Source organism: Streptomyces sp. NPDC001717 (genome assembly GCF_042892775.1).
GTDB lineage: Bacteria > Actinomycetota > Actinomycetes > Streptomycetales > Streptomycetaceae > Streptomyces.
Genome location: NZ_JBIAUK010000004.1, coordinates 1 through 55794, shown reverse-complemented (window position 1 = coordinate 55794; position 55794 = coordinate 1). Strand labels below are relative to the sequence as shown.

Genomic DNA, 55794 nt, shown 5'->3' with positions numbered 1-55794 from the left:
GCAGCAGGATGCGGTCCAGCCGGGAGGCCCGGCCGGTCAGGGAGCCGACGGCGGCCAGCGGGTTGGCCGTCGGGTCGAAGGTCGGCGTGGCGTCGGCGGCCCCGTGCACGTCGTTCCACGCGTCCCGCATGGCCAGCGCGGCCGCGGGCCCCTCGGCGCCGGAGCGGCCGTCGTTGAAGTCGCCGAGCAGCGCCACACCGGCCTCGATGGCGCCCAGGCCGTCGGCGAGCCGGGCCAGTTCGGCCTCCCGCCGCACGTCGCCCCGCTCGGTGTGATCGCTGGTCAGGTGGGTGGCGGCGACGACCAGCGGGCCGCCCGCCGTGTCCACCGTCACGGCCGTGACCGCCTTGTGGGGGCCGAGCACGTGCAGCCCCGCCTCCCGCACCGGCAGCCGGCTCAGCACCAGCAGCCCGCACTCGGCGACGTCCCGGCCCCGCGGATCCGTACCGATCGCGTACCGGGCGCGCACCCACTCCGCCGCCAGCAGCATGCCGAGCAGTTCGGGCTCGACCTCCTGGAGCGCGATGACATCGGCATCGGCCGCCGCGAGCTCGGCCAGCAGCAGGGGTCTGCGCCGGGCGGTGGCGATGCGCGGGGCGTCGTAGCGGTCCCAGAGGGTGTTCCAGGTGAGCAGTCGTACGTCGGCGGGGGCGAAGTCCGAGGTGGGGCGGGCCTCGGCCGGGCGCCAGGCGCCGCCACCCGCCGGATCCCAGGCGTGCGGGGTGCGCGCGGTGAAGAAGGGTGCGCGCAGCAGGCGCGGGGCGCGGACCCGGCCGGCCTCGGTCACGTCGATCCGGTCGACGCCGGAAGCCCGGTCCCACACCAGTTCGCCGTCCGCCTCCACGAACAGCACCCGGTGCCAGGGGATGTCGCCGCCCGGCACGAAGGAGGGCAGCGGCACCCGCTTGGGTGCGGCGCCGCGCTGGAGCAGGCCGAGGACGAACCGCGCCGGGTCGAACCGGGGGTCCCAGCGGACCTGGTGGTAGAGCTGCTCGCTGGTGCGCATCAGACGTCCCCGCCCTCTCCGTGCGGTCCGGCCGGCCCGCCCGCTTGGTCCGCGACGACGCCGTCCGCGCCGATGTACCACGTGCGGTGCGCCTGGCCGGGATACGGCGGGCTGAACCGGTGCAGTTGCGAGGTCAGCACCGCCGACGGCACCGGATGCGGGCGCACGGTGTTGCGGCGCTCCAGCTCCGCCTCGTCGACCAGCAGCACCGCATGGGTGACCAGGGCGTCGCGGCGGCGCGCGACGGATCCCGCCAGGCCCCGCTGCCGGTCGGTGAGCGAGGTGGCGTCCCACACCACGGTGCCGCCGCGCGTCAGCGCGGCGTCCAGCCGGTCCAGGCCCTCGCTCAGCACCTCCGCGTTGGCCCGCTGGTCGGCGCGGGAGCCCCGGGCGGACCGCAGGTCGTCCAGGGCGATGTACGTGTCCACGCCCGGCAGGGTGCGAGCGAACGTGCTCTTTCCGCTGCCCGAGGGCCCGCAGAGCTGCACCAGCCGAGGGAAGGCCCCCTCGCGCCACTGCCACGTCGCCGCCACCGCCTCCTCGACGGCCGCGCCGCTGATCCGGCCCTGCCCGAAGGCGCGGCGCGCCTCCGCCCAGCACCGGTCGGCGGCTTCCGCGTCCAGCCCGGCGAGGGACTCCCGCAGCCCCCTGCGCAGGTCCCCCAGCGGGTCGGCGCCGAGCAGTCCGGCCTCCTCGGCGAACAGCGCGGACCACTCCGCGCACTCCAGTGCCTCCTTGTCGTCCGCCAGAGCCCCGGCGAGCGCGTGCAGCACCCCGAGGTCGGCCGCGGCGGACATGCGGACCAGCCCGGCCCGCCGCTCCCCGTCCGGGAACGGCCGATGGAGGTAGGGGTACAGCCCCACCAGGTCGCCCACCTGCCGGGCGAGCCGCACCCCGAGGGGCCCCGACGCGAGCCGCGCCATGATCCGGGCGCGCGGCTGACGGCGCAGTACGGCGGCCAGTACACCGGCCAGCCGTTCGTCCCCCGTCCGCCCCGCCGCGTCGATCCGGGCCGCCGCGTCGGCGACCTCGTCCGCATCGGGCGCCGCGGGCATTGCGACGGCCGCGCACAGCCCGGTCACGTCCGCCTCGGCCCCGGACCGCACCGCCCACAACGGGGCGTTCGGGCCCAGTCCGTTGGGCACCACCTGCGCGAACATCCAGTGCGTACCGGTCTGTACGTGTCCGCCGCGCACCCACTTGGCCACGCGGCGCCCGAAGTCCTCGCGCGCGAACCCGGCGGTCGTACGGACGACGTACCCCTCCTGGCGCGTGGTGTCGAGGCGCAGCTTGCGCAGCGCGCGCTCGTCGAAGACGCCGCGCCACAGCACCCGCGGGACGGGCACGCCCAGCCCGCGCAGGAACCGGACGGTCCGGTCCCAGTCCAGGCAGTGCTCCCCGTCCCACACCGAGAACCCGTAGAACCAGCTGTCGAGGTCCTCGTACGGGATCGAGTGGCGCGCGTACAGGTTCTCCCCGCACACCCGCCACCCGTTCGGGATGCCGGCACCGATCCGGCCCTGGAGGCCCTTGACCCAGGCCCGCGAGGGATGGTGCGCCGAGTCGAGCGACCGCGCGTGCAGGCCGTCCGGGTAGAGGGTGGTGTTCTCTCCGTCGAGCTTCTCGGTCACCACGACCTCGCGCCCGACCAGCCCCGCCAGACCGGTGGCCCGGACATCGTCCGCCGCCGCCCCGGGGGACCAGGGCAGGTGCGGCGTACGGGGATAGTGGGTGCGCATGGTCCGCTCCTGCTCGACGACACGGTGCCTCGTCACTGTAGGTATGCGGAGCGGCGCCCATCCATCGAATAAGTCAGGGACGGCGGCCCGACCAGGCCACCAGCCGGTCGAGGGCGGACGCGTCCGCCGCCACCGGAACGACCTCGCCGTACGGGATCCGACCGCCGCGGGCCTCGGCCGGCAGCGCCCTGCGCACGACCTCGACCAGCCGCTCCAGCAGGGCGGTGTCCCACTCCGGCCGCTGTCCGGTCGCGGTGGCCAGGTCCCAGGTGTGCAGGATCAGCTCGTTGGTGTAGACGGCCGCCGCGACCGCGCCCGGCTTCACGCCCATCGGCAGGCGCAGGTCGCGGCCCAACACCTCCGGATCCGCCCACACCTTCGCGGCCTCCTCGGCGGCCGGCCCCCAGGCCGCCGCCCACTCGCCGTCCGCGAGCTCGTCGGCGAAGGAGGGGACGCTGAAGGGGTCCTCGCCCCGCCCGATGACCGAGATCCGCCGCAGTACGCCGACGAGGTGGCTCGACAACCGCCGGACGTCGAATTCGGTGCAGGGGGTGGGGGAGTCGTACTGGTCCGGCCGGACGGCGGCGAGGGTGCGCCCGGCCAGGGCGATGGCCGCCGCCAGATCCGGACGGGTGTCGACGACCGGGGACTGGACGGCCGGGGACTGGACGGTGGTGGGCTGGGCTGCGGTGGACTGCTTCGTTTCGGTCATGACCTCATCCTGGAGGCCAAAGTGGCCATCTTCTGGCCTGTTTTCCGGGCAGAATCCCTCGTATGAGAAACGCCCTGCGAAGCGTTCTGCGAAGCGCCCCGCGAAACGACTCCCGTGAAGGCTGACCGGCTGGTGGCGGCCCTGCTCTTCCTCCAGGAGCGGGGGCGCGTCACCGTCGCCGAAGTCGCCGCGGAACTCGACGTGTCGGAGCGGACGGCGCGGCGCGACCTGGAGGCCCTGGCGGCCGCGGGGATCCCCGTCTACTCGCAGCGCGGCCGGGGCGGCGGCTGGTCCCTCGTCGGCGGCGCCCGCACCAACCTCACGGGCCTCACCGCCGACGAGATCCGGGCCCTGTTCCTGGTCACGGGCCCGCTCGCCACCACCCCCGAACTGCGCACCACCCTGCGCAAACTGGTCAGGGCCCTGCCCGCCACGCTCCGCGGCGACGCCGAGGCCGCCTCGCGGGCCGCCGCCGTCGACGGCACCGACTGGGCGCGCACCCCCGTCACCGCCGCCACCCCGCACCGCTCGGCGCTCCAGCGGGCCGCGGTGGAGGGCGAACGGATCCGGCTCGGGTACGAGGGCGTGGGCAAGCCGGCCCGGGTGCGCGTGGTCGACCCGCTGGGACTCGTCGCCAAGGCGGGCATCGAGTACCTGGTCGCCGGGACGGAGGACGGGCTGCGCACCTTCCGGCTCAGCCGGGTCACCTCCGTCGAACCGACCGGCGAACCGGCCCACCGGCCGGCGGACTTCGACCTGGCCACGGCCTGGCGGGAACTGGCCGGGGCCATGGAGGAACGGCTGTACGCGGTCACCGCCCGGGCCCGCGTCGCCCCCGACGCGCTGCCCCGGCTGGCCAGGATCTCCGGCGGCCGCCTGCGCGTCGGGAACCCGCTCCCCGACGGCTGGACCGAGGTCTGGATCGACGGCCCGGCCCCCAGGGCGCTGGCGGCGCACGTGTCGGGGCTGGGCAGTCGGGTGGAGGTGCTGGAGCCGCCGGAGGTCCGCGAGTGGCTGGCCCGCACGGGCGCCGAACTCGTCGCGCTGTACGGGGCGCAGGAGACGGCCTAACGGCACAGGGCCAGGATGTCCGGGGAGACGGTGCCCCTGGCCGCGGCGCACAGCGGGGCCATGTCGTACGTCCGCCGCGGTGCGGGCCGATCTTTCGTGGCGGCGGCCGGCTTACGGGTACGGGGCTTCGCGGGCGCCGGCTTCGCGGGTGCGTGCCTCTCGGGCTTCGCCCGCGGGGGGCGCGCGGCGGCGGGTACCGGGTCGAGCGCCGGCGGGGGCGCGGAGGACGCGGGCTCCGGCGTCCCGGGAAGGGTTCCCAACGGCATTGCGGGCACCGTCGGTTGAGCGAGCACCGTGCGGGCCGTCGCCGGTGCCGGGGGCCGGGGCTCCGACGGGGCGGGCGGGTGCACGGTCACGCACCCGGTGGCCATGACGAGCGCGGCAAGGGTCAGGGGCAGGGCCCGGCGCAGCAGCATCCGCCCACCCTGCCGCACGGTCGCGGCCGGGACCGAACCCGTCACCCGTACGGGTGCCCCCGCCCTCACTCGCCGGGGGAACGGCCCGGCGGACGTGGTCGGACCGGGGGTTTTCACGCCGCCAGTCCGCCCGGGCAACGTATCAAGATCCACGTAACGAGGTAATAAGAAGGTATAGGAGGTATATGGAGGGTAAAGCGGGCGAGGTCGGTGCCGCTCTCGGGGCCGCCGTAACCACGGGGCCGCGCCCGCGGTTGCACAGGCCGGCGGGCCACCCACGGTGAACGGAGTTCGGATGTCGCAGCAGACCGACGAGGCGCAGGCGCGGGCACAGGTGGGGGTGCAGGGACGGGCACAGGGACACGCAGAGGGACACGCGCAGGCCGGGCCCGGGACCTGGATGACCCCCGCCGCGTACGGCGCCTCGCGCGCCACCGTGTGGACCGCGGCCGTCGTCCTGGTCACCGATGCCGACGGCCGGGTCCTCGTCCAGAGCGTCGACTACCGCGCGGACCGGCTGCTGCCCGGCGGTGCCGTGGACGCCGGGGAGGCGCCCTCCGCCGCCGCGGCCCGGGAGATGCGCGAGGAGCTCGGCGTCGACGGCCGCTACCCGCGCGGGCTCGCCGTCGACTGGATCCCCGCCGACACTCCCGGCTTCCCGCCCGAGATGCGGTTCCCCGGGGAGGTCCTGCACGTCTACGACGGCGGCACCTGGACCCCGGAGCGGATCGACTCCGTCCGCCTCCCGGCCCAGGAGATCACCGGCATCCACTTCGCCGAGCCCGCCGACCTGCCCGACCTGATGGACGCGGGCGACGCCCGCCGCGCCCTGTCCGCCCTGCGCGCCCGCGTCAACGGATCCGGCACCGCCCTGCTGGAGGACGGCCGCCCCACCGCGCCCACCGCCCTCGATCGGCTCGGTGTGCTCCGCACCCGCCGGACCCCGCAGCGCGGTGCCTGGCATCCGGGCCCGGTCCCCGCGCACCTGCCGGTCCGGGACCGCTCCGGTTGGCTGTTCGCCCCGGACGGCCGGGTCCTGGTCCTGGTCGCCCGGGCCACCGGTGCCGTCCACCTCCCGCCCCCGACGGCCGCCCCCACCACGGGCTCGGCCCCGCTCGGCTACCGGCTCGGCGAGGAGGGCGCCCACGCCCGCACCGCCGCCCGGCTCACCGGGCTGCCCCCGGCCGCGGACCCGGCGTACGCACGGCTGCTGGCCACCCCCGAACAGGTCCGCGAACTGAGCGACTGGGGTCCGGCCGGCGCCCACGAACTCGCCGCCGCCCATACGGCCCGCATCCGCCTCGCCCTGCCCGCCCCGGCCCGCACACCGGCCACGGAACTCCCCGAAGAGGGCGTGCGTTGGTGATCGCGGCGCCGTGACCGGGAAATCCGGCGTCCGTGACGTGCGGTCCCGCAGCATTGTGGCCATGAGCGACAGTGCGATCACCTACACCGTGTACATCCAGGCCGATCCCGCCCGCGTCTGGCAGGCCCTCACCGAGCCGGCCTTCACCCGCCGGTACTGGGGACTGAGCTTCGAGACCGACTGGGCGGTCGGCTCGGTGATGGACTGGGTCGAGCGCGGGGCGCGCACCAGCGACCCCGAGCAGGTGGTCCTCGGCTGCGTCCCGGACCGGCTGCTGTCCTACACCTGGCACACCTTCACCCCGCAGTGGGCCGCCTCGGCCGGGATCGGCGAGGAGTTGCGGGCCGAACTGGCCGGGGAACCGCGCACGAAGGTCACGTACGAGATCGAGCCGGTCGGCGACACCCTCGCCCGCCTGACCATCCTCCACGAGGGATTCGCACCGGGTGGCACGCTGATCGGCATGTGCGGCCGGGCCTGGCCGATGCTCGCCTCCAGCCTCAAGACCCTCCTGGAGACGGGCGCCCCGCTGCCCGAACCGGAACAGGGGCCCGGCGCCGTCGGCTGACCCGCACGCGCGGAGAGCCGGCGCGCGAGCCTGCCGCGGGGGTGTGATCAGGCCGGGGACGGCGACCGTGCCGGTAGCGGGACCCTGGACGCAGGGCGGGCCCGGTGGTCGTGTGGAATGGGAGCATGGGGAGAGGAACGAACGAGCGATCCGCCGCCGCGATGCCGACCGGGATACCGGAGGGCGTGCCGGGCGCGCCCGCGACGGCCGGCCCGGCCGTGCGCGCCTTCGGCGGTGCCCGATGAGCCACCCGGACACCGGCGGCGCCGCCGAGCCGCCCGAGCACTGGCGGTACGGCCGTCACCTGCGGGCCCTGGCCGGGGCGCGCGGAACGCGCGCCGAGGCCGACGCCGTGGCCGTCGTACTGCGCGACCCCGACCCCGTGATGGCCGAGAGCGCGGTCGTCACCCACCTGGACCGACGTGCGGCGCGCCTGCTGGCCGACGAGGGCTTCCCCGCCTGGGCGCAGGCCATGACCGGCGCGCTCGCAGGCCGCGCCTTCCCCGAGCGGCGCCTGCGCGAATGGACCCTGCTCAAGGCCATCACCCGCGGCGAGCCCTGGTCCGCCGCGGAGCTCGTGGGCGCGTCGGACTGGTGCCAGCGCACCGCCGCCCAGCTGCTGACCTCGTACGAGGCCCTGGGCCTGCTCGCCACCGGTGCCCGCACCCGCCGGGTGCGCAACGCGGCCGCGGGCCGGCTGAGTCGGCGTACCGCCGCCGCGGCCTCCGGGTGAGCGGGGGCGGCCGTCCGGCGGTCGGCTGTCTTATTTGAATCTTGTGTGACGAAGGTCTCGCCAGGCGCCGATCCTGCGCTTAAGGTGCCGTTAACCCGGCCGGGTGTCAGCGTTGGACGATGCCACTCCGCTGGAGGATGACTCTTCGTGTCGCACGTTTCGCATGCTCCCGTCACCACCACCGACGCCGAGCAGGCCCTGCCCGTCCCCACCGCATACGGTGAGGTCGAAGGCTGGTTCTCGGCCTACGACCAGTTGCTCTTCGACTGGTTCCTGTCCCGTCAGAACGGCGACGCCGCACCTCTGGCGGGAGACCTCCTCGAACTCGGCGTGTTCCTGGGGAAGAGCGCGATCTTCGTCGGCCGCTACCTGCGGGAAGACGAGGAATTCACCGTCTGCGACCTCTTCGACTCTCCCGCCGTGGACGAGCTGAACGTCGCCGAGAACCGACTCTCGTACCCCACGCTCACCCGGCGCGGGTTCGAGACGAACTACCTGGCCTTCCACGAGGCACTGCCGACCGTCATCCAGGCGCCGACCTCCGTCGTCGGGGCCGAGGTGCGCGCGGCGAGCTGCCGGTTCATCCACATCGACGCCTCGCACCTCTACGAGCACGTCGTCACCGACATCGAGTCCTCACGGCGCGTGGCGGCCCCCGGCGCGGTGGTGGTGTTCGACGACTACCGCTCCGCGCACTGCCCCGGCGTCGCCGCCGCGGTCTGGTCGGCGGTGGTCTCGGGCGGGCTGAACCCCATCTGCGTCTCCGACATGAAGATGTACGCCACCTGGGGCGACCCGGAGGCCCACCAGAAGGACCTCCTCGCCTGGCTGGAGGGCCGCACGGACCTCGGGCACGGCGTGGACGTGATCGCAGGCCGGTCCGTCGTGCAGATCTCCGACGCCGGGGCCCGGCCGCCGGCCGTTCCGCAGCCGCTGCGCCCCGCGCCCGCGCCGGAGGCGCCGGCCGCACCCGCTCCCGCACCGGCCGCCGCCCGTAGGCCGGGTGCCGGCTGGCGCAAGCTCGCCAAGGACCTGCTGCCGCCGGTCCTCACCCGCGCGATCGTCTCCCGGCGGCGCCGTCGCCGCGGCTGACCACCGCCGCACCAGGTGCCGGACCCCGCCGCACGGGGTCCGGCGCATCCGGATCAGAGGCCCTTGCGGACCCTCGCCGCCCTGCGGGCCTCGGCCTGCTGCCGGGCCTCCAGCGTCTTGCGGGACTCCTTGCCCTTGCCGGGCCGCCCCGGCCTGGTGCCCATCCCGCGGAAGCCGAGCTCCGTGCCGGAGGGCCTCCCCTTGGCGTCGGTCGGCGCCGCGCCGGACAGCGGCACCCCGGAGGGCGCCTTCGCGCCGGTGATCCGGCTGAGCGCGGCCTCCCCGGACCGCACCTGGGTGATCGTCGGCCGGATCCGCGCGTCCGCCATCAGCCGGACCATGTCCCTGCGCTGGCCCGGGGTGACGAGGGTGACGACCCGGCCGGACTCGCCGGCCCGCGCCGTCCGTCCGCCGCGGTGCAGGTAGTCCTTGTGGTCCGCGGGCGGGTCCACGTTGACCACGAGGTCGAGGTCGTCGATGTGGATGCCGCGCGCCGCGACGTTCGTGGCGACCAGGACGGTGACGGCGCCCGTCTTGAACTGGGCCAGGGTCCGGGTGCGCTGCGGCTGCGACTTGCCGCTGTGCAGCCCCTCCGCCCGTACGCCCATGGCGCGCAGGTGCTTCACGAACTGGTCGACGCCGTGCTTGGTGTCGAGGAACATCAGCACGCGGTTGTCGCGGGCCGCGATCTCCGTCGCCGCCGAGTACTTGTCGGCCGCGTGGATGTGCAGCACGTGGTGGTCCATGGTGGTGACCGCGCCCGCCTGCGGGTCCACGGAGTGCGCCACCGGGTCCTTGAGGTAGCCGCGGACCAACTGGTCCACGTTGCGGTCCAGGGTCGCCGAGAACAGCATCCGCTGCCCCGCGTGGTGCACCTGGTCCAGGATCTCCGTGACCTGCGGCATGAAGCCCATGTCGCACATCTGGTCCGCCTCGTCGAGCACGGTGATCCGCACCCGCTCCAGGTGGACGTCACGCCGCCCGACCAGGTCGCTCAGCCGCCCGGGGGTGGCCACCACGACCTCCGCGCCGGTGCGCAGCGCGCTCACCTGCCGTCCGATCGACAGCCCGCCCACCACCGTGGCCATCCGCAGCTTCAGGGCCTTGGCGTACGGGTCCAGCGCCTCGGTCACCTGCTGCGCCAGCTCGCGCGTCGGTACGAGGACCAGCGCGTGCGGGCGCTTCGGCTCCGCCGTCCGGCCCGCGGTGCGGGCGAGCAGGGCCAGGCCGAAGGCGAGCGTCTTGCCGGAGCCGGTCTGCGCGCGGCCCAGGACGTCCCGGCCGGCGAGCGCGTTGGGCAGTGTCGCGGCCTGGATCGGGAACGGCTCCCTGACCTCCAGCTCGGCCATGGTCGTCACCAGCTCGGCGGGCAGGTCCAGCTCGGAGAACGAGGCCACCGGCGCCAGCCCGGGCACCTTCGGCTCGTGCATCGTGAACTCACCCTGCGGCCCGGTGCTGCGGGGGGCCTTGCCGCCGCTCTTGGCAGCGGGCTTGGCACCGCCCTTCACGCCGAATCGGCCATGAGCTGACGGGTTCCTCATGCAGGACCTTTCGAAGCAGTGGAAAGCGTGACGGTGCGAGATGGTCAACCGCCCATGGTACCAGCGGGGGCTACGGCGCCCCGGCGTCGAGTTCGCCCGCCCGTACCTGCGCGCAGTGGTCGCGGACCTCGACGGCCGCGCGCTGGAACCAATCGGCGATCACGGCGACCTCGTCGGGGGTGTAGTCGGCGAACAGCGCGCCGAGCCGGTCGTAGAAGGGCTGGTACACCGAGACCACCCGGGCGGCGGCCGTGGGATCGGCCACGACCCGCACCCGCCGCCGGTCGGCGGGGTCGGGTCGGCGGCTCGCGTACCCGGCCCGCTCCAGACGGTTGATCACCCCGGTCACGGCCCCGGTGGTGAGGTCGAGGAGCTCGGCGAGGTCGCCCGCGGCGAGCGGGCTGTCCCCGGCGCCCAGGATGTGCCCGAGGCAGGTCAGGTCGGTGACGTTCAGCCCGAGGCGCTGCGCGACCTCCTGCTGGCCGACGATGCCCAGCGCGACGAACTGGTCCATGCGCGAAAGCGCTTCCGCGGGGGTGGCCGCGGGGCGGGGCTTGCCCTGCACGAAGATACTCCTTAGCATCTAAGTTACTTAGCTCGTGAGATAAAAGATCCTGCTCCGAGCCTACTGCCGACCCTTCGACCAGGGAGAATCATGAGCGCGCACGGTCACGTCGACCTCGGCCACACGGTGGCCGGCTGGACCGGCACGGCCCTGGCCCTGCTCGGCACCGCCGGAGCCGGCCTCTCCGTGTGCACGGCCTGGACGCCGGGCATCTGGCTCGGCCTCGGCCTCGTCGTCGTGGCCGGGATCGTCACCTGGCTCCTGCACCTCGCCGGATGGGGCAAGCCCAGCGGTCCCCGCCCCGAGAGCGAGTGGGACTGGCGCGTCCGGGACACCCGTGCCCACGCCGGGCACGCGGACTGCCTCGGCTGCCGGGTCAGCGGACCCCGGCGAGCCCTCGCATCAGCCCCTCGGCCTCGATCCGCCGCGTCGTTGCCCGCTGCGGATAGCAGCGCATGAACATCCGGGTGAAGTGCTCGCCGTAGTGGATCACGGTGTCGTCCTGCGGATCCGGGCTCAAGGGGCGGATCCGGGCGCCGAAGCGGGGCTCGTGGAAATAGGCCAGCGCGTACCGCTCCCGGTCCGCGAGCCGCACCTTGTGCGGGGTCGACAGCAACGCGCCGCCCGTGAGGAACTGCAGGATGTCCCCGGGGAACACGGTGAGGACGTCAGGGACGGGCGTCACGTACGTCCAGCCGGGGGAGTCCTGGGCGAAACCCGCGGAGCTCTCGCCCGGCAGCCAGTTCCGGGGCCTGCGCTCCCCGGCCACGGGCGGCCGCACGAACAGTCCGCCGACCTCGTCCTGCGCGGCGATCACGAGCAGCCCGTAGTCGGTGTGGGCCCCGATCCCGCGCTCCGTCGTCCGAGAGGCGGCAGGGAAGCGCAACACCCGCATGTGGTGCCAACCATCGCGGGTCGGCCCCGCCGGCCGGTCGAAGCCGGCCGGGCCGAGCCCCAGCCCGAGCGCCACGAGCCGCAGCAGCCGTTCTCCGAGCGAGCCGACCCCGGCGAGGTACGCCTCCATGGCCGTCCGGTACGCGGCGTCGGGCCACGGCACCGGCCCGTGACACGGCAGTCCGCGCGCGCCCGCCGGCAGGTCCGGGGTGATCGTGAAGATCTCCGAGGAGTCCCGCTCGCCGGCCGTCACCTCCTCCCCGGAGGCGACGTACCCGCTGTACGAGGTGTCGTTGACGCACGCCGCCTTCTCGGCCCGGGGTCGGGCGAAGAAGCGCCGACTCGCCGCCAGCGCCTCCCGCGTCCGCACCCGCTGTCCGGAGTCGGCCGCCACCTGGAAGATCCCGTCGCGCCGCCAGGCGGCGGTCATCTCCCGGCCGAGCGCCGCGTCCGCCGCCGTGCCGGTCACGTGTTCCGGCACCCGGAACGTCGCGAACCCGCTCATGTCCGTCCCCTCTCGAAGGAGCCTTCCGTGGGCGGCGCTCGCCCACGGTCCCCCTTTTCACGGACAGCACGGCCAGAAGTTCGAATGCGCGGCGCGCCCACGGTTGGCCGCGTTGGGCGTGTGCCGCGCGGGACCGTTGGGCAGGATCGAGACGGCCGCGTTCAGCGGCCCGCAGTGGAACGTCGAGAAGGATCGGCAAGATGGCAACAGGCACCGTGAAGTGGTTCAACTCGGAGAAGGGGTTCGGTTTCATCCAGCAGGACGACGGCGGCCCCGACGTGTTCGTGCACTTCTCCGCGATCGAGACCACCGGCTTCAAGGCCCTGGAGGAGAACGAGCGGGTCGAGTACAACGTCACCCAAGGCCCCAAGGGCCCCCAGGCCGAGCGGGTGGTTCCCCAAAGGTAGTACCGCTTCGCGGACCGGTCCCATGAGCCCGTGCCGTGAACCGAGCCCCGCCGGGCCCGCCCGGCGGGGCTCGCGCACGCCGCCCGCCCTATACCGCGCGGTGCAGCGCCACCAGCAGCGACCACACCTGGCCGGCCAGCTCCGCCGGGGTCGCCGGGACCTGCCCGTGCAGCCAGTCCGCCAGCACGCCGGTGAACGCGGCGGCGACCGCCGAGGCGACGAGGTCCGCGTGCGGGGCCCCCACCGCCGTGCGCTCGGCGCGGGCGCGGGCGCGCAGCTCCCGGTGCAGGCGCTCGCCCAGCGGGCCCGCGCCGCCGGGGAGCAGCAGCGTCCGGTAGAGCGGGGAGTGTCCGGCCACGCCGGAGAAGAACGCGGCCAGAGCCTCCGGGGGCTCCAGTGGGGCCCGCGACCCAGGCCCGGTCTGCCAGGCGTGCAGGGCGTCGACCGCCGCGTGGACCACCTCCGCGCACGCGTCCACGGCGAGCGCGGCGAGGTCCTCGTAGTGCAGGTAGAACGTGGCGCGGCCGACCCCGGCGCGGCGGACCACCGCCGAGACGCTGACCTCGGCGAGCGGCCGGTCCGCGCACTCGGCCAGCAGGCTCTCGCGCAGCCGCGCCTTCGTGCGCGCCGTGCGCGGGTCCTCCGGGCTCACCCGGTCACGCGGCCAGCAGTGCGGCGCCGAGCGCGAGGGCGCCGGGCAGGGCCTGGGCGACGAGGATGCGGCGGTTGGCGGTCGCCGCCCCGAACACCCCCGCGACGACCACGCAGACGAGGAAGAACACCTGCGTGGCGAGCGAGTCGATGACCAGCGCCCACACCAGGCCCGCGGCGAGGAAGCCGTTGTAGAGCCCCTGGTTGGCGGCGAGCGGCGCCGTCAGGCGCGCCGTGTCCGCGTCGAACCCCGACAGTGCCCGGCCCGGCGGCCGCTGCCACAGGAACATCTCCAGGACCAGGAAGTACGCGTGCAGGGCGGCCACGAGGCCGATCAGTATCCCAGCGACCGTGTCCATGGCCGCCTCCGTTCCCTCATGGCCCCGAAGGGATCCGATGACCGCAGTGGCGGTGCCGCCACTTCCTGGACAACTGTACAGGAAGTGGGGTCGCGCTAAGGCTCCCGCACGGTGATGGCCGAGACCGGGCAGGCGCGGGCCGCCTCCCGGACCAGCGCGCTGCCCGCGCCGTCCTCCCGCCCGGGCAACAGCTCGCCGAAGCCGTCGTCGTCCTGGGTGAACACCCCGGGCGCGGTCAGTGCGCACTGGCCGGCGCCGATGCAGACGCCGGTGTCGATCTCGATGTGCACAGGGGTCGTCGACATGCCGCTCACCAGGCCACGGGGAGCTCGACCATGCCCTGGATGGTGTCTCCGGGCTTGAAGGGGATCCGGTCCGGCTCGGCCGCCAGTCGCAGCCCCGGCAGTCGTTCGAACAGGGCCCCCAGGGCGATCTCCATCTCGGCGCGGGCCAGGTTCTGGCCCAGGCACTGGTGGACGCCGAAACCGAAGGCCACGTGGTGGCGGGCCGGCCGGTTCCAGTCCAGCGCGTCGGGATCCTCGAAGACGGACCGGTCGCGGTTGATGACGGAGGTGGAGAAGATCACCCCGTCGTCCGCGCGCACCGTCACCCCGCCGACCTCGATGTCCTGCGTGGCCACCCGCAGCATGCCGTCCGCGATCGACAGGAACCGCATCAGCTCCTCCACGGCCGTCGGCATCAGCTCCGGGTCCGCCCGCAGCTCGGCCAGCTGCTCGGGGTGGAGCAGGAGGGTGTAGGTGCCGAGCGAGATCATGTTGGCCGTGGTCTCGTGCCCCGCGATCAGCAGGATCAGCGCCAGGTCGATCAGCTCCGGGACGTCCACCTCGCCGGTCTCCAGGCGCTGTGCGATCAGCTCGTCGAGCAGCCCGTCACCGGGCTCCCGGCGTTTGCGCCCGATCAGCTCGGTCAGGTACGCGTCGAGGTCGCGGCGGGCCTCCTCGACATCGGCCGTTTCCGGCCCGCGCAGCAGCCGCCTCGATCGCCCCTCGAAGAACTCGTGGTCCGCGTACGGGACTCCGAGCAGGGAGCAGATCACCATCGACGGCACCGGCAGCGCGAAGGCGGAGACCAGCTCGGCGCGCGGGCCCGCGGCCTCCATCGCGTCGATCAGGTGGTCGACGGTCTGCCGGATCCGGGGCCGCAGGGAGGCCGTCCGCTTCAGGGTGAAGGAGGGGATCAGCATCCGGCGCTGCCTGTTGTGTTCCGGGTCGTCGACCCCGAGCAGCGCGGTCCGCCTGTTCTGCAGTCCCTTGAACCGCCGGGTGGGGACGGGGAAGGCGGCGTTGGTGCGGTCGGTGGAGAGCCGGCCGTCCGAGAGCAGGGCGCGCGCCTCGGCGTGCCCGGTGACCACCCATACGGAGCGGCCGTCGAAGAGGGTGACCCGGGACAGCGGCCGGCCCGCCGGCGGCCCCTCCCGGAGCGGTGCGTAGGCGGTCGGCGGGTGGTAGGGGCAGGTTCGGTCCTGGGGGAAGGTGACGGTCTCTGACATGAAGTACCTCGCAAGCCGTGGGTTCCGTCTCGCCGGACTCCATTACATGCCTAAGGCACCTATCCTTCCCATGCCACTTTCGGCCAGATCGCCCGAGTTCGCCCGCAGGGCTCAACGGGGGCCCGCACCGCTCAGAGGTGGGCGTCCAGGAACTGCCGGAGCTCCTCGGACGTCATCGGCCCGGCGTGGCTCGCGACCGCTTCGCCGCCCTCGATGAGCACGGCCGTCGGGGCTCCGGTCACCCCGTAGCGCCTGGTCGGGCCGGGGCAGCGGGTGATGTCCGTGCGGACCGCGGTGAGTCGCGTCCCGTACTCCGCCGCCAGTTCGCCGACGACCGCGTCCATGGCGCGGCAGGCCTCCAGAGCCTTGGGCCAGGACCCGCAGAAGTAGGCGAGAACCGGCCCCGTCGTCATGGAGAGGACGAAGTCGAACTCCTGGTCCTCCAGTGGCTGGTGTACCCGACGTGCCGCCATGTGCGTACCGCTCCTCTTCCGCGCGTGCCCCGTGACCGCCATCATCGCCCGTTGTCAGTGGCACCTGTGAAGCTGGGGCCATGGACGACAGGATGCTCCGGCGCCGGGTCTACGGCGCCGACCACGAAGACCCCGACCCGGGCCCGCGCCCCGGCCACGTCTACGGCGAGCTCGTGGGCGGGCCCCTCGACGGGCTCCTGCTCGACATCACCGGCTGGAGCGCGCCCCAACTCGCCGAGGAGGCCCGCCTCCCGACGGAGATAGGACGCTACGGGGCGGGCGGTCGGGCCCACTACCGCCGTCGCGCGCAGGACCAGGCCCACTGGGACTGGGCGGGCGACAGCCGCTGAACCGCCTCTTCCGGACCGTGCCTGGCCCGCAAGATCCGAAAGGGACGGCCTAGGCCTGGCCGGCGGCCTCGCGGCTCACCTTCCTGGCCCACAGGACCAGCGGTACCTGGAGCGGAAGCCGGCCCAGCGTCACCGCGCGCAGTGCGGGGGAGCGGTGGCGGGCGTCGGCGGCCATCTTGACGTTCGCCGGGAAGACGCCGACGAAGAAGGCGGCGGCCGCCAGCGCCGCCGCCTTGCGGGTGCGCGGATGGGCGATCCCGGCAGCCAGCGCGAGCTCGGCGGCGCCGCTCGCGTACGTCCACTGGCGCGGGGTCCCCGGAAGGGAGCGCGGGACGATGGCGTCGAACTGCCTCGGCACCACGGCGTGCGCGACGGCGGCTCCGGCGAGCAGGCCGGCGAGCAGCAGAGGGGAGGAAGGGCGGGGCATACGTCGAGTCCTCTCGGGGGAGGGAGCGGCCGAAACGCGATCCTACTGGCGAGTAGGCCCGTGTCGTCCGGGCCTCCGGAAAAAACTTCCGAAGAATTCCGGGACAGCTGTCGATCCGGGCGTCTCCCGTTCGACGCAGGGGTGAGAGGCGGGGAAAGTCCCCGCCTCACCGACCGAGGAGTCACCATGCCGCGCTTCCTGACGATGATCCGCATCGACGAGCAGAACCTGCCGCCCGAGGAGTTCCCCGCCGACTTCGAGCAGCGCATGGGCGCCCTCCTGGAGGAGATCACCAAGGCCGGGGTCATGCTCGACACCGCAGGTCTGCTGCCCACCTCCGAAGCCACCCGGCTGAGCTGGTCCGGCGGGAAGATCAGCTACACCGACGGCCCCTTCACCGAGACCAAGGAGGTCGTCGGCGGCTACTCCCTGACCCAGTGCAAGGACAAGGCCGAGGCCGTCGAGTGGACCCGCCGCTTCCTGGAGATCCACCCGGCGAGCTGGAACGTCAGCGCCGAGGTCCGCGAGATCCAGGAGATGTGACCCGCCCCGGGGACCCGCGTTCCCGCGCCGCGTTTGCCCTGCTCCGTCACGGCTGATCTGATGGATGGCCGTGACGGCAGGCAACACGACCCAGGCGGTCGAAGCGGTGTTCAGGATCGAGTCCGCGCGCATCATCGCCGGCGTGGCCCGCATCGTGCGGGACGTCGGCATCGCCGAGGAACTCGCTCAGGACGCCCTCGTCGCCGCCCTCGAACAATGGCCGCGGTCGGGCGTCCCGGACAAGCCGGGCGCCTGGCTCATGACCACCGCCAAGCACCGCGCGATCGACCTCGTCCGCCGCAAGGAGACCTACGCCCTGAAGCTCGCCGAGGTCGGCCGGAGCCTGGAGGACGTGCCACCGCCCGCCGAACCGGCAGACCCGGACGGCATCGACGACGACCTGCTCCGACTGATCTTCACCTCCTGCCATCCCCTCCTGGCCACCGAGGCACGGATCGCGCTCACCCTGCGCCTGATGGGCGGCCTGACCACCCAGGAGATCGCGCGGGCCTTCCTGTCCTCCGAGCCGACCGTCGCCCAGCGCATCGTCCGCGCCAAGCGGACCCTGGCCAAGGCGGGCGTGCCCTTCGAGGTCCCCTACGGGGCCGACCGCGAGGCACGGCTGGCCTCCGTCCTCGAAGTCATCTACCTCGTCTTCAACGAGGGCTACTCGGCCACCGCCGGGGACGACCTGGTCCGCCCCGCCCTCTGCGAGGACGCCCTGCGCCTCGCCCGCCTCCTCGCCGCCCTGATGCCCAAGGAACCCGAGGCGCACGGCCTCGCCGCGCTCCTGGAGTTCCAGGCCTCCCGGATCACCGCCCGCACCGGCCCCGACGGGGAACCGGTGCTGCTCGCCGACCAGAACCGGGCCAAGTGGAACCGGCTGCTCATCCACCGGGGCGTCCGGGCCCTGAGCCACGCCGGCACCGGCCCGTACGCCCTCCAGGCCGCGATCGCCGGCTGCCACGCGGCGGCCGTGCGCTACGAGGACACCGACTGGGCGACGATCGCCGCGCTCTACGGCCGCCTCGTCCTGCTCGTCCCCTCACCCGTGGTGGAACTCAACCGCGCGGTGGCCGTCTCGATGGCGCAGGGCCCCGAGGCGGCGCTGCCGATCGTCGACGCCCTGACGGAGGAACCGGCCCTGCGCTCCTACCACCTGCTGCCGAGCGTACGCGGAGACCTGCTCGAACGGCTCGACCGGCCGCGGGAGGCCCGCGCGGAGTTCGAGAGGGCCGCCTCGCTCACGCGCAACGAGCGGGAACGCGCCCTGCTGCTCGGCCGCGCCGCCCGGCTCTCGTAGGCGCGGGTCAGCCGCGCCCGGCGTACCCCGCCACGTCGAGCGGGGTCCCGGCCGGCCGCCGCGGCGGGGTCAGCGCGACGGGCCTGCGGAAACCGCCCGCGCGGGCGATCTCCCGAACGGTCAGGCGCAGCGCCTCCTGGAAGTCGCCCATGGTGCGCCGCGCCGCCGGCGTGTCCACGTAGATCGAGTTCATGTGGAGCCCGTCCGTGTCCCGCTGGAACCACGAGCACGCCCCGTTGGCCCGCGCCGACCACACGTGGGTGGTCGGCCGCCACTCCTCGTGGCGCTCGGCACCGCGGCACTTGCGCATGTCGATGTACGAGAAGAAGTTCACCGGGTACGGCCAGGAGCGGGCGGCGAACTCCTCGGGTGCCAGCAGCTCCCACGCACGGACGAACGGCACGTCGATGTGGGCGATCATCTCTCCGAAGCCGGCCCGGACGCCGGCCATGACGGCGGCGAAGTCCCGGCCGGGCGAGGCGTCGAACTCGATCGGCATGGTGTTGACGAACCACCCCACCGAATCCGTCCAGGCCTGCCGGCCGCGCTCGCTCACCGGCATCAGACCCCGGTACACCCCGGGCCCGCCCGCCTCGCGCAGACAGACGGCGACGGAGGCGAGCACCCCCATGAACGGCTTGCCGCCGACCGCCAGGCAGGTCTTCTCGAACACCTCGGTGTCGGAGGGGTCGAGCAGGCGGGAGGCCTCGTTCACGATCGGGTACATCCGGTCCGGCTCCACGCCGAGGTCGAGGGGGAAGCGCGGGAAGAACTCGCCGCCGCCCCGCTCGATGAACGACTTCCAGTAGCCGAGGCGTTCGTCGCGGGCGTCGATGGACAGGTAGCGGCGGCGCTGCTCGTCGGCGAAGTCGAGGTAGCTCGGTGCGGGCGGCAGCTCGATCTCCTCGCCACGGCACAAGGACTCGTAGGCGGTGAGCACTTCGTGGACGACGATCGGCATCGACATGCCGTCGCAGACGATGTGGTCGAAGGCGAGGTAGACGGTGGCGGAGTCCTCGCGGAGCACCGCGCCCATCACGAACAGGGGCCAGGACAGGGTGTCGATGCTCCGCTTGAACCGCTCGACGAGGAAGTCGCCCAACCGCTCGGAGTCGTCGAAGTCGGCCACGGGCTCGGCGTCCAGGGCGAGTTCGGCGGGGTCGAAGGGCTCGCAGGCCACCTCCCCGGCGAGCCTGCTGAACGCGCACCGCAGCACCTCGTGCCGCTGTACGAAGGAGAGCAGCGCCCGCGCCAGCGCCGGCTCGTCGAGCGGGCCGTCGACCTCGAAGGTGACCGCGATCCACGAGGCGACCGGGTCGTCGGCGTCCCTGCTCTCCTCGGCGACCGTGAAGTGCTTGTCCTGGTTGAAGGACGCCATCTTGCCCGCTCGGGGGTCCTGCTCCACGGCCTCCACCGCCGTGCGCCTGAGCCGCCACTCGACCACCCGACCGGGTGCCACGTGGTGCATCTCCAGAGGAAACTGCCGCATAACCGTCATCCCTTCGCCCCCGATCCGACCCCGAGGCGCTAACGACCCCCGGCCCGGGGAGGTGACGGAATCACCCTCCCGGGCACGAGCTCCGGCCGCCCGGGGCGGATCTCGCGGTGGCGAAAGGGATCCGCGGGCTCAGGACTCCACGTCGTCGCGACGGACTTCGATGTGGTCGGAGGCCAGGTCGACCGCCACGCGGTGCTCCATGCCCAGGGCCTCCAGGAACTTGTGGGGGAGCTGGACACGACCGGTGCGGTCCAGCATGACGTACTCCCGCTCGCTCACCGATTCCTCACCGTGCTCGTCGGTGACCGTGCGCCGCAGGACCTCGCTGCTCGTGCGGCCGTCGCGGATGGCGACCGTACGGCGCACCTCGCCGGCGACCAGCGGGTCGTGGGTCACGATGACGACCGTGGCGCCCAGTTCCCGATTGACGGTACGGAACGACTCGAAGATCGCGGCGCCGGTCTCCGAGTCCAACTCGCCCGTGGGCTCGTCGGCGAGGAGCACCTTCGGGTCGTTCGCCATCGCCACGGCGATGGCCACGCGCTGCTGCTGGCCGCCCGACAGCTCGACCGGCCGGCGACCCGCGAGGTCGCCGATCTCCAGGGCCTCGAGGAGCTGCCCCACCCGCCGGGCGCGCTGCGTCTTTGCACCGCGCCCGGCCCGGCCCTTCAACTGCATCGGCAGCGCGATGTTCTGGGCCGCCGTCAGGAAGGGCATCAGATTGCGGGCCGTCTGCTGCCAGACGAACCCCACCGCCTCTCGCCGATAGCGCAGCCGCTCCTTGGCCGACATCTCCAGCAGGTCATAGCCACCCACGGTGGCGGTGCCCGCCGTGGGGACGTCCAGACCGGCGAGGATGTTCAACAGGGTGGACTTCCCGCTGCCCGAGGCGCCGACCAGCGCCACCAGGTCGCCCTGGGTCACGGTCAGTTCGAGCCCCTGCAGGGCCTGCACCTCGACCCCGGCGGTGCTGAAGATGCGTACCAGGCGGTCGCAGGCGATCGCCGTCTCCGCACCGCGCGTACGCGGCTCCGCGGCGGCCAGGGCCTCCCGGCGCAGGTCTTCGTAGGTCGGCTGGTCGGTGTTCACCGCTGGTCTCCCGCTCTCAACTCGGTGGTGATCTGTCGCCTGCCGGAAATCGAGGCCTCCGCCAGCACGGCCAAGGTCACGAGGGCCGCGATGCCCAGTGCCTGGGTCAGTACGGGCGAGACCGCCGGACCCAGCCCGGTCGGGACCTTGGCACCGACCAGGGAGGACAGGTTCACGGCCGGCCCCAGCAGGAGCACGGCCGCCGCCGCGACGAGCCCGCCGCCCAGCGCCGCGACCAGTGCCTGCGGCCAGGTCTCGGCCAGGATCAGCGCCACGCCCCGCCGGGGCTGGAGACCCATCGTGCGCAGCCGGGCCAGGAGCGCGGCCCGGTCGGGCGCGGCCCGCATCAGCGTCAGCAGCACCGCCAGCACGGCGAAGCCGGCGGCGCCCGCCACGGACCCCCAGAACAGCCGGACGGCGGAGTGCTGGAGCGGGTCGCCGGCCAGTTCGGCGACCTTGGCGGCACTGGTGCGCACCAGGTACTTCTCGGCGGTGGCCGCCGGGACGCTCCTGGCCACGGCCTCCTCCAGCCGGTCCCCGTCGATGCCGCCCACCGCCAGCCACCGGTTGGGCTGCGCGGCCTTGGGGACCACCGCGGTGGTCGGACCGACCGGCAGGATCAGGGTGGCCACACCCACGCCCGGCAGCGCCGGCGTGGGACCGTCGAAGGCGCCGGCGACGCCGATCCGGATCTCCTCGCCGCCCGCCCAGAGGCGGAAGGCCTCCGCTTCCGCCGGGGCGACCTGGCCCTTCTGCCCGAGCAGATCGCGGCTGAACAGCGCGGGAACGACGGCGCCGGTCCCCTTCCCGGAGAACACGGCGGGGTCGAAGCGGCCCCGCCCCAGGGTCCGGGACAGCTCCGCGTACGACTGCGGATCGACGACGACCACCGAGACGTGCGTCGTGCCCCGTCCGAAGTAGCCGAACGCGTTGTCGTCCACCCACACCGAGGCGGCCTTTCGCACACCGGGCAACGAGCCCACGGCGTCGACCAGTTCCCGGGGGAGGGCGGTCCCGTACGGGGCGGCGAGTTGTGCGTCCCCGCCCACGGCGTCGCGGGCCACTTGGAGTCGGGAGGTGTCGACCGCGCCCAGCACCGTCGCACCGAACCCGCCCGTGGTGACGGCCAGCAGCAGCGCGATCAGCGGCAGCACCGAGGGCCGCCCCCTGCCGCCGGCCGCCCCGGCGGGCCCGCCGCGCGCGGCACGGGCCAGTCCGAGGAAGCCGACCAGGCCGGGACCGCGGCCCGCCGCCCGGGCCAACGCCCCGACGAGCGGGGGCTGGAGCCGGGCCAGGAGCAGCCCGCCGCACAGCGCGAGCAGCAGCGGGGCGGCGACGAGCAGCGGATCGAGTCCCGCCCCGGCGGGGGCGACGCCGCGCGTGCGCACCTCGTACACGGCGGCGGCGGTGGCGGCCACGACGAGGAACTCGCCGACGAGCCGTCGCCGGGGGCGCGGCGTACGCGGACCCGACAGCAGGACGAAGGCCCGTACGGGCAGGGCCAGCAGGGCGAGCAGGGTGACGGCGGACGCGGCGAGCAGGGAGGCGGCCGCCCGGGGCGTCGGCAGCAGCGCGAACGCGAGCCAGGTGGCCGCGACCGCGGCGGGCAGCACCGTCACGGCGCCCTCCCCGAGCAGCCGCAGCACGATGGAGCGGCGCGAGCCGCCGCGGGCGAGCAGCAGCCGCAACTCGGCCGCACGCCGGTCGCCGCCCAGCGCGGCGGCCAGGGCGAAGACCACCACGGCCACCCCGGCGACCCCGGCCGGGCCGATCGCGGCGAGCGGGGCCACGCCCCGCTCCCGGGCCTCGGCCTGGGTGAACAGCTCCGGGAGCCGGGAGGCGATCCGCAGGTCGGGCCGCCCGATGGTGCGGCTCAGCCCGGTCGAGGTGGGACCGGCGACGAAGGAGGCGACCTCCTTGGCGGTGGCCGGCAGCAGGTCCGACCGCAGGGCGTCGGTGTCCACCGGCAGGCGCCAGAAGTACTGGATGCCCTCGTCCCAGCCGGCGATCCGGTCGATCCCCTCGGCGCCCACGACGGCGTCGGTCTGCCAGTACGCCAGCGGCGGGACGGTGGTTGTCCGCTTCTCGCACGCGTGGGCCATACAGGGCACGTCGGTCCAGTACACGTCGGCGGCGTCGTGGGCGTCGTACAGGCCGACGACCTCGGCCCGCTGCGGGCCCGCCGGCGAAGGCTTGGACTCCAGCACGGTGCCGATGGGCGCCTTCAGGGTCTCGGACGCGGCGCGCGACAGGGCCACCGGGACCGGCGCGTCGTCGGCCACGGCGCCGGTCGGCCAGCGTCCCGCCACCAGCGTGGCGTGGGCGGTGACCTCCGGCAGGTACGCGAGGGTCAGCCGGGGGTCCGGTCCCTCGATCCGGGTGAGCCCCGGGTTCGCCAGCTCGGTGGGCTTCACGCCGTACGCGCCGTGCACCGGGCCGCTCGCGGCGAGGCGGAACGCGCCGCCGGTACGGGCGCGCAGCGCGGCCAGGGCCGAATCCAGCTCCTGCGGCGTCTGGGGCCCGCCCTGCGAGCCGGTGGTGGCGAACAGGCTCGTCGGGGCCGGGCCCTGGGCCCGCAGGAACGAGCGCAGGGCCTGGTCGGCGCCCCTGTCCACGGCCCGGGGCAGGCCCGCGGCGAGGAGCACGGTGACGAACACGAGGGCGGCGCCGAGCAACGCGCTCAGCGGAGCGGCGCGCAACCGCGTCCGCACCCAGGGCGCGGGCCGGTGCCCCGCGGGGCGCGAGGGGCCGGGCGCGGGGTTCTCGGAGGCGCGGTTGTCGGAGGCGCGGTTCTCGGAAGTGGGGGACGCGGGGCGGCTCATGATTCCTCCACGTGCCGCAGCCGGTCGGCCACGCCTCGGTCTCGGCGGCCGCCCAACACGGCCGACAGCAGCGGCACCGCGGCGATCGCGGCGGCCAGGAGCAGCGTTCCGGCGGTGGGCAGGTCCACCAGGACCTCCGGGACCGGACGCCGTGCGGCGGGCGTCAGCACCACGAGCGGCACCACCAGGTGCACGATGAAGGCACCCAACCCCACCCCCACGGCGGTCCCGAGGACCACCAGGACACCGGTCTCCGCCGCGACCGTCCGGGCGAGGCGCCGCCGGGGCGTCCCCAGGGCGGTCAGTACCGCGAACTCCGCGGCGCGTTCCCGTCCGGCCGCCGCCGCGGAAGCCCCGAAGCCGATCGCGGCCAGGATCGCGCAGGCCACCGCCAGAGCGGCCAGCGCGCTCTGCGGGCCCGCGCTGAGGGGATCGTCCAGCAGCCCGGCAGCGACCTCCTCGCGCAGCTCCAGCTGCTGCGCCCCCGCGCCGGACCGCAGTTCGGCGGCGGCCCGCGCGGGCACGGGGTCCTCGTCGGAGGCGGCCGGCAGCCACCACTCGGCGACATCGGGCAGCTCCCGCCCGGCGTCGGCCGCCAACAGCCGTCCGGCGGCGGCGAGATCCACGGCCACGGCGGTCTCTCCGGCCACCGGCAGCGAGCCGACGGCGGCGGTGACCCGCACCGGCACGTTGCCCGAGCCCAGCGGAACCGGCACCACGTCCCCCACGCCCGCTCCGACGGCGGCGAGGTAGCCGCGGGTGGCGATCCCCGGCACCTCGGCGGCGGGGGCGGCGCCCGCGAGCAGTCCGAGCTGGACGCCGCCGATGCTCCCGGCACCGCTCCGGTAACGGACCCGCACCAGCTCGTCCGGACCGGCCGGGAGCAGTTCGCCGGCCCGCCCGCCGCCGGTCAGCTGCGGGGCACCCAGGGTCCAGCCGGCCGCACCGGGACGGGCGGGCACCGCGGCCGCGCCGGGGGCGTCGGCGGCGGAGATCCGGCGTACGGTCAGCTCCCCGGGCCGGTCCTGCGCGGCGGGGACGTCTTCCGGTACCGTCCGGCGGTCCTCCAGCGCGTACGAGAACACGAGCCCGGCGACCCGCAGCGGCGTTGCCGCCGACCCGAGCGAGCCCCCGGTGAGGGCACCGAGGTCCAGCGAGACGGTGGCGTCCCCGGATTCGGGCAGCTGCGTCATCGACGTGCGGTGGGTCTGGCCGAACCGGTCGCGCAGCAGCACGCCGAGGCCCGGCCGGCCGCCCACGCCGGAGGCCCGCACCGTCACGTCCAGGTCGATCCGGCGCGGCCGGCCGGGCAGTTCGATGCCGTCGGCGGCCGCGCCGCCACCCGCCGCGAGCGGCGTGAACAGTTCGCGCATGGAGCGGCCGTCCCGCAGATCGGCGCGCAGCGGAACCCGCTCGGCCACTCCGGCCGCGTCGAAGGCGAGCACCTGCCCGGCACGACCGCCCGGCAGTTCCTGCTTCGCACGGATCACCGGGATGACCCGCTCGCCCCCGGGCAGGGAGGCGTACCGCCCGTTGCGGCCCAGCGGTGCCAGGTCGCTGCCCGAGATCCGCAGGCCCCCGGCGGTGGCGAAGTCGGCCTGGTCCCGCTGGGAGGCGGACCACGCGGTGTGCTGACCCAGCGCCAGGACCCCGCTGGACACGGCCAGTACGAGCAGCAGCACCGGCCCGGTGGCCCGGCCCGGCCGGCGGGCGAGCTGCCAACCGACCAGCGCCGGTCCGAGGCCCCGCCCGCGCGCCGCGATCCGCCCGCCGAGCCGCGCCGCGTACGGCAGGATCCGCAGCACCAGCAGCGTGCCCGCGCAGAGGGCCAGCGTCGGCGCGGCGACCAGCACCGGGTCCACCCCGAGCCCGCCGTCCGGGGCGGCGGTCTCGGATCCGTCGCCGCTGTACTGCGCGAGCTGCTGGTAGGCGAGGACGGCGAGGGCCACCAGGGCCAGGTCGGCACCGGAGCGGACGGCACCGGCGACCAGCGCCTGCCGTCGGCCGCCGACCCGCAGGGCGACGGCCCCCGCACCGCGCAGCATGGAGGGGAGCGCCGTCAGCAGGACGCACGCCGACGCGCAGGCGGCGGCGACCGGCCACAGCAGCGGGCTACCGGAGGTGTCCAGGGGCACCCGCGCCAGCGGGCCGAAGCCGGCGAGCAGCTTCAGCAGGGGCGGTGTGAGCAGCGGCGCGAGCACGGCGGCGGGCAGTGCGAGCAGCAGCGATCCGGCCGCGCCGAGCGCGCCGATCCGGAAACGGGAGGCGCCGCGCGCGGTCAGCAGGACCCGCTCCGGCTCCTGACGGTCCGTGAGGAGATGGGCGACGAGCAGTAGAGCCGCCGCCGCGAGAACGGCCAGCTGTAGCGCGCCGACCATCAGGGTGGACCGGGCGACCCGCTGCCCGGAATCCAACTCGTCCAACAGATGGGGGAGTTCGGTCTTGACCTGGAACCCGTCGGGGGCCTTGACGCCCGTCGAGGCGCGGGCGCCGGCAGCGAGGCCCGCCGCGCGCCCGCGGATGTCCTGCGCCTGCGCGGGGCTCACGGTCGCGAAATCGGGGGTCAGGAGCACACCGCGGCTGTTCTGCGGCAGTCCGCCCGCCGTGAACGCGGTGTCGTCGACGAGCAGCGGCCCGTACGTGGTGAAGGTGCCGGCCTGGAGCTCGTGGCCGGCGAGCGGGTCGAGCTGCCAGTACGGGGCCTTCGGGTCGGCCGCCCGGTACACGCCGGTGACCTGCACGGTGAGCGGGGCTCCGCCGTACCGGTCGTCGAGGCGGACCTCCGCGGGCAGCGCCGCCTCGGTCAGCCCCAACCGGGTCAGCGCGGCCGGTGGCACGGCCACCTGCGTGCGGGCGGAGTCGGCCCCGGCGACCGCCTGCGGCCACTGCCCCGCCAGGAGCCGGACCCGCTCGCGGTCCAGGGAGGCGAGCAGTGTCAGATCGGTTTCCCCGCCGGCGGTGCGCGCGCCGGGGAGCCCGTACGAGCGGCTGCGCGCCAGACTTTCGAAGGCGACCGGGAGCCGTTCGAACAGCTCGCCGGCGAAGGCCCGTACGGCCTTGTCGTCCTCGGCGCGAGCGGTCACGGGACGTCCGCCGGTCACCAGCACGGTGCTCCGGTCCCGCCCCGGGCCCTGGAGCGCCTGGCGCAGTCCCGCCTCGCCCACGCCGCGTGTGAACGCGAACAGCGCCGTCAGCACGGTCGTGGTGATGAGCACGGTGAGCAGGACGGCGGCGGCGAGCGGCACTCGCCCGCGCAGCCGGCGCATGACGAAGCCGAGCATATGGTGTGTTCCTCCCCCGTCCGGACCGCCGGCACCGGATAGCGGACGACTCTGTCAGATTCGAACGCACAGGGGAAGGGACTTGCGCGAAGGATGTGACAGATGAGCAAATTCGAAAGTGACCGGTTCACATCCACGGGGAGCACACGTCATGACGCAGCAACAGGAGAGCCCGGCCGCGGCGCCGATGGTGGTCGTGGACGACGTCCACCGCAGCTTCGGCACCGGCCCGAACGCCGTGCACGCCCTGCGAGGCGTCTCCTTCGAGGTGCGCCGAGGCGAACTCACCGCGCTCAAGGGCCGCTCGGGCTCCGGCAAGACCACCCTGCTCAACCTCGTCGGCGGACTCGACACCCCGACCGCCGGCACCGTCTCCCTCGACGGCACCGGCCTGGCGGGCCTCGACGAGACCGGGCTGCTGGCGCTGCGCCGCGACCGCATCGGATTCGTCTTCCAGTCCTTCGGCCTGATCCCCGTCCTCACGGCCGTGGAGAACGTCGGGGTGCCGATGCGGCTGAGGAAGGTCCCCGCACGGCAGCGCGAGGAGCGGGCCCGGACCCTCCTCGCCCTGGTGGGCCTGGCCGAACACGCGGACCAGCGCCCCGGCGAACTCTCGGGCGGACAGCAGCAGCGGGTCGCCGTGGCCCGCGCCCTGGCCAACGAACCCGACCTGATCATCGCGGACGAACCGACCGGCCAGCTCGACTCCGAGACCGGCCGGTCGATCATGACGCTGCTGCGGGCCGTGGTGCGCAGCGAGGGGGTCACCGCCCTGGTGGCCACCCACGACCCGGTCCTGATCGAACTCGCCGACCGGGTCGTGGAGCTGCGCGACGGCCGCATCGTCGACGCGGAGTCCGTACCGAGGGCCGCCGTCGGCTGATCGGCCGGCTACTCGGTGTGCAGCACCGACGCGATCGTCATCCGGGCCGCCGACCGGGCCGGCAGCAGGGCGCCCAGTACCGCGATCGCCATGCCGGCCAACAGCATCGCGGCCAACTGCGGCGCGTGCCACACGTCCTTCATGTACTCCGGGAAGGCGACGATGCCGACGTTGTCCACGACCATCCGGTGCGCCAGCATCCCGAGCGGGATGCCGAGCAGTCCGCCGACGGCGCCCAGCCCGGCCACCGAGGTCACCGTCATCACCACCACCTGCCGGGGGGTCATCCCGATCGACTTGAGCATCCCCAGGTCCCGGCGGCGTTCGCGGGTGTTCAGCAGCACGGTGTTGAACACCCCGAGCGAGGCGACGAGCGTCAGCAGCACCGTGAACACCGTCGAGAAGGCGACGACCGTGGTGGTGCCGGCGTTCCCGGAACGCCCCACGTTCACGTGCAGTCCGGGATCGGCCGCCTCGACCGCCGCCGCGTAGGCCTCGGCGTCCGCGCCGGGCCCCAGCAGCACCGCGTACTCGACGGCGCGGGCACCGGGCGCGAGAAGCTCGTACGTCTGCCAGCTCGCGTCCAGCGAACGGGCGCCCGAGTCGATGAGCTCGCCGACGATGGTGGACGGCACCCGCCGACCGTTCAGTTCCAGCGTGACCCGGTCGCCCACCTTCAGGCCGCGCTCGGTGAGGAACGACGGCCCGGCCGCGATCTCCCCGGCCGCGTCGGGCACCCGCCCCGCGTACATCTGCCGGGACGCCGCGGCGTTGTCCCCGCGGTAGAAGTTGCCGAAGGCGGGCTGGGTCTGCCCGGCCAGGTTCACCTGGGCCAGCCCGCGGGCGCGTACGTACTTCACGCCGGGCAGGGAGCGCAGCAGCTCCTCGATCCGGGCGTCGCCCAGCGTCGGGTCGGGCCGGCCGTGCTGCTCGATCCCCGCCTCCACCCGTACCCCGGTGCCGCCTTCGCTCCGCCCGGCATCGCCGAACGCGAGCATGGTGCTGGTCAGCCCGGTCGACAGGGTGGCCGTGGTCACCCCGAGGACGATGGCCGCCAGGGTCAGCAGGCTGCGGGCGGGGCGGGCGAACGGCTGGCCCAGGCCCATGCTGACGGGTCGCGGCAGCCGGGTCGAGCCGAGCAGCCGCTGCACGCGCAGCCCCCGCCCGGTGCGGGGCGCGCCGCCGGCGCTGATCGCCTCGGCGGCGGACAGCCGGTGCGCCCTCAGCGCGGGGACCAGAGCCGCCAGCAGCACGAGGGCGGGCATGCCCAGCAGGCAGACGACGAGCACCCCCGGGTCCACACGGTCGACCGAGGCCCGGCCGATCTCGATGCCGGAGAACGCGACCCTCAGGACCGGCCGGGCCAGCGCGGTGCCCGCCAGGGTGCCGAGCGCGGAACCCGCAACGGCGGGGACGCAGACCATCGTCAGGTAGACGGCGACGACCTGGTTCGGGGTGAAGCCCAATGCCTTGAGCACGCCGATGTGCCGGTACCCGGACACGACCGCCCCGCTGACCACGTTGCCGACGATCAGGACCGAGACGAGCACGCCGAGGACACCGAAGAGCGTCATGAACGGGAGGTACGCGTTCGCCGTCGCCGCGAACGCCCGCTTGAGGGTGAGGTGGGTCTGCGCGCTGGTCAGCGCGGACTCGGGCAGCCCGGCGGTGGCCCGCGCCAGTGAGGCGTCCAGCCGGGCCTGCGTCGAGGGGTCGGTGAACCGGTACAGCATCTGGGCGGAGGTGGGGTGCAGCGCCGCCGCCTGCTCGGGGGACACCCAGCCGCCGGCCGACTTGCCGACGCTGGTGGCGAAACCCACGACGGTCAGCCGCGGTCCCCCGGGGACCGTCAGTTCGGTGCCGAGCAGCTCCGCGTCGGGTATCCCACCGGACGAGTTGTTCACGACGAGTTCGCCCGGCGCCGTGGCCCAGCGGCCCCGCAGCAGCTCGACGCGGTCCACCGGGCCCGCCGGGTCGGCCCGGCCCACCACGGTGAGGGAGCCGCCCGCCATCCACAGCCAGTCGCCGGGCACGCCGACCACGGCCTGCGCGAACGGCCCGGCGGCGGCCTCCACGCCCGGCTGCCGCGCGGTCGCCGCCAGCTGCTCCGTCGTGGCCTTCGAGGTGTCGAAGGAAGCCACCACATGGGCCCCGCGCTGCTTCGCGTACGCCTTGTCGAACGGTCCGGAGGCCGCTTCCAGCATCCCCAGCGCGAGCAGCACGGTCGTGGTCGAGCACAACACGACGAGCCCGATGACGAAGGTCTGGACCCTGCGCCGCCCGACGGCTGCGCGCGATGCCCTCCACACGGCGCTCACGCGGTCGCCTCCAGCGCGCTCTCGCGGGCCACCCGGCCGTCGGCGACCTCGACCAGACGGCCGGCGCAGCGGGTGGCCAACTCCCGGTCGTGGGTGACGATCAGCAGCGTCTGCCCGATCTGGTTGAGGTCGATGAGGAGGTCCATCACCTGCTCGCCGGAGCGGCTGTCGAGCGCTCCGGTGGGCTCGTCCGCCAGGAGCAGCGCCGGCCGGTTCATCAACGCCCGGGCGACGGAGACCCGTTGGCGCTCGCCCCCGCTGAGCGTCGCCGGGTGGTTGTTGCGGCGCGCCGCCACCCCCAGTTCGTCGAGCAGCTCAAGGGCCCGGCGGCGGGCCTGTCGGGCGGGCGTGCCGGTCAACTGCGCGGCCAGCGCCACGTTGTCGAGCACCGGCAGGTCGTCGATGAGGTTGAAGAACTGGAAGATCATGCCGACGCCGCGGCGACGGAACAGGGCCAGTCCGGTCTCGTTCAGCCGCCCCAGGTCCTGGCCGTGCACCTCCACCAGACCCGAGGTGGGCCGGTCCAGTCCCGCCACCATGTTGAGGAGGGTGGACTTCCCGCAACCGGAGGGGCCCATCACGGCGACCGCCTCACCCGCCCGGATCTCCAGGGACAGCCCGTCCAGGGCCTTGGTGTCGCCGTATTCCTTGTGCACGTCGTCCAGCCGCACCACCACGTGCCGGTCACTGCCTTGATCGATCGTCATGGTCCGAACCTAAGGCGGGGGCCGCGGGCCCGGCGTCGGTCCCCGGATGTAAGGGGCCGCGCAGGTCATCCCGGGGATGTACGCGCCTCGCCCGGCCCGTCCGGCAGAATGACGGGGGACGGACGGGGGACGGACGGGGGATCCGAGGGTGGGAACGATCACCGCGGTGGCCGTCGCGTGCCTCGCCGCGATCGTGGCGGCGGGGCTGGGACTGGCCTTGGTGCGGGCCCGGCGCGGGCACGCGGCGGCCCTGGGGGAACGCGGCTGGCTGCTGGAACGGGAACGGGAGAGCGCGGCCCGCGCCGCCGTGGACGGGGAACGGGCCAGGATCGCGGCGGAGCTCCACGACATCGTCAGCCACAACGTGAGCCTGATGGTGGTCCAGGCGGCCGCCGCCCGGGAAGTGCTGCACACCCTGCCGGAGGAGGCCGCCGCGGCGATGGGCGCCGTGGAGGCGGCGGGACGGACCACGATGACGGAACTGCGTCACCTGCTGGGGCTGTTGGCGCCGGCGCAGGACGGCAGGGACGAACCGTACGCCGCGGGCGCAGCCCGGGCGGCCACGGAACCGCAGCCGACCCTCGCCAGACTCGGTCCGCTGATCGACAAGTTCGCCTTCGCCGGCCTGCCGGTGGAGGTACGGGTGTCCGGTGAACCCCGGCCGCTGCCGGCGGGGATCGACGTCACGGCGTACCGGATCATCCAGGAGGCGCTGACCAACGCGTTCAAACACGGAAACGGGGGCACGGCGGACGTGACGGTGCGGTACGCGGAACACGCGCTGCGGGTGGAGGTGCTCACGAGCGGCCCGAGCACGGTCGGCTCCGCCGGCCCTGCCGGCCTGGGCGCGGACGGCGCGGCCGGGTCCGCCGCGGAGGCCGGTGCGGCCAAGGCCGACGGGACCGGGCGCGGGCTGCTCGGTCTGCGCGAGCGCGTCGCCGTCTACGGCGGCGACCTCGACGCCCGCCGCCGGCTCGGCGGCGGCTACCGCGTGCGGGCGCGCCTCCCCCTGGAGCGACCGTGACGACCGTGACCGCGCCCGTGCCCGCTCCCCGGGTGGTGATCGCCGATGACCAGGAACTCGTACGCACCGGCTTCCGGCTGATCCTGACGGCCCGGGGGATCGACGTGGTCGGGGTCGCCGCCGACGGGGTGGAGGCCGTCGGGCTGGTGCGGCGGACGCGGCCCGACGTCGTACTGCTCGACATCCGGATGCCGAACATGGACGGTCTCGAAGCCGCCCGACGGATCCTCGCCGAGGCCCCCGAATGCCGGGTGATCATGCTGACCACCTTCGACCTCGACAGCTACGTCTACGCCGCCCTCGCCGCCGGGGCCAGCGGGTTCCTGCTCAAGGACGTCACCCCCGAACACCTCGCCGCCGCCGTCCGCCTGGTCGGCACCGGCGACGCGCTGCTCGCCCCGTCGATCACCCGCCGCCTGGTCGAGCGCTGCGGGCCCGGGCCCGAGGCCGCCGCGCATCCGGGGCTCGACTCGCTGACCCCGCGCGAGCGCGAGGTGCTGACCCTGATGGGCCACGGCCGCTCCAACGCCGAACTGGCCCGGGACCTCACCCTCAGCGAAGCCACCGTGAAGACCCATGTGGCCCGGATCTTCGCCAAGTTGTCGCTGCGCGACCGGGCCCAGGCGGTGGTGGTCGCCTACGAGACGGGCCTGGTCACCCCCGGATCCGTATAGCGGCGTACCAGGTCCTCCATCACGGAGGGCGGGAGGGAGGGGTTCGCGGCCGCCGCCTCCACGACCTGCCAGTCGGCGTCGGCCAGGAGGCCGACGAGGACCGCAGGAGTCAGTGCCGGATGGCCGGCCGCGAAACGGGCGGCCTTGGAGTCGGCCAGGCACGGCAGCAGGGCCTCCGCCGTCGCGTGAGGGTGGACGGCGATCGCCTTCAGGGCCTTGCGTACGGGTGGCTCCCTGCGGGCGAGCTCCGCCAGCAGCGCTCCCGGGACGTCCGGGTTGGCGGCCACCCCGGCCGCCACGCGTCCGTCGTGAGCCGCCACCATGGCCCGGAGTCGCTCCTCGGACAGCCCGGGGTGCGGGGCGACGGACGCGACCACCGCGGCGTCCGGATCGGTGGCCAGCGCGTCGCGCAACGCCGGCGGCAGATCGCGCCGCTGCGCGACGAGCATCCGTACCGCCCCGTGCCGAGATCCGGCGAGCTCCGTGAGTTCGCGGGGCGTGGCCGCTGCGATCCGCGGGAGCAGCACGGGCCCGATCCGGGTGGACCGGGCCAGGTCCGCCAGTACGTCGAGCGGCAGGTCCGGGTGATGGGCGACGGCTCGGCGGACCTCCTGCGAGGGGTTGGAGGCCAAGGCCCGGACGAGCTCCTCACCGACCGCCGGGTTCCCGGCCACCGCCTCCCGGACGGCAGGAACGGGATCCTCCGCGAGCCGGGCGTGGACCTCCCGCGGCAGATCGGACCGCTCGGCCAGTGCCCAGCGCACGAGCATCGAGGGATGACCGGCGAGGGAGGCCGCCGCACCGGCCGGTGTGGACGGGTTGCGCGCCGCCCGCTCCCACGTCTCCAGGACCGTGGAGCCGTGCGCCCCGTCGCACTCGGCGCCCGGCCGCAGCTCGCAATCGGGATCCGGGCAGTACGGGTGATGCGTGAAGGGGACGTCCTTGGCATCGCAGACCAGACAGGACACGGCCGGTTCGAGGCCCTCGCCGGTGATCAGGGCGGCCAGCACGGCCGGGTCCGCGGCCTCGTTGAGGGCGGCCGAGTAGCGGACCTCCGCGTGCGGATGAAGGGCGAGCCGGGTCGCGACCTCCGTCGTCGTGGCCCACAGGGCGAGTTCGGCCACCACGCCCGTGTCCGGGTCGGCGGCGAGCGTCTCCACGACGTCCGGCGGCAGCCCGGGGCAGGACGCCAGCCGCCACCGGACACCGGGATCGGGGTGCACGGCGAGGAGGCGGGCCCACTCCGGCCGGTCGATGCCCTCGTCGAGCAGTGCGACGGCGGGCCCGGGCCACTTCACGGGATCGACGTCGTCGGCGTCGAGCTGCCCGCCGTACGCCAGTCGGACTGCGGTGGCCTCGTCCCGTGAGGCGAGGGCCTGCGCCCGCGCGCGCCCGAGGTCGGTGCGATCGCCCAGGGCCAGATCCAGCATGGTGGCGTCGTCGTCGTCCGGATCAGCCGCCACCGACAGCGCCACCATCCGGTCGAGCAGGTCGGGCGGCAGCGCCGGATTGGCAGCGAGGCCGTACAGGAGGTGGTTCACGGGCGGATTCCCTCCCGCGCGGAGGCGGCGGCAGCGGTCAGGGCCTCGGTCAGGGCATCGGCGTACGGGCGCGGGCGCCGTCGACGGGGGAGCAGCACCCCGAAGTGTCGTGCCGGACGCGGGGGTTCGACCCGGACCACGCTCAACTCCGCGACAGGGTCCGGAGCCAGCGAGACCTCCGGGACGAGGGAGACCCCCACGCCCGCCGCGACCAGCGTCTGCGCGAAGAAGTAGTCGGTGGTCGACGCCCCGACCAGCAGGTCGAAGCCGGCCTGCTCCGCGTAACGGCGCAGGAACGCCTCGGTCTTGAGGCAGCCGAGCACCCAGCGCTCCCCGGCGAGCTCGGCCGGGCTCAGCGAGGAGCGGTCCGCGAGCCGGTGCGCGCGGGGCAGCACCAGCCACAGCGGATCCTCCATCAGCGGCAGCCAGTCGAGCCCCGGACGGCCGCCCGCCCCGACCGGCGGCGGGCCGTCGAAGTGGTAGCTCAGCGCGAGGTCGGCCGCCCCGGCGCGCACCATCGGCACCGCGTCCTCCGGCTCGCACTCGCGTACCGTCAGCTCCACCTCCGGATGCGCGGCCACGAACCGGGACAGTGCCCCGGGCAACAGGTGCCGGCCCCCGCTGGTGAAGGTCGCGACGGTCAACCGCGGCCGAGGGGCGGTCAAACGGTCGATCTCGTGCCGGACCTGGTCCAGTTCGGCGGAGATCGTCTCGGCGGCCTCCACCAGCAGCCGGCCGGGCTCGGTGAGGGTGACACCGCGCGTGCTGCGGACCGCCACCGGGTGGCCCAGGCCGCGTTCCAGGGCGGCGATGTGCTGGGAGACGGCCGACGGGGTCAACAGCAGCGCCCCGGCGGCCCTGTTGAAGCTGCCGTGCTCGGCCACCGCCCGCAGGACGCGCAGCCGCTGAACATCGATCATCAGTTTTCCTTCATACCGGTTCAGTCGATCAGCAGTTCCGCTGGGGACGATACAGCGGCAGAGTCGAGCACATGAACACGATTCTTGTCATCGGCGGAAGCCGGTACTTCGGAAAGTCCCTGGTCACCAAGGCCCGCGACGCGGGACACGAGGTCACGCTCCTGAACCGGGGCTCCAGCGCCCCGCCCTCCGGCGTCGACCGGCTCGTCGCCGACCGCGACGACGAGGAAGCACTGCGGGCGGCGCTGGGTGGCCGCACCTTCGACACCGTCGTCGACCAGGTCTGCTACACGCCGCGGCAGGCCGCCGTCGCCCGGCGCGTCTTCGCCGGGCGGACCGGACGCTACGTGATGACCTCCACGATGGAGGTCTACGACCCGGCCACCCTCCCCGCTCCCACGGCCGGCGGCGGCCCGGTCCCCGTCACCGAGGACTCCCTCGACCCGCTGCGGGCGGAGGCCTTGCAGGGGAGCGGTCCCGCCTTCGAGTACGCCGACGGCAAGCGGCGGGCCGAGGCCGTCTTCCTGCGGGATCCCGTCTTCCCGTACGTGTCCGTGCGCACGGCCCACGTCCTGGGCGGTGGCGCCGCGGACTTCACCGGGCGCCTCGCGCACTACACGGAGCGGATCGCCGCGGGCACCCCGGTCGACATCCACCAAGCCCCGTACGCGACCTCGTTCATCCACCACACGGAGATCGCGGACCTGCTGTACTGGGCGGCCGGCCAGAGCTTCACCGGGCCGGTCAACGCGGCCTCCCACGGGGCGTTGGACGCCAGGGAGCTGAGCGAGCTGGTCGCCGAGCGGGTCGGGCGGCGCCCGCGCTACCGGGTGGTGGGGGAGGGCGTCGAAGCCTCGCCCTTCTCCTTCGACCGCGCCTACGCCATGGACAACACCCGGGCCGCCTCCCTGGGTTTCGACTTCGGCCGGGTCTCGGACTGGCTGCCGGCCGCCATCGCCGAAGCGGCCTCGGTCTACGCCGTCCCCGAAGCGGCCTCGGTCCAACCGTCGCCGGCGCGCCGCTCCAGTGGGGTGGCTACTGACGAGTTGCTCACACTGAAAACGACGCTGCCGGCCCGGTAGCGGTCGTCGGACCACTCGATCGGGCGGCCGGCCGCCGTCGCGGAGGCGTGCCGCTGGCGCAACAGCGGGGTTCCGCGGCGGACCTCCAGCAGCCGGGCGTCCTCACTGCCGGCCGGGAGGGCGTCGATGAGGTGCTCGCCGTAGTGGGCGACGACCCCGGAGTCCTGCGCGAGCAGGTCCATGATGGAGCGGCAGTCCTCGGGCATCGCCTCGACGGCCGCCGCGATCCAGCCGGGATAGGCGGTCCGCTCGACCATGGTGGGCTCCCCGTCGAGCAGGCGCAGCCGCAGCACCGCGAGGACCTCCGCGCCCGGCTCCAGCGTGAGCCGCTCGGCCTCCTCGGCGGTGGCGGGCCGGCGCGTACGGGAGAGGAACCGGCTGGCGGCCTCGTGCCCGAGCCCCTCGGCCCACTGGGCGAAGCTGTTCAGCTCGCCGAAACTGTGCCGCCGCTCGTGGCGCAGAACGATCCTCCGCGCGCCCTGCCGGGAACCGATCAGCCCTTCGGAGGCCAGCGTGGCCACCGCCTGGCGGACGGTTCCCCGCGATGCGGACCACTGCGCGGCGAGGTCGCTCTCGGAGGGCAGCTGCGAGCCCACGGGGTGCTCACCGGAGAGGATCGCCCGGCGCAGCGCGTCGGCGATCTCCAGATATCTGACCGTGCCCATGCCCCTCGCCCCCTGACCGGTGCGTGCGGATCACCCCTTCGGTGTCCACGCTCATGATCATTCCAACATGCCTTGTCACGACTTCTTTCGGTCATTGTCGTGTCTTCGTCGAGTCGTGCCTCCCGGTCCAGACTCCGTTCACCGTCCGTACAGTGAGACCGGGCGAACTGGAGCCAACTTGTTCAGACAAGTGGACCCCACTAAGTCTCCGGGAGAGACCGTGCTCAGTTCCTCCGCCCGTCGCGGTGCGGCCGTACTGCTCAGCGCCGCCGTCCTCACCACGCTCAGCGCGTGTGGCGCCGCCCCCGACACCAAGGCCTCCGGCGGCGACGGTGCCAAGAACGGCGCGAAGCCGGCCACCGCCACCTCGGTCGCCGATTTCGGCTCGCTGGAAGCCCTCGTCGCCGCCGCGCAGAAGGAGGGCAAGCTCAACGTCATCGCCCTGCCTCCGGACTGGGCGAACTACGGCGAGATCATCAAGGCCTTCGAGGCCAAGTACAAGATCAAGGTCAGCAGCGAGAACCCGGACGCCTCCAGCTCCGACGAGATCGCCGCCGTCAAGTCCCGAAAGGGCCAGGACCGCGCCCCCGACGTCCTCGACCTCGGCATCGCCTTCGCCCGCAGCGGCGCCGGCGAGAACCTCTTCGCCCCGTACAAGGTGGCCGCCTGGGACAAGATCCCGGCCGGTCAGAAGGACGCCGACGGCCGCTGGTACAACGACTACGGCGGCTACGTCTCCATCGGCTGCGACGCCGCGAAGATCAGCAAGTGCCCGCAGACCTTCGCCGAGCTGCTGGAGCCCGAGTACAAGGGCAAGGTCGCCCTCAACGGCAACCCGACCAAGTCCGGTTCGGCCTTCGGTGGCGTCTACGCGGCCGCCCTCGCCAACAAGGGCTCCTTCGCCGACATCCAGCCCGGCATCGACTTCTTCGGCCGGCTGCGCAAGAGCGGCAACTTCATCCCGGTCGAGTCCACCCCGGCCACCGTCGAGAAGGGCGAGACGCCCATCTCCATCGACTGGGACTACCTGAACGCCGGCTACGCCGAGCAGTTCAAGGGCAAGGGCGTCGACTGGAAGGTCGCCGTCCCCACCGACGGCGTCTACGCCCAGTTCTACTCGCAGGCCATCAACAAGGAGGCCCCGAACCCGGCCGCCGCCCGCCTGTGGATGGAGTTCCTCTACAGCGCCGAGGGCCAGAACCTGTGGCTGAAGGGGCACGCCCGCCCGGTCCTGCTCCCCGTCATGACGCAGGACGGCACCGTCGACAAGGACGCCGTCACCAAGCTCCCGCAGGTCCAGGGCACCCCGTCCTTCCCGGCCTCCACCGAGCTCGACAAGGCCAAGGCCACCCTCGCCGAGAAGTGGGACAAGGCCCTCTCCTGATGTCCACCACCACCCCTCGTCCCGTGGGGACCGCCGGCGGCAGCACCAGCCGCCGCCGGCGGCGCGGTCCGCGCACCTGGCTCGCGACCCTCCCCCTCCTCGTCTTCACCGGGCTCTGCTTCGGCATCCCGCTCGGCGCCATGGCCTTCGGCGCGGTCACCCGCACCGACCCCGACGGCGGCGCCACACAGCTGACCGGCGAACACCTCGCCCGCTCGCTCCAGGGCCCCTACCTCGGCTCGCTCATCGGCAGCGTCCAGCTCTCCGCCCTGACCGCACTGCTCGGCGGAGTGCTCGGAGTCGTCATCGCCCAGGCCGTGGTCACCTCCCGCTCCACCGCCCTGCGCAGCGCCGCGCTCACCGCCTCCGGCGTGCTCGCCAACTTCGGCGGCGTGCCCCTCGCGTTCGCGTTCATCGCCACCGCGGGCATCTCCGGAGTCCTCACCCAGCTCGGCGACCTCACCGACCTCGGCTGGAACCTGTACTCCTTCACCGGTCTCACCGTGGTCTACCTGTACTTCCTCATCCCCCTCATGGTGCTGGTCATCGCCCCCGCACTGGAGGGACTGCGCCCCCAGTGGCGCGAGGCCGCCCAGAACAGCGGCGCCACCGGATGGCAGTTCTGGCGCCACGTGGGCCTGCCGGTGCTGGCGCCCTCCCTGCTCGGCGGATTCGTCCTGCTCTTCGGCACGGCCTTCGCCGCGCACGCGACGGCCGCCGCGCTCGTCGGCGGTTCCGTACCGCTGGTCACGCTCAAGATCGCGGACGCGCTGTCCGGGAACGTGCTCACCGGCCAGGAGAACGTGGCGCTCGCCCTCGGCCTCGACATGATCCTGATCGCCGGCCTGGTCATGGCGGTCTACCTGCCCCTCCAGCGACGGAGCGCCCGATGGCTGCGATGACCCCCACCGCCACCCGCACCCCCGAGCAGGCCGAGGCCCCGGCGAAGACCGCCCGCACCCGGCCCCGGCCGAGGATCTGGCGCGGAGCCGTCCTGCTCCTGGCCGGAACCTACTTCCTCCTCCCGCTCGTCGCCTCCTTCGTCTTCACCGTGCACGTGCCCGGCCAGGGCATCACCTTCGAGGCGTACACCGATCTCCTCGCAGCGGAAGGCTTCACCCGGAGCCTGCTCCTCTCCCTCGGTCTCGCCGCCGCGACCATCGCGCTGTCGCTGCTGCTCGCGGTGCCCGCGCTGGTCGCGGTACGCATAGGCTCCCCTCGACTGCGACCCGTCGTCGAGGTGATGTGCATGCTCCCGCTGGTGGTCCCGCCGATCGCCCTGGTCACCGGGATCACCACCGTGCTGCGCTGGGGACCGGAACACCTGTCGCGGACCCCGCTCTACCAGACGTTCATCGCCGTCCAGAACGAGAACTTCCCCGTCGTCCTGGTCCTCGCCTACACGGTGCTGGCGCTCCCGTTCGTCTACCGCTCGCTCGACGCCGGCCTGCGCGCCGTCGACGTGCCCACCCTGGTCGAAGCCGCCCGCAGCTGCGGCGCGAGCTGGCCGTACGTCGTGCTGCGCGTGCTCCTGCCGAACCTGCGGGCCTCCCTGGCCGGCGCCGCCTTCCTCACCCTGGCCCTGGTACTCGGCGAGTTCACCATCGCCTCCCTGCTGGGCTTCCGGCCCTTCGCGGTGTGGATCGTCTCCATCTCCGGAGCCCAGGCCCGGATGTCGGTGGCCGTCTCCATCCTCAGCCTCCTGATCACCTGGCTGCTGCTGCTCGCCCTCTCGCGGGCCGGGACCAACCCCACCACCGCAGCGGCCACCACCTCCCGCAAGGAGTCCTGACCTCCCATGTCCACCACCCTCCCCGCGGCCAGGAAGCCCCTGGACCCCGCCGAGCCCACCGGTGGAGCGCGCGTCGAATTCCGCGGCCTGCGCCGGGCCTTCGGCTCCACGGTCGCCCTCGACGGACTCGACCTGACCGTCGAACCCGGCGAACTCATCGCCCTGCTCGGCCCGTCCGGCTGCGGAAAGACCACCGCGCTGCGCGTCGTCGCCGGCTTCGAACAGCCCGACTCCGGCGAAGTCCTCGTCGACGGACAGGACATCACCCGCGTCCCGGCCAACCGCCGCGACGCCGGGATGGTCTTCCAGTCGTACAGCCTCTTCCCGAACCTCAACGCCCGCGACAACGTCGCCTTCGGCCTGCGCGTCCGCAAGGTCGGCGCGGCCGAGCGCCGCGAACGCGCCGCCGAACTCCTCGACCTGGTGGGCCTCCCCGACCACGGCGACCGCTACCCGCACCAGATGTCCGGCGGCCAGCAGCAGCGCGTCGCGCTCGCCCGCGCCCTGGCCCTGCGCCCGCGCGTGCTCCTGCTGGACGAGCCGCTGTCCGCCCTGGACGCCAAGGTAAGGACGAACCTGCGCGAGGAGATCCGCCGCCTCCAGCTCTCCCTCGGCATCACGACGATCTTCGTCACGCACGACCAGGAGGAGGCCCTCTCCATGGCCGACCGGGTCGCCGTCCTGAACGCCGGCAAGCTCGAACAGTGCGCCGCCCCCGCCGAACTGTACGAACGCCCCGCGACCCCGTTCGTCGCCGAGTTCGTCGGCACCATGAACCGACTGCCCGGACGCCTCACCGACTCCGGCCTCGTCGAGGTCGCCGGTTCGCGCCTCCCCGTCGACGGCCCGGTCCCGTCCACGCCGGACGTCGAGGTCCTCGTACGCCCCGAGAACGTGACGGCGAGCGCCGACTCCGAAGGCACCGCCACCGTCGTCTCCGCCTCCTTCTTCGGCGCCGTCACCCGCCTCCACCTGGAACTGCCCGGCGGCGTGGCCGTCAAGGCGGACCTCGCCTCGCGGGACGCCGAAGCCCTGGTCCCCGGCGCGCGGGCGGCCGTCGCGCTCGCCGAGCGCCCCGTGCTCGTCGTGGCGAGGCCTGCGTGAACGCCCCCGCCGCGGTCCTGTTCGACATGGACGGCACCCTCGTCGACACCGAGGTGCTGTGGTGGCGGACCACCGAGGAGGTAGCGGACTCCCTCGGCCACCGGCTCACCGACGCGGACGCGCCGGAGGTCGTCGGCCGCGCGGTCGAGGACACCGCCGCACACCTCGTCCGGGTCTCGCGAGGGGGAGACCCGGACGAGGTGGCGCTCGCCCTCACCGGGAACTTCTTCCGCAAGGTGGAGGCGGGGGCGCCGATGCGCCCGGGCGCGCAGCGGCTGCTGTCCGTACTGGAGGCGGAGGGAGTGCCCTTCGCCCTCGTCAGCGCCTCACCGAGGGTGGTCGTGGACTCGGTGGTCGGGGGCTCGCTCGCCCATGTCCCCTTCGCCTTCACCATGTCCGCCGACGACACCTCCCGGACCAAGCCGCACCCGGACCCCTACCGGATCGCCGCCGAACGGCTGGGCCTCGTACCGGAGGCGTGCGTGGCGGTGGAGGACTCACCGGACGGCGCGGCCTCGGCCGAGGCCGCGGGCTGCGGGCTCCTGATCGTCCCGTCCCTGATCCCTGTCCCGCGCTCCCCGCGGCGGACCTTCGTGAACTCCCTGGAGGAGGTCACGCCGGCCCTGCTGCGCGACTGCCTGGCGGTGGACCCCTCGTAGCCGGCCCCCGGCAAGGGCACGGACCGGTCGGTCCCGACGTGCATGCGCAGGCGCCCGTGCCACGGCGCATCATCAGCTGATCAGTGGCATATCCCCCGGGGGTGGGGACCCCGGCGCCCAGTGGGCGCAGTACAGCCCGGTCGTGGACGGCGCCGCGTGAACAGGCCCCGACTTCGACACCTGCACCACGGACTCGGGCGACACCCGCATCAGCTGCCCCTGCCCCGCCGACCCGCCGACCCATGGCCGTCGCCGAAGCCCCGGGCCATCGGCGACGGCCTCAGGCCCGTACGCCGAGGATCTCCAGGATGCCCTCCGCGTACGCGGCGGCCCCCGAACCCGGGGCCGTGGCCAGTTCGCGGCGGAAGCCCTCCGTGCCGGTGCGGATGAAGGCGGCGCACTGGCCGTGCAGTCCCGCCTCGTGCGTGCCGCCGTCGTCCACCGTGCACAGCAGCGCCAGCAGGGTCCACAGCAGGGCCTCGCGGGTGGACTGCCGCGGCGGACCCGCGGACCAGACGGCCATCAGGACGCCGCACGCCGCCGGCGCGGGCGGCTTCAGGTCCTCCCCGAAGAAGACGTGCCCCTCCAGCGCCCGGAAAGCGGAGGGATGCCCCTCGGCGGCGTCCCGTACGGCGCCCACCAGATGACCCGCGGAACGGCCGCAGCCGCACTCCATCGCATCCCAGTCGTGACGCCGGATCTCCGCCTCCACCGAGTCCGGAACCAGCGGGCTGCGCGCCGGGTCGGACTGGCGCCGCAGGGCACGCTGCGGTCTCTCGCTCTCCGTCATGCAGCACAGTATGAGCCCAGGTCGGGCGGGTCTGCGAGGGGGGTCGGAACCGGATCGCACGGGTGTCCGTCAAAGACCCCGTGTGGATGAAACGAAGGATCGCCGCCCTGCTGCTCGCCCTGCTCGCGACCCAGCTGGGCTCCCTCATCAGCCCTGCCTACGCCTGCGGATGCGGAGCCATGGTCCCGTACGGCCAGTCCCGGATCGGCGTCGACCGGGAGACCTCCGCCGTGCGCTGGGACGGCCGCACCGAACAGATCGTCATGCGGTTCGTCGTACGGGGGGACGCGGACCGGGCCGCCTGGATCATGCCGGTCCCGGGACGGGCCACGGTGCAACTCGGCGACGGCAGGCTGTTCGACGAACTGGCGGAGCAGACCCGGCCCCAGCACAGGACCCGGCACTACTTCTGGCCGCGGAACAAGGACTGGCCGTTCTCCTCGAGCCAGGGCGACGCCGTCGGCGCCGCCCCGCCGACCTCGCGCGCTCCGGGGGTCGGCGTCGTCGGCCGGGAGCAGCTCGGCGACTTCGACGTGGCCCGCCTGACGGCCACCGACCCCGACGCCCTGAAGCACTGGCTGGAGTCCAACGGCTTCACCCTTCCCGACCGGCTCGCCACCGAGGTCAAGCCCTACGTCGACCAGAAGTGGGAGTACGTGGCGGTCCGCCTCGCCCCGCGCGAACCCGGCAAGAAACTGCGCGGCGAACTGGACCCGCTGCGGATCGGCTTCGACAGCGACCGGCTGGTCTACCCGATGCGGCTCTCCCGGATGGCCAAGACCCCCCAGTCCCTGGGCCTGTACGTCCTGGCCGAACACCGCATGGAACCGGTCTCCCGCATCGGCGGCGCCGCGCCGGAGGTGACCTTCGCGGGCACGGTCACCCCCGCCGGCGGCCGGCTCGCCGAACTCACCGGAGGAAAAGAGGCGTTCCTCACCTCGATCGACCAGGAATTCCCGGAACCGGGCCGCATCGACGCCGACCACGAACTGCGCGCCACCGCGAAGGACACCCCGTACCGCCGGACCGTCTACCACGACGAACTGCTCACGGTGGGCGGCGGAGTCCCCGTCTGGCTCCTGACGGTCTCCGCCGCCCTCGTACTGCTCGCAGGGGCCGCGGTGACGGCCGTCCGCCGCCGTCGCCGCCGCCGGACACCCACGACCTAGACCCGCGACCGCCAGAACGCGCACTGGTGGTCCGCCTCGAACGAGCCGGTCGTCCGGGTCGCCGCCGGGTTCAGGACGAGGACCGTGGCGTCCGGGCCGGCGGCCGGCCACGCGGTCTGACCCGGCACGACGGGCGAGCCGAAGCGCGCGAAGGCACCCCAGTAGCGCTTCATCCGCGTCCCGAGCGCGACCTGGACCGGGGTCAGCGGTCGCTCGCCCATCGTGAAGTCGTGCAGATAGGCCAGCTCCGCACTGTGGGCGTTCGACTCGTCCAGCCCCGGCACCTGCGCCCCGGCCAGCGTCGGCGAGTCCGGATCGTCGAACTCGTAGACGTACGTCGGCACTTGCGAGGCGAACGTCCGGGCCGTCCACGCGGTGTGGCAGGCGAGGGACGAATCGGTCATGACCGCCGACAGCGCCAGGTACGGCGAGCCGTACGCCGACACCGGATAGCGGGCCAGTACCTCCGGACCGGCCGCCCCGTGCGTCGCCAGGACCTGAGCCGTGTACTCCTGCTCCGTCAGCCGGGGCTGCGTCAGCGCGACGAAGAACCGGGCCTCGGAACGGGTGCTCCCGATCAGGACCGGAACCTTGTTCCACGCCCCGCTCCCGATCGCCGCCGCCGGATCGACCGGCAGCAGCCCGTCACCCGAAGCCGGACCCGAGGTGGGCAGCGTCCCCGCGGCCCCGGTCAGGGCCGATGCCGGGGCGGAACGCAGGCACGCGACGACCGCGGCCCGGTCCGCGCACCCGGCCTTCCCGGCGAAGTCCCGCGCCTCGGCCTCGGCCCGCGCGCCGTCGGGCGTACGCAGCAAGGTGCACGGCCCGCTCTGCAGCACGGCCCGGTGGAACAGACCGGCGGCCGACGGGGTGGCCAGCAGCACGCAGACCGAACCGCTGCCCGCGGACTGCCCCGAGAGGGTCACGCTGCCCGGATTCCCGCCGAAGGCGGCGATGTTCTCACGCGTCCACCGCAGGGCCGCGAGCTGGTCCATCAGCCCGAAGGATCCGGACCGGAAACCGTTCTCCGCGGCCAGCTCGGGCAGCTCCAGATAACCGAGCTGCCCCAGACGGTAGTTGATGCTCACGACCACGCTCTGCGTGAGATCGGCCATGGTGCGCCCGCCGAACTGCGTTCCCGTGCCCTGGCTGTACGCACCCCCGTGCATCCAGAACACCACCGGGAGGCGGGCACCGGGACGGGCGCCCCGGGGCCGGTACACGTCCAGGTACAGGCAGTCCTCGCTGACGGCCTGCGGATCGCGCAGCCCGAACGGCGAGAACTGCACGCACGCCGGCGCCTGGCGCACGGCCTCCCTCACCCCGCGCCACCCGGGCGCCGGCTGCGGGGCCCGCAGCCGGGCGGCCCCGACCGGGGGAGCGGCGTACGGGACCCCGAGGAACTCCTCGGCCCCGTCCGCCCCCTGCCCCCGCAGGGCACCCTGCGCCACGGTGACCACCGGACGCGGGGACCCGCCGGGCAGCGCCCCCGCCGGTACGGCGGGGACGAGCAGGGACGCCACCAGGGCGAGGACCGTACAGAGCAGGGCCCTCGGCGGGCGATTCACGGGCGCAGACCGGCCAGCAGCGCGGCGGTCACGGCCGTGTCGGCCGGACCCGTGTTCCAGTCCGCGTTCATGGGGCTGACCGCGATCCGGCCCGCGTTCACGGCCTCGACGTCACCGCCCCTGGCCGCCGGGCGCAGGGCCACCTTCACGGTCATCTTCCAGGTGCCGTCGCCGGCGTCGGCGTACTCCGGCTCCAGGACGGTCTGCGGGTCCTGGAAGGTGGCGGACACACCGGCCGCGGTGCCCTTGCCGTCGGCGCCGACGACGGGGTGGTTGACGTTCAGGCCGACGCCCTCGGGCAACAGAGCCCCGGAGCGGGCCCGCGAGCGCAGCCGGTCGATGAGCTTGACGGCGAAGTCCAGCGTCGGGCCCATCGCGTTGACGGTGGTGACGGGATCGGGCGCGGAAGTGCCGCCGGTGCTCAGCGCGATGGCCGGCACGCCGTGCTCCAGGGCGGCGACGGCGCCGCCGACCGTACCGGAGTGGTTGGCCAGACCGGCCACGTTCGGGCCGAAGTTGGTGCCGGACACCACCAGGTCGGGGGCGCGGCCGGCGAAGACCTGGGCCAGGCCGAAGGCCACCGAGTCGCCCGGAGTGCCGTCCACGGCCCACACCTTGGGCTCGGGGTGCTTCACCGTGACGGTGGGGGAGCCGGCCATCTTCGTACCGGTGCCGCTCTGGTTGGTGAGCGGGGCGACGATCGTGACGTCGTGCCCGGCGGCGGTCAGCCGCTCGAAGGCCTTGCGGATGCCGGGCGCGTTGTACCCGTCGTCATTGGTGAGCAGGATCCGCAGCGGGCCGCCGGACGGGGTCGGCGACGCCTGCGGATCGGCGAGCGCGGGTGCCGTCCCGGCCACGGTCGACGTGCACAACATCAGGGCGGCCAGGGGCAGAACACGCTTGAGTCTCACGGAGCGCTCCTCGTAAGGGAGTTGCAGCGGAAGAGGGTGAACCGGTTGGAGACCGGCGGACGCGCGACCCTCGGCACGCGCCCGCCGGAGCAGGAGGGGTCAGCGCACGCTGCGGATCGGGAGGATGGCGAGCGCGCCGATCAGGGAGAGGGCTCCGCCGACCAGGAACAGCGGGGTGTAGCCGCCCAGGGAGGTGACGATCGCGGAGGCGACGAAGGGGGCGATGATCTGCGGTCCGGCGTTCGCGATGTTGAGCACGCCCATGTCGCGGGCGGCGTCCTCGGCACTGGGGAGGACGAGGGTGACGAGCGCGGTGTCGACGGCCATGAAGCAGCCGAAGGCGAGCCCGTTGAGCGCGCTGAACACGAGCATCCCGGTCCAGGTCGGGCTGACGACCGGGACCACCATGACGAGCCCGGCGAGCGCGGCGGAGACGCCGACGAACACCTTGCGGCGGTCCCAGCGGTCGGACAGCATCCCGCCGAGCAGGGTGGAGACCGCCATCGCGACCATCGACACCGGGGTGAGCACGGCCATCGCGGCGGGCGCGGTCAGCCCGGCGGGCAGCTCGATGTGGTCGTCGAGGATGTACAGCTGGTACCCGACGACGGAGAAGTAGCCGAGGACCATCAGGGCGCGGCCGATGAACGCCCACCGGAAGTCGTGGTTCGCCAAGGCCGAGAGGAAGGCGGCCAGTTGCGCCCCCTTGGGCTTGGCGGTCGGGTCGGGGGCGGGCTCGGTGCGCGGGACGTCCCGGCACAGGGTGGTCAGCAGGAGCGCGGACACGGCGACGACCGCGCCGAAGACGAGGTAGCCGGTGCGCAGGTGGGAGGCCGTCTGCGAGGCGATCAGCACGCCGACCGTGCCGCCGATGGGCAGGCCCAGACCCACCAGGGCGGACGCGGTGCCGCGGCGGGCGACCGGGACGCGGTCGGGCACGATCGCGGTGACGGCGGCCTGGTAGACGTTCATGGTCGCCTGGACCAGACACCAGGCGATGCCGACGAGCAGGGCCGTGGTCACGTTCCCGAGGAAGGCCAGGCAGGCGAGGGCTCCGAGGGCTCCGCCCACGATCCACGGGTTGCGGCGCCCCGTGCGGTCGGAGAGCGCGCCGGCGATCGGGTTGAAGGCGGTCGCGAAGATCGCGCTGATGCCGCCGATGAGGCCGAGGACGGCGACCTTGTTGTCGGGATCGATCGCGGCGACCTGGGTGGGCAGGAGGACCGATCCCACGCCCATGTAGACCGCGAGCATCGAGGAGTTGGCCACCAGCAGCAGAGGCAGGAGCCCGCGCTGACGGGGAGGCTCCGCGGTGGCGGTGGCGGTGGCGGTGGCGGATGCGGCCGGATCGGCGACTTCGTTTTCGTGCGTGGCCATGACGACTCCTCGGGGGGACGGAACGGGGAGGTGGCGTGCGAGGGGGAGCGCTGTCCCGCGGTCGGACTCCGGGAAGCGGCGTCGCCGGGAGGGGCGGCGGACGGGACACGGTGGTGCGGGCGGGTTGCGGCTGCGAGTTCACCTGATGTTGTTACACGTGTCACCAAGTGCGCTGGAGACTGTGTAGCACCCATTTCCGGGCTGCACTAGTGCCTGTGGAGGGTCGTTGTGCAGATCGTGACCGACGGGGGAGTCGGCGTGATGTGACGTGTAACCGCCGTTTCACGGCCACTGAACTGGGCCGTTGTGTCGGAAAACCTTCTTGCCCTTGTGGTGGCCGTCACGCATCGGCAATACTCCGTGCCGCACCGCGACGACCCGTCGCCGGCTGCCTTGCCGGCGCTGCCGCCCCGCGTTCCCGCGCGGCACCCCGGGCGATCCCATCCGGATCCCGCTCGGCACGCACCGCCCGGCACCGCACCTCTTCCCGGCCACCGCCGGGAGGTGCACCCGATGTTCGGCGGAACGTCCGAGTACGTCCCGTACGCGGCCCCCGCCACCGCGTCGACGCCCAGAATTCCCCAACGCCCTTGCCTCCGGCCCGGCGAGACCCCGTGCCGGGGGCAAACCCGCCGGCCCGTGCCGCCGCTCCCCGGCGAGCGTCCGGCCCGAACCGCGGGCCGGCGCCGAACCCCGCGAAGCGGCAACCGGCCACGGCTCACCGACGGCGCCCCGCCCCCGTCCCCCAGCCCGGTCCGCGACCCCGGCCGACTCCGGTCTGTGCCCACGTCTCGGCTCGGGCCCGGGCCTCGGCTCCGGCCCGGGCTTGGCTCCAGCTCTGGCCTGGTCTTGGCGTCGGTCCTGGACTTGGCTCCGGCTCCGGCTTTGGCCTGGGCTCGGGCCTCGGCTCTGGCTTCGGCCTGTGCCCTGGGTTCGGCCTTGGTGCGGCTCAGGCCTGGGCCTCGGCGCCGACACCGCGCCGCCGGCATCGGCATCGACATCGACGTCGGGACCGGTCCCTGTCAGCGTCAGCGTTGGTGTTCGTACCGGCCTCGTGTCGGTGTCGACGTACGTCGTGGGCCGGTGCCGTTCCGTTCCCCGTCGTTCCTCCCCGTCTTCCGTCCCCCGTCCCCGTCCCCCGTTTCCGTCGCCCGGTTGGCCGTGGCCCCGCTCGCTGAGCCGGGGCTCGGGCTGCGAGCCCGGGTCCGCGTGGCCCGTGGTACCGCCGCGCGTCCGCACCGCACCGCACCGCTCATCCCCCGTACGCCCCGCCCCGCCGCCCGGGGTGGCGATCGTGAAAGGCACGCCATGCCGTCCGTTCCGTCCTCCGCGCCCTCCCGTGCGCAGCACCCCACACCGCCCGCCCGCCATCACCTTCCGGCGGCCCCGCCCCGATACGCGCTCGGCCTCGGGCTGGGTCTGCTGCTCGTCTCGCTCCTGGTCGCCGTGCTGCTCGGCCAGGGGGGACGCCCCTTCTTCCAGGGGCTCGACGACCGCTGGGCCGCCTCGGTGCACGGCCCCGCCGACGGCATGGTCCTCGTGCTCGACCGGCTCGGCGGTCCGATCGGACTGGTCCTGCCGCTCGGGCTCATCGGCTGCCTCTGCGTATACGGCCGCTGGCGCTCGGGACTGTTCGCCTTCACCGCGGCCGTCGGGGCCAACCTCCTGGCGGTCCTGCCACTGAAGGCGCTCGCAGACCGCCCGCGCCCCCCGTACCCGGCGGTCCTCGTCAACGACGGTTCGTACCCCTCCGGCCAGGTGTTCAGCGCGGTCGCGCTCGTGTTCGTGGTCGCCGTGCTGGCGTTCCCGCCGCGCGCCCGGCTCTGGTGGTGGCCCGTCGGCGGCGCGTACGTCCTCGCCATGATGGCGAGCCGGACCTGGCTGCACGCCCAGTGGCTCACCGACACCATCGCCGGCCTCGTGCTCGGCCTGGGCGTCTGCCTGGTGCTGTGGCGGGCGTTCGCGCCGATGCTGGAGGAGGAGGCGCGGCGCATGGCCTCGGGCACCCTCTGGCTCTGATCATGGATATGACGAACAGTTGACGGTCGCCAAATTCGCGCAATAATCTCGGGGTGCCGGCCGGTCCGTGTCCGGCGGCGCAGCCAGGAAGGATCTGCTCATGCCTCAATCCCCGGCCCCGGACCACGTGCTGGTGGACCCGCCCGCAGGCTCGCTCCGAGGGGTGGTCGAGGACGGTCTCGCCGTCTTCAGGGCGGTGCCCTACGCCGAACCGCCCGTGGGGGACCTGCGCTGGAGGGCCGCACGGCCGCATCCCGGCTGGAGCGGGGTCCGGGACGCCACCGCGGACGGGCCGAGCGCCCCGCAGATGTACCGGGAGGAGGGCGACCCCGTGCTCGGCGGGCACGGGTCGCCCCCCTTCGACGAGGACTGCCTGACCCTCGACATCTGGACGCCGGCCGCCGACGCCGCCCGCCGGCCCGTGCTCGTCTGGATCCACGGCGGCGGCTTCGTCTCCGGTTCCGGCTCGCTGCCCGGCTACTCCGGCGCGACCTTCGCGCGCGACGGCGACCTCGTCGTCGTGAGCATCAACTACCGCATCGGGCCGCTCGGTTACCTGTACCTCGGCCCGTACGGCGACGCGCCAGAGGAAGGCGGCAACCACTGGCTCACCGACCAGCTCGCCGCCCTGCGCTGGGTGAAGGAGAACATCGCCTCGTTCGGCGGTGACCCCGACATGATCACCGTCGCCGGTCAGTCCGGCGGCGCCGTGTCCACGGCCGCCCTCGTGGGACACCCGCAGGCGCGGGAGCTGATCCGGCGGGTCGTCCTGCAGAGCCCGCCCCTCGGGCTGGAGTTCCCCGAACCGGAGACCTACCTCGAACGCACCGCCGCCTACCTGGAGCTGTGTGGTGCCAAGGACGTCCACGGACTGCGGGCCCTCCCCTGGCAGGAGCTGATCGCCGCGGGCGCCGGACTGTTCGCGCACACGATGCGGTGGGGGTACTGGCCGACGCCGTTCCTGCCCGTGATCGACGGGATCACCCTCCATCACCACCCGGCCGAATCCCTGCTCCGGGCCGAGGCCGCCGGTATCGACGTGGTCATCGGGTGGACGCGGGAGGAGGCCAACTTCGGCTTCGCCCTCGACGAGGGGTACGCCGCCGCCACCCGGGAGCAGGTCACGGACCGGATCGCGCGGACCTTCGGGGCGGCTTCGGCCGCCGGGGTGTACGCGGCCTACGAGCGGACCCGCCCCGGATCACGTCCGGCCGACGTCCTCATGGACCTCATCACCGACGAGCTCTTCAGGATCCCGGCCGTCCGGCTGGCCGAGGCCATGGCCGGGGCGGGGCGGCCCGTGCACGCCTACCAGTTCGACCTGCCGACCCCCGCGCACGAGGGTCGGCTCGGTGCCGCGCACTGCCTCGAACTCCCCTTCGTCTTCGACAATTTCGACCAGTGGGCGCACGCGCCGTTCCTGGCCGGGCTCGCACCCGCCGTCCGGGACGGCCTCGCCCACACCATGCACCGGGCCTGGATCTCCTTCGTCCGCACCGGCGACCCGAACCACCCCGACATGCCGGCCTGGGACCCGTACGACACGGGGACCCGCACCACGATGCGCTTCGACTCGGTCGTGACGGCCCTCGGCGACCTCGCCGGTGACTCCCGGCTCCTCTTCGGCCCCGGGCGGCCGTCCGTGTAACCCGGATCACCGGCTGTAACTCGTGTAACCTGACAGGGAAAGGTCGGAGCGAGCGACACACGAGCGGCAAGAGGATCGTCGAGGGACGTCATGGCCAAAGACACGCAGGTCCCCGCGTCCATCACCAGTGCGGACGTGGCCCGTCTCGCAGGGGTGTCCCGGGCCACCGTCTCCTTCGTCCTGAACGACACCCAGGGCCACCGGGTCAGCGCGAACACCCGCGCCCGCGTGCTCGACGCCGCCAAGCAGCTCGGCTACGTCCCGCACGCGGCCGCCCGCTCCCTGCGGGCCGGCCGCAGCAACCTGGTCCTGATGCCCTCGTCGATCTCCGCGATCGGCCGCCTCGTCAGCGACTGGGTCGACGAACTGCACAGCGAGCTCGACCGCCACGGCTACACGGCGGTGCTGCACGCGGGCCGCTTCGCCGATCCGCTGGACGCCGCCCGGGCCTGGGCCGAACTGCGCCCGGCGGCCGTCGTCGCCCTCGACGGGGACCGCTTCACGCCGCAGGCCGCCGAGCTCCTGGCCCGCGCCGGCGTCCGAGGTCTGCTGGCCTTCGCGGCCCGCCCCGTCGAGGGTGTGCACACCATCGGCCTGGAAGGGGCCGACATCGGTGCCACGGCGGCCGAACACCTCATCGCCCGGGGCAGGACCAGGATCGGCGTGGTCATGCCCATGGAGCGCGGCCTCGGCACCCTCGCCCAGCCCCGCCTCGCGGGAGCCGAGTCGGTCGCGGCCCGCCACATGGCCACCGTCACCCCCGTGGAGCTCGCGTACACGACCGATTCGGCGACGGCCCTCGCCCGCCGCTGGCGCAGCCTCGGCCTGGACGCGGTCTTCGCCTACAACGACGAGTACGCGACGCTGCTCATGCACGCGCTGCGGGCCGAGGGGATCGCCGTACCGGAGGACGTCGCGGTGGTCGGCTCCGACGACCTGGTCCTCTCCAGCCTCCAGCAGCCCCCGCTCACCACGATCCGGCTCGAACTGCCGTCACCCGCCCTGATCGCGGACACGGTCCACGAACTCGTCGAATCGGGCACGGCGCCCGTGGTCCCGCCGGTGGAAGCCGTCCTGGTGCACCGCGGGACGTCCTGAGCGGCTCCTGAGCGGCAGGCCCGCCGGCGCGGACGCCGACGGGCCTGCCGTCGCCCGGTCAGTCCGTGTCCACGGCCGCCCCCCGACGGCCGTGACCACGTGCGTGCTCCCGGGCGAGCGCGGGCTGGAAGATCCACCAGACCAGCAGACCGGCTCCCGCTCCGGCGGCCGCTCCGGCAACGGTGTCGCTGATCCAGTGCGCGTGCAGCCAGGTCCGGCTCCACATCATGGCGAGGGTGAAGACCGCGCCCCCGAGCCACCACGCCCGGCGCCGGGCCATCGGGACGAGCAGCACGCCCGCGGCCACCACCAGCAGGGCCGCCGTGGCCGCGTGGCCCGACGGGAAGGAGCCGTGGTCTACGCGGACCAGCGGGTTCGCGGGACGGGGCCGGTCCACCAGGTTCTTGAGCGACTGCACGACGAGCAGGTTGCCGCCGAGGTACACGGTGAGCAGGAAGCCGACCGACGTCCACCGCCCGCGCACCAGCAGGAAGGTGAGGAGGGCGAGGGGGACGACGATGCCGAAGGGGCCGCCGAACAGGTTCAGGACCGAGGCCAGGGCCTCGTAGACGCCCTCGTGCGGACCGCCCATCCACGTCAGCCACCGGTCGTCCAGCCCCTGGAAGGGCGGATTCGTGACGTCCCGGCGGACGACGAGCGCCGCCAGTCCGGCGGCTCCCAGGAGGGCGAGGGCCAGGACGAGGACGCCACCGCTGCGCGTCGCCTCGCGGTCGCCGGGTCTGGTGGTGGGGAGGGTGGCGGGAATGCTGGACATGACTGCCTCTCGCGGTCGCGGCGGCGGCCGCGAGCCGGGTGTGCTGTGTGCCGTTCGGGGGTGAGGGGAAGGCGGAGGCGCGGTCCGAGCCGCACCCCCGCCCTGGAGCGCCGGGGCCGGCCGTCAGGCCTGGGCGCCGAGGTGCCCGGCCAGGAAGGCCACGCTCTCGTCGACGATCGCGACGATGTCGGGGGAGCCGATGAAGATGTGGTCCGCGCCGTCGACGGGCCGCAGGGTGACCTGGCCCCCGGCGCGCGTCAGCTCAACCGCGAGGGCCTCGCTCTGGCTGTACGGGACCAGGCCGTCCTGGGTGCCGTGCACCAGCAGGAACGGCGGCGGGTTCGAGCCCTGCGCGTAGGTCACCGGGCTCGCGGCCCGCGCCAGGTCGGGACGCTCGTCCACCGTGGCACCGAGCAGGGCCTCGTACGGGTTCGGGAACTCGACCTCCGTCGGCATCGCCGGCATGGGGTGGCGGGAGAGGGCGACCACGTCGGAGACCCCGTACCAGTCGACGACGGCCAGCACTCCGGTGTCGCCGGAGCCGACGCCGTGCGCGCCCTCCATCGCCGGGCCGTCCGGGCTGCCGGGGCCGACGAGCCCGGCCAGGGCGGCCAGGTGGCCGCCCGCCGACTCGCCCCAGACCCCGATGCGATCGGGGTCGATGCCGAGGGCGCCGGCGAAGCGGCGGACGTAGCGGATGGCGGCCTTCACGTCGTGCAGCTGGGCCGGGAAGGGCGCCTCCAGGCTGTGCCGGTAGTCGATGGAGACGAGCGCGAGGCCCGCCCCCAGCACCGCCCCGTGCAGCAGCGCGGCGGGCACGGTCGGCGGCGGGTAGCGGCGGTCGCCGTCCAGCCAGCCGCCGCCGTGGATCCAGACGACCGCGGGGAACGGCCCTTCGCCGGCCGGGACCTGGACGTCGAGCAGCCGCGGGCGGTAGCCGGGGGTCGTCGCGTACGTGATGCCGTCGAACCGCCGGACGCCGTCCGTGCCGGTCACGGGCGGTACGGGCTTCTGGAACGGCGGCGGAGGCCAGGTCATGTCGGCCGTGTCGGCGGTGTCGAACGCGGCCGGAGGGGATTGGGTCATTGCGGCCCTTCCAATGCGGATCCCGTGCGGATCCGATGCGAGTGGGTCCGGCGGACGGGGCAGGTTTCGGGTTTCGTAACGTTTGTCCGAAATGCTTGCGCGGTCCGACGGGGTGTGCGTAGCGTGTTACACGTGTAATCAAGGACTCTAGCGACGCATTTCCGCTGACCACAAGCCCCGGCGTGATCGGGCTTCGAGATCAGTTGCACGAGCCACCCCCAGCGGCTGCGGCGCCTTCCCACCCCGGGAGCACGTCATGCACCTCACCACCGGCAGCTGCGCGATTCCCGCGCCCCAGACGGTCCGCAGCTTCGTCCACTGGGTCTCGGACCCCGTCGCGGCGCACGTTCCGCAGGTCAGGGGCCGCGTACGGGCCGTCCTCGAAGGCTGGACGGTCCCCGCCGACACGGCCGACGCCCTGCTGCTGGCGGTGAGCGAGCTCGTCGGCAACGTCGTCCGGCATTCCGGCGCCGGTCGCATGCGGATAGGCCTGAGCTGCGGCGGGGGCTGGTTCCGCCTGGAGGTCGCCGACCAAGGCGCCACGCTGCCCCGGCTGCCGTCGCCCCGGGTGGAACCCGACCCGGAATCCGAGGACGGGCGCGGGCTGCTGCTCGTGCAACTGCTCACCGCCGAGCTGGGCGGCGGGCTCACCGTCACCGCCGACGCGACCGGGAAGTCCGTCCGCGTGCGGATCCCGGCGCTCTGAACCGGGCCACCGCCTCCCTGCCGCTCCCCGCTGCCGCGAGATTGAGGTGCCGCCCCATGGAGCTCTCCCCGTCTGCGCATGTCGACACGTTCTGTCGTGATCGGCTCCCGCCCTTTCCCCTCTGGCCCGAACTGCACTTCGATCTGCCGGAGTTGCGTTATCCGGACCGGCTCAACTGCGCCGAGCGCCTGGTGGACGAAGCCGTCCGGCGTTGGGGGCCCGAGCGCCCCTGTCTGCTGACTCCCGCCGAGCGGTGGACCTACGGAGACCTGCTCGAACGGGTCAACCAGGTCGCGCGGGTGCTCACCGAGGACTTCGGTCTGGTTCCGGGCAACCGGGTCCTGCTGCGCGGCCCCAACAACCCGTGGCTGGTCGCCACGTGGTTGGGCGTGCTGAAGGCGGGTGGTGTCGCGGTCAGTACCATGCCGTTGCTGCGGGCCGCCGAGCTCGCCGAGCTGATCGACATCGGCCGCCCCGCCTTGGCCGTGTGCGACCACCGCTATCTGGACGAGCTCGCCGCCGCCACACGTGATGCGTCCTCCCTGTCGGAGGCCCCGGACGCGCCGGGCGCGCCGGTCGTGCTGGCCTACGGTGGCCCGGGCGAGGCCGATCTGGTGGCGCGTTGCGCGGCGAAGGACGGTCGGTTCGCCGCGGTGGCCACGGCCGCGGACGACGTGGCGCTGATCGCTTTCACCTCCGGTACGACCGGGCGGCCCAAGGCGACCCTGCATTTCCATCGGGACGTGCTGGCCAACGCCGACACCTTCTCCCGGCACGTCCTGCGGCCCTTGGCGGACGATGTCTTCGCCGGCACTCCGCCGTTGGCCTTCACGTTCGGGTTGGGTGGCCTGGTCGTCTTCCCGCTCGCGGTGGGTGCCTCGACCCTGCTCGTCGAGCAGGCGTCCCCGCGGCGGCTGGCCGAGTTGGTCGAGGCCCACGGGGTGACGGTGTTGTTCACGGCGCCCACCGCGTA

At 73.8% G+C, this 55794-nt stretch carries 52 protein-coding genes (1 of these 52 only partly in view); 25 read left to right on the top strand and 27 right to left on the bottom strand.

Annotated features, from left to right (window positions below; all coding sequences use genetic code 11):
• From ACFYZL_RS09855 to ACFYZL_RS09845, 3 genes are all read right to left on the bottom strand, one after another.
• Positions 1-1006: the start of a poly(A) polymerase gene (locus ACFYZL_RS09855; RefSeq protein WP_388677717.1), read on the bottom strand. The gene continues 1793 nt to the left of window position 1, outside the view; the window shows 1006 of its 2799 coding nt (coding positions 1-1006); the start codon lies at positions 1004-1006; its stop codon lies beyond the left edge, outside the window.
• Entirely contained in the window at positions 1006-2745 is a 1740-nt protein-coding gene (locus tag ACFYZL_RS09850) for an RNA ligase family protein (protein WP_388677714.1), read from the bottom strand. The genes ACFYZL_RS09855 and ACFYZL_RS09850 overlap by 1 nt, the downstream gene beginning before the upstream one ends.
• A gap of 73 nt (positions 2746-2818) precedes the next feature.
• Positions 2819-3457: a TIGR03086 family metal-binding protein gene (locus tag ACFYZL_RS09845; protein WP_388677711.1), complete on the bottom strand. Its 639-nt coding sequence runs from the start codon at positions 3455-3457 to the stop codon at positions 2819-2821.
• Positions 3458-3571: 114 nt separating this feature from the next.
• Between ACFYZL_RS09845 and ACFYZL_RS09840 the strand changes: the two genes are divergently transcribed.
• The 5 genes from ACFYZL_RS09840 to ACFYZL_RS09820 all read left to right on the top strand — a co-directional run bounded on the left by ACFYZL_RS09840 (position 3572) and on the right by ACFYZL_RS09820 (position 8703).
• Complete coding sequence (locus ACFYZL_RS09840) at positions 3572-4528, top strand: helix-turn-helix transcriptional regulator (RefSeq protein WP_384745257.1); 957 nt, start codon at positions 3572-3574, stop codon at positions 4526-4528.
• A 711-nt stretch (positions 4529-5239) separates the two neighbouring features.
• Complete coding sequence (locus tag ACFYZL_RS09835; RefSeq protein ID WP_384745259.1) at positions 5240-6310, top strand: NUDIX domain-containing protein; 1071 nt, start codon at positions 5240-5242, stop codon at positions 6308-6310.
• A gap of 61 nt (positions 6311-6371) precedes the next feature.
• Positions 6372-6878: an SRPBCC family protein gene (locus ACFYZL_RS09830; protein WP_384745261.1), complete on the top strand. Its 507-nt coding sequence runs from the start codon at positions 6372-6374 to the stop codon at positions 6876-6878.
• Between the two features lie 241 nt (positions 6879-7119).
• Positions 7120-7611, top strand: coding sequence for a hypothetical protein (locus tag ACFYZL_RS09825; RefSeq protein ID WP_384745262.1), 492 nt, complete (start codon positions 7120-7122; stop codon positions 7609-7611).
• A gap of 147 nt (positions 7612-7758) precedes the next feature.
• Positions 7759-8703, top strand: coding sequence for a class I SAM-dependent methyltransferase (locus ACFYZL_RS09820; protein ID WP_388677705.1), 945 nt, complete (start codon positions 7759-7761; stop codon positions 8701-8703).
• A 53-nt stretch (positions 8704-8756) separates the two neighbouring features.
• Here ACFYZL_RS09820 and ACFYZL_RS09815 read toward each other — a convergent pair whose 3' ends face one another.
• Together ACFYZL_RS09815 and ACFYZL_RS09810 are read right to left on the bottom strand one after the other, a co-directional pair.
• Positions 8757-10133, bottom strand: coding sequence for a DEAD/DEAH box helicase (locus ACFYZL_RS09815; RefSeq protein ID WP_388677702.1), 1377 nt, complete (start codon positions 10131-10133; stop codon positions 8757-8759).
• Between the two features lie 181 nt (positions 10134-10314).
• Positions 10315-10809, bottom strand: coding sequence for a MarR family winged helix-turn-helix transcriptional regulator (locus ACFYZL_RS09810; RefSeq protein ID WP_384745268.1), 495 nt, complete (start codon positions 10807-10809; stop codon positions 10315-10317).
• Positions 10810-10899: 90 nt separating this feature from the next.
• On the opposite strand from ACFYZL_RS09810, the gene ACFYZL_RS09805 reads away from it, so the two are divergent.
• Entirely contained in the window at positions 10900-11268 is a 369-nt protein-coding gene (locus ACFYZL_RS09805; protein ID WP_384745270.1) for an HGxxPAAW family protein, read from the top strand.
• Here the strand turns inward: ACFYZL_RS09805 and ACFYZL_RS09800 are convergent.
• On the bottom strand, positions 11186-12208 hold the full coding sequence (locus ACFYZL_RS09800) for a 2-oxoglutarate and iron-dependent oxygenase domain-containing protein (RefSeq protein ID WP_384745272.1): 1023 nt from the start codon (positions 12206-12208) through the stop codon (positions 11186-11188). The genes ACFYZL_RS09805 and ACFYZL_RS09800 overlap by 83 nt on opposite strands.
• Before the next feature lie 200 nt (positions 12209-12408).
• Between ACFYZL_RS09800 and ACFYZL_RS09795 the strand changes: the two genes are divergently transcribed.
• On the top strand, positions 12409-12615 hold the full coding sequence (locus tag ACFYZL_RS09795) for a cold-shock protein (RefSeq protein ID WP_384745273.1): 207 nt from the start codon (positions 12409-12411) through the stop codon (positions 12613-12615).
• Positions 12616-12703: 88 nt separating this feature from the next.
• Here the strand turns inward: ACFYZL_RS09795 and ACFYZL_RS09790 are convergent, their stop codons facing one another.
• From ACFYZL_RS09790 to ACFYZL_RS09770, 5 genes are all read right to left on the bottom strand, one after another.
• On the bottom strand, positions 12704-13267 hold the full coding sequence (locus ACFYZL_RS09790) for a TetR/AcrR family transcriptional regulator (protein WP_384745274.1): 564 nt from the start codon (positions 13265-13267) through the stop codon (positions 12704-12706).
• Positions 13268-13271: 4 nt separating this feature from the next.
• Complete coding sequence (locus ACFYZL_RS09785) at positions 13272-13625, bottom strand: DUF1304 domain-containing protein (protein WP_388677696.1); 354 nt, start codon at positions 13623-13625, stop codon at positions 13272-13274.
• 95 nt (positions 13626-13720) lie between these two features.
• Positions 13721-13915: a ferredoxin gene (locus ACFYZL_RS09780; protein WP_384745324.1), complete on the bottom strand. Its 195-nt coding sequence runs from the start codon at positions 13913-13915 to the stop codon at positions 13721-13723.
• 20 nt (positions 13916-13935) lie between these two features.
• On the bottom strand, positions 13936-15135 hold the full coding sequence (locus ACFYZL_RS09775; protein ID WP_384745278.1) for a cytochrome P450: 1200 nt from the start codon (positions 15133-15135) through the stop codon (positions 13936-13938).
• 131 nt (positions 15136-15266) lie between these two features.
• Complete coding sequence (locus tag ACFYZL_RS09770) at positions 15267-15608, bottom strand: thioredoxin family protein (RefSeq protein ID WP_384745280.1); 342 nt, start codon at positions 15606-15608, stop codon at positions 15267-15269.
• Positions 15609-15688: 80 nt separating this feature from the next.
• On the opposite strand from ACFYZL_RS09770, the gene ACFYZL_RS09765 reads away from it, so the two are divergent.
• Positions 15689-15958, top strand: a complete 270-nt coding sequence (locus ACFYZL_RS09765; protein ID WP_388677692.1) for a hypothetical protein — start codon at positions 15689-15691, stop codon at positions 15956-15958.
• A gap of 49 nt (positions 15959-16007) precedes the next feature.
• Here ACFYZL_RS09765 and ACFYZL_RS09760 read toward each other — a convergent pair whose 3' ends face one another.
• Positions 16008-16385, bottom strand: coding sequence for a hypothetical protein (locus ACFYZL_RS09760; protein ID WP_388677689.1), 378 nt, complete (start codon positions 16383-16385; stop codon positions 16008-16010).
• A 186-nt stretch (positions 16386-16571) separates the two neighbouring features.
• Here ACFYZL_RS09760 and ACFYZL_RS09755 point away from each other — a divergent pair, with 186 nt between their 5' ends.
• The gene (locus ACFYZL_RS09755) at positions 16572-16928 is read left to right on the top strand and encodes a YciI family protein (protein ID WP_384745283.1); all 357 of its coding nucleotides are present in this window, start codon (positions 16572-16574) and stop codon (positions 16926-16928) included.
• A gap of 64 nt (positions 16929-16992) precedes the next feature.
• Positions 16993-18231, top strand: a complete 1239-nt coding sequence (locus ACFYZL_RS09750) for an RNA polymerase sigma factor (protein ID WP_388677686.1) — start codon at positions 16993-16995, stop codon at positions 18229-18231.
• A 7-nt stretch (positions 18232-18238) separates the two neighbouring features.
• Here the strand turns inward: ACFYZL_RS09750 and ACFYZL_RS09745 are convergent, their stop codons facing one another.
• From ACFYZL_RS09745 to ACFYZL_RS09730, 4 genes are all read right to left on the bottom strand, one after another.
• Positions 18239-19720, bottom strand: coding sequence for a condensation domain-containing protein (locus ACFYZL_RS09745; RefSeq protein ID WP_388677683.1), 1482 nt, complete (start codon positions 19718-19720; stop codon positions 18239-18241).
• Between the two features lie 138 nt (positions 19721-19858).
• Entirely contained in the window at positions 19859-20818 is a 960-nt protein-coding gene (locus tag ACFYZL_RS09740; protein WP_384745287.1) for an ABC transporter ATP-binding protein, read from the bottom strand.
• Complete coding sequence (locus ACFYZL_RS09735) at positions 20815-23640, bottom strand: hypothetical protein (protein ID WP_388677679.1); 2826 nt, start codon at positions 23638-23640, stop codon at positions 20815-20817. Before ACFYZL_RS09735 ends, ACFYZL_RS09740 begins: the two co-directional genes overlap by 4 nt.
• Positions 23637-26921, bottom strand: a complete 3285-nt coding sequence (locus ACFYZL_RS09730; protein WP_388677676.1) for an FtsX-like permease family protein — start codon at positions 26919-26921, stop codon at positions 23637-23639. The genes ACFYZL_RS09735 and ACFYZL_RS09730 overlap by 4 nt, the downstream gene beginning before the upstream one ends.
• Before the next feature lie 151 nt (positions 26922-27072).
• Between ACFYZL_RS09730 and ACFYZL_RS09725 the strand changes: the two genes are divergently transcribed.
• Complete coding sequence (locus ACFYZL_RS09725; RefSeq protein ID WP_384745292.1) at positions 27073-27804, top strand: ABC transporter ATP-binding protein; 732 nt, start codon at positions 27073-27075, stop codon at positions 27802-27804.
• A gap of 8 nt (positions 27805-27812) precedes the next feature.
• Here ACFYZL_RS09725 and ACFYZL_RS09720 read toward each other — a convergent pair whose 3' ends face one another.
• Both ACFYZL_RS09720 and ACFYZL_RS09715 read right to left on the bottom strand, forming a co-directional pair.
• Complete coding sequence (locus ACFYZL_RS09720; protein ID WP_384745293.1) at positions 27813-30122, bottom strand: FtsX-like permease family protein; 2310 nt, start codon at positions 30120-30122, stop codon at positions 27813-27815.
• Complete coding sequence (locus ACFYZL_RS09715; RefSeq protein WP_384745294.1) at positions 30119-30829, bottom strand: ABC transporter ATP-binding protein; 711 nt, start codon at positions 30827-30829, stop codon at positions 30119-30121. The genes ACFYZL_RS09720 and ACFYZL_RS09715 overlap by 4 nt, the downstream gene beginning before the upstream one ends.
• Before the next feature lie 148 nt (positions 30830-30977).
• On the opposite strand from ACFYZL_RS09715, the gene ACFYZL_RS09710 reads away from it, so the two are divergent.
• Complete coding sequence (locus ACFYZL_RS09710; RefSeq protein ID WP_388677671.1) at positions 30978-31853, top strand: sensor histidine kinase; 876 nt, start codon at positions 30978-30980, stop codon at positions 31851-31853.
• A gap of 5 nt (positions 31854-31858) precedes the next feature.
• Positions 31859-32527: a response regulator gene (locus tag ACFYZL_RS09705; protein ID WP_384745326.1), complete on the top strand. Its 669-nt coding sequence runs from the start codon at positions 31859-31861 to the stop codon at positions 32525-32527.
• Here the strand turns inward: ACFYZL_RS09705 and ACFYZL_RS09700 are convergent.
• Both ACFYZL_RS09700 and ACFYZL_RS09695 read right to left on the bottom strand, forming a co-directional pair.
• A complete protein-coding gene (locus ACFYZL_RS09700; protein WP_388677668.1) occupies positions 32491-34068 on the bottom strand; it encodes a hypothetical protein in 1578 nt (525 codons plus the stop codon). The two genes, ACFYZL_RS09705 and ACFYZL_RS09700, sit on opposite strands and share 37 nt — an antisense overlap.
• On the bottom strand, positions 34065-34988 hold the full coding sequence (locus ACFYZL_RS09695; RefSeq protein WP_384745300.1) for a LysR family transcriptional regulator: 924 nt from the start codon (positions 34986-34988) through the stop codon (positions 34065-34067). Before ACFYZL_RS09695 ends, ACFYZL_RS09700 begins: the two co-directional genes overlap by 4 nt.
• 71 nt (positions 34989-35059) lie before the next feature.
• Here ACFYZL_RS09695 and ACFYZL_RS09690 point away from each other — a divergent pair, with 71 nt between their 5' ends.
• Positions 35060-36070 (top strand): NAD-dependent epimerase/dehydratase family protein, encoded by a 1011-nt coding sequence (locus ACFYZL_RS09690; protein WP_388677665.1) that lies wholly within the window; start codon positions 35060-35062, stop codon positions 36068-36070.
• Here ACFYZL_RS09690 and ACFYZL_RS09685 read toward each other — a convergent pair.
• Positions 35962-36735 carry a GntR family transcriptional regulator gene (locus ACFYZL_RS09685; RefSeq protein WP_388677662.1) on the bottom strand — a complete coding sequence of 258 codons (774 nt, stop codon included), beginning with the start codon at positions 36733-36735 and terminating at the stop codon, positions 35962-35964. The genes ACFYZL_RS09690 and ACFYZL_RS09685 overlap by 109 nt on opposite strands.
• 220 nt (positions 36736-36955) lie before the next feature.
• Here ACFYZL_RS09685 and ACFYZL_RS09680 point away from each other — a divergent pair, with 220 nt between their 5' ends.
• Genes ACFYZL_RS09680 through ACFYZL_RS09660 form a run of 5 tightly spaced genes read left to right on the top strand, consistent with a single transcriptional unit; the run spans position 36956 to position 41674 of the window.
• Positions 36956-38119, top strand: a complete 1164-nt coding sequence (locus ACFYZL_RS09680; RefSeq protein ID WP_388677659.1) for an ABC transporter substrate-binding protein — start codon at positions 36956-36958, stop codon at positions 38117-38119.
• The gene (locus ACFYZL_RS09675) at positions 38119-39021 is read left to right on the top strand and encodes an ABC transporter permease (protein ID WP_388677657.1); all 903 of its coding nucleotides are present in this window, start codon (positions 38119-38121) and stop codon (positions 39019-39021) included. Before ACFYZL_RS09680 ends, ACFYZL_RS09675 begins: the two co-directional genes overlap by 1 nt.
• Positions 39009-39911: an ABC transporter permease gene (locus ACFYZL_RS09670; protein WP_388677654.1), complete on the top strand. Its 903-nt coding sequence runs from the start codon at positions 39009-39011 to the stop codon at positions 39909-39911. The genes ACFYZL_RS09675 and ACFYZL_RS09670 overlap by 13 nt, the downstream gene beginning before the upstream one ends.
• A gap of 6 nt (positions 39912-39917) precedes the next feature.
• Positions 39918-41015 (top strand): ABC transporter ATP-binding protein, encoded by a 1098-nt coding sequence (locus ACFYZL_RS09665; protein WP_384745310.1) that lies wholly within the window; start codon positions 39918-39920, stop codon positions 41013-41015.
• A complete protein-coding gene (locus tag ACFYZL_RS09660) occupies positions 41012-41674 on the top strand; it encodes an HAD family hydrolase (protein ID WP_388677650.1) in 663 nt (220 codons plus the stop codon). The genes ACFYZL_RS09665 and ACFYZL_RS09660 overlap by 4 nt, the downstream gene beginning before the upstream one ends.
• A gap of 280 nt (positions 41675-41954) precedes the next feature.
• Here ACFYZL_RS09660 and ACFYZL_RS09655 read toward each other — a convergent pair whose 3' ends face one another.
• Positions 41955-42464 (bottom strand): hypothetical protein, encoded by a 510-nt coding sequence (locus ACFYZL_RS09655; protein ID WP_388677647.1) that lies wholly within the window; start codon positions 42462-42464, stop codon positions 41955-41957.
• An 86-nt stretch (positions 42465-42550) separates the two neighbouring features.
• Here ACFYZL_RS09655 and ACFYZL_RS09650 point away from each other — a divergent pair, with 86 nt between their 5' ends.
• A complete protein-coding gene (locus ACFYZL_RS09650) occupies positions 42551-43633 on the top strand; it encodes a DUF2330 domain-containing protein (protein ID WP_384745315.1) in 1083 nt (360 codons plus the stop codon).
• Here the strand turns inward: ACFYZL_RS09650 and ACFYZL_RS09645 are convergent.
• The 3 genes from ACFYZL_RS09645 to ACFYZL_RS09635 form a co-directional block, all read right to left on the bottom strand.
• Positions 43630-45201, bottom strand: coding sequence for a carboxylesterase/lipase family protein (locus ACFYZL_RS09645; protein WP_388677644.1), 1572 nt, complete (start codon positions 45199-45201; stop codon positions 43630-43632). The genes ACFYZL_RS09650 and ACFYZL_RS09645 overlap by 4 nt on opposite strands.
• Positions 45198-46112, bottom strand: coding sequence for a 5'/3'-nucleotidase SurE (surE, locus tag ACFYZL_RS09640; RefSeq protein WP_384745317.1), 915 nt, complete (start codon positions 46110-46112; stop codon positions 45198-45200). The genes ACFYZL_RS09645 and surE overlap by 4 nt, the downstream gene beginning before the upstream one ends.
• A gap of 99 nt (positions 46113-46211) precedes the next feature.
• A complete protein-coding gene (locus ACFYZL_RS09635; RefSeq protein ID WP_388677640.1) occupies positions 46212-47489 on the bottom strand; it encodes an MFS transporter in 1278 nt (425 codons plus the stop codon).
• Positions 47490-48797: 1308 nt separating this feature from the next.
• On the opposite strand from ACFYZL_RS09635, the gene ACFYZL_RS09630 reads away from it, so the two are divergent.
• From ACFYZL_RS09630 to ACFYZL_RS09620, 3 genes are all read left to right on the top strand, one after another.
• On the top strand, positions 48798-49508 hold the full coding sequence (locus ACFYZL_RS09630; protein ID WP_384745319.1) for a phosphatase PAP2 family protein: 711 nt from the start codon (positions 48798-48800) through the stop codon (positions 49506-49508).
• Positions 49509-49608: 100 nt separating this feature from the next.
• On the top strand, positions 49609-51156 hold the full coding sequence (locus ACFYZL_RS09625) for a carboxylesterase/lipase family protein (RefSeq protein ID WP_388677637.1): 1548 nt from the start codon (positions 49609-49611) through the stop codon (positions 51154-51156).
• Between the two features lie 90 nt (positions 51157-51246).
• Positions 51247-52254 carry a LacI family DNA-binding transcriptional regulator gene (locus tag ACFYZL_RS09620; protein WP_384745323.1) on the top strand — a complete coding sequence of 336 codons (1008 nt, stop codon included), beginning with the start codon at positions 51247-51249 and terminating at the stop codon, positions 52252-52254.
• Between the two features lie 58 nt (positions 52255-52312).
• Here the strand turns inward: ACFYZL_RS09620 and ACFYZL_RS09615 are convergent, their stop codons facing one another.
• Both ACFYZL_RS09615 and ACFYZL_RS09610 read right to left on the bottom strand, forming a co-directional pair.
• Entirely contained in the window at positions 52313-53029 is a 717-nt protein-coding gene (locus ACFYZL_RS09615) for a phosphatase PAP2 family protein (protein WP_384759185.1), read from the bottom strand.
• Positions 53030-53152: 123 nt separating this feature from the next.
• Positions 53153-54115 (bottom strand): alpha/beta hydrolase fold domain-containing protein, encoded by a 963-nt coding sequence (locus ACFYZL_RS09610; protein ID WP_384759188.1) that lies wholly within the window; start codon positions 54113-54115, stop codon positions 53153-53155.
• A gap of 256 nt (positions 54116-54371) precedes the next feature.
• On the opposite strand from ACFYZL_RS09610, the gene ACFYZL_RS09605 reads away from it, so the two are divergent.
• A complete protein-coding gene (locus tag ACFYZL_RS09605) occupies positions 54372-54821 on the top strand; it encodes an ATP-binding protein (RefSeq protein WP_384759191.1) in 450 nt (149 codons plus the stop codon).
• Between the two features lie 56 nt (positions 54822-54877).
• Positions 54878-55794: AMP-binding protein (locus tag ACFYZL_RS09600; RefSeq protein WP_388677633.1), on the top strand; the 917-nt coding region annotated here is incomplete at its 3' end.

What these genes read in the sequence shown, in the direction of transcription:
- ACFYZL_RS09795 (WP_384745273.1), top strand. Translation starts at nt 12,409, where the DNA reads ATGGCAACAGGCACCGTGAAGTGGTTCAACTCGGAGAAGGGGTTCGGT.
- ACFYZL_RS09760 (WP_388677689.1), bottom strand. Translation starts at nt 16,385, where the DNA reads ATGCCCCGCCCTTCCTCCCCTCTGCTGCTCGCCGGCCTGCTCGCCGGA.
- ACFYZL_RS09695 (WP_384745300.1), bottom strand. Translation starts at nt 34,988, where the DNA reads ATGATCGATGTTCAGCGGCTGCGCGTCCTGCGGGCGGTGGCCGAGCAC.
- ACFYZL_RS09635 (WP_388677640.1), bottom strand. Translation starts at nt 47,489, where the DNA reads ATGGCCACGCACGAAAACGAAGTCGCCGATCCGGCCGCATCCGCCACC.
- ACFYZL_RS09800 (WP_384745272.1), bottom strand. Translation starts at nt 12,208, where the DNA reads ATGAGCGGGTTCGCGACGTTCCGGGTGCCGGAACACGTGACCGGCACG.
- ACFYZL_RS09670 (WP_388677654.1), top strand. Translation starts at nt 39,009, where the DNA reads ATGGCTGCGATGACCCCCACCGCCACCCGCACCCCCGAGCAGGCCGAG.
- ACFYZL_RS09620 (WP_384745323.1), top strand. Translation starts at nt 51,247, where the DNA reads ATGGCCAAAGACACGCAGGTCCCCGCGTCCATCACCAGTGCGGACGTG.
- ACFYZL_RS09835 (WP_384745259.1), top strand. Translation starts at nt 5,240, where the DNA reads ATGTCGCAGCAGACCGACGAGGCGCAGGCGCGGGCACAGGTGGGGGTG.
- ACFYZL_RS09625 (WP_388677637.1), top strand. Translation starts at nt 49,609, where the DNA reads ATGCCTCAATCCCCGGCCCCGGACCACGTGCTGGTGGACCCGCCCGCA.
- ACFYZL_RS09745 (WP_388677683.1), bottom strand. Translation starts at nt 19,720, where the DNA reads ATGCGGCAGTTTCCTCTGGAGATGCACCACGTGGCACCCGGTCGGGTG.
- ACFYZL_RS09725 (WP_384745292.1), top strand. Translation starts at nt 27,073, where the DNA reads ATGACGCAGCAACAGGAGAGCCCGGCCGCGGCGCCGATGGTGGTCGTG.
- ACFYZL_RS09605 (WP_384759191.1), top strand. Translation starts at nt 54,372, where the DNA reads ATGCACCTCACCACCGGCAGCTGCGCGATTCCCGCGCCCCAGACGGTC.
- ACFYZL_RS09615 (WP_384759185.1), bottom strand. Translation starts at nt 53,029, where the DNA reads ATGTCCAGCATTCCCGCCACCCTCCCCACCACCAGACCCGGCGACCGC.
- ACFYZL_RS09765 (WP_388677692.1), top strand. Translation starts at nt 15,689, where the DNA reads ATGGACGACAGGATGCTCCGGCGCCGGGTCTACGGCGCCGACCACGAA.
- ACFYZL_RS09770 (WP_384745280.1), bottom strand. Translation starts at nt 15,608, where the DNA reads ATGGCGGCACGTCGGGTACACCAGCCACTGGAGGACCAGGAGTTCGAC.
- ACFYZL_RS09685 (WP_388677662.1), bottom strand. Translation starts at nt 36,735, where the DNA reads ATGGGCACGGTCAGATATCTGGAGATCGCCGACGCGCTGCGCCGGGCG.
- ACFYZL_RS09845 (WP_388677711.1), bottom strand. Translation starts at nt 3,457, where the DNA reads ATGACCGAAACGAAGCAGTCCACCGCAGCCCAGCCCACCACCGTCCAG.
- ACFYZL_RS09785 (WP_388677696.1), bottom strand. Translation starts at nt 13,625, where the DNA reads ATGGACACGGTCGCTGGGATACTGATCGGCCTCGTGGCCGCCCTGCAC.
- ACFYZL_RS09690 (WP_388677665.1), top strand. Translation starts at nt 35,060, where the DNA reads ATGAACACGATTCTTGTCATCGGCGGAAGCCGGTACTTCGGAAAGTCC.
- ACFYZL_RS09750 (WP_388677686.1), top strand. Translation starts at nt 16,993, where the DNA reads ATGGCCGTGACGGCAGGCAACACGACCCAGGCGGTCGAAGCGGTGTTC.
- ACFYZL_RS09730 (WP_388677676.1), bottom strand. Translation starts at nt 26,921, where the DNA reads ATGCTCGGCTTCGTCATGCGCCGGCTGCGCGGGCGAGTGCCGCTCGCC.
- ACFYZL_RS09850 (WP_388677714.1), bottom strand. Translation starts at nt 2,745, where the DNA reads ATGCGCACCCACTATCCCCGTACGCCGCACCTGCCCTGGTCCCCCGGG.
- ACFYZL_RS09655 (WP_388677647.1), bottom strand. Translation starts at nt 42,464, where the DNA reads ATGACGGAGAGCGAGAGACCGCAGCGTGCCCTGCGGCGCCAGTCCGAC.
- ACFYZL_RS09675 (WP_388677657.1), top strand. Translation starts at nt 38,119, where the DNA reads ATGTCCACCACCACCCCTCGTCCCGTGGGGACCGCCGGCGGCAGCACC.
- ACFYZL_RS09830 (WP_384745261.1), top strand. Translation starts at nt 6,372, where the DNA reads ATGAGCGACAGTGCGATCACCTACACCGTGTACATCCAGGCCGATCCC.
- ACFYZL_RS09805 (WP_384745270.1), top strand. Translation starts at nt 10,900, where the DNA reads ATGAGCGCGCACGGTCACGTCGACCTCGGCCACACGGTGGCCGGCTGG.
- ACFYZL_RS09775 (WP_384745278.1), bottom strand. Translation starts at nt 15,135, where the DNA reads ATGTCAGAGACCGTCACCTTCCCCCAGGACCGAACCTGCCCCTACCAC.
- ACFYZL_RS09665 (WP_384745310.1), top strand. Translation starts at nt 39,918, where the DNA reads ATGTCCACCACCCTCCCCGCGGCCAGGAAGCCCCTGGACCCCGCCGAG.
- ACFYZL_RS09815 (WP_388677702.1), bottom strand. Translation starts at nt 10,133, where the DNA reads ATGCACGAGCCGAAGGTGCCCGGGCTGGCGCCGGTGGCCTCGTTCTCC.
- ACFYZL_RS09650 (WP_384745315.1), top strand. Translation starts at nt 42,551, where the DNA reads ATGAAACGAAGGATCGCCGCCCTGCTGCTCGCCCTGCTCGCGACCCAG.
- ACFYZL_RS09715 (WP_384745294.1), bottom strand. Translation starts at nt 30,829, where the DNA reads ATGACGATCGATCAAGGCAGTGACCGGCACGTGGTGGTGCGGCTGGAC.
- ACFYZL_RS09825 (WP_384745262.1), top strand. Translation starts at nt 7,120, where the DNA reads ATGAGCCACCCGGACACCGGCGGCGCCGCCGAGCCGCCCGAGCACTGG.
- ACFYZL_RS09630 (WP_384745319.1), top strand. Translation starts at nt 48,798, where the DNA reads ATGCCGTCCGTTCCGTCCTCCGCGCCCTCCCGTGCGCAGCACCCCACA.
- ACFYZL_RS09735 (WP_388677679.1), bottom strand. Translation starts at nt 23,640, where the DNA reads ATGAGCCGCCCCGCGTCCCCCACTTCCGAGAACCGCGCCTCCGACAAC.
- ACFYZL_RS09755 (WP_384745283.1), top strand. Translation starts at nt 16,572, where the DNA reads ATGCCGCGCTTCCTGACGATGATCCGCATCGACGAGCAGAACCTGCCG.
- ACFYZL_RS09610 (WP_384759188.1), bottom strand. Translation starts at nt 54,115, where the DNA reads ATGACCCAATCCCCTCCGGCCGCGTTCGACACCGCCGACACGGCCGAC.